The organism is Janibacter zhangyanbonis, assembly GCF_050507325.1.
Taxonomy (GTDB): Bacteria; Actinomycetota; Actinomycetes; order Actinomycetales; family Dermatophilaceae; genus Janibacter.
In genome coordinates, this window is the sequence record NZ_CP191481.1 from 3251848 (window position 1) to 3306878 (window position 55031).

The window sequence follows — 55031 nt, forward strand, 5'->3', positions numbered from 1 at the left end:
CCGGTGTCACATGACGCGGTGACCTGGCGCGACAGCAGCCTCGGCTGCCCCGAGCCGGGGCGGGTCTACGGCCAGACCCTCGTCGAGGGACACCGGATCGTGCTCCGAGCGCAGGGCCGCGAGTACACGTACCACTCGGGTGGGAGCACGGCGCCCTTCCTCTGCGAGGACCCGCAGGAGCCCGCCGCCACCTCCTAGCCCCGGGCGAAGGGGGATCCGCCGCCGGTTCCCGAGGGGCGAACGGAGGGTAGGCGAGCCTCACCTGCATGGCCTAGCGTGCCGTCATGGGCAAGAAGGTCAAGATCGGGAAGATCAAGGTCAAGGAGAAGTGCTGCGTCAGCAAGAAGCGCTGCAGCTCCTGCCCGATCCGCCTGCTCAAGGAGGGGCGCCTGCCCGACGGCTACGCGGTCCACAAGCGCCGGCTCGTCACCGCCAAGGCCAAGGACAAGCTGCGCAAGGCAGCCTGACCCGCACGCGAGCGACCACGAAGGCTCGGCTGTCCTTGCTGGCGGCGGCCGCGGCGGGCCGCCTATTTTTCGGGCATGACCGCCTCGCCCTTCGCCGCTCAGCTCACCACCCAGATCGGTGAGGAGTTCGCCGCCCACCAGCAGTACCTCGCCGTCGCGGCCCACTACGAGTCGCTGACCCTGCCCCAGCTCGCGGGCTTCTTCTACCGGCAGGCGGCCGAGGAGAGCGGCCACGCGAAGATGATGATCCAGTACCTGCTCGACACCGACCAGCCGGTGCACCTGCCGGCGATCGAGGCGCCGGTCAGCACCTTCGAGGGGATCGTCGCGCCGGTCGAGCTGGCCGTCGAGCAGGAGAAGCGGGTCACCGAGCAGATCCACGCCCTGACGCGGACGGCCCGCGAGGACAACGACTTCGCCGCCGAGCAGTTCATGCAGTGGTTCATCAAGGAGCAGGTCGAGGAGGTCGCCACGATGCAGGACCTGCTCGCCGTGGTCCGCCGCAGCGAGGACGACCTCAACGCCATCGAGGCCTACGTCGAGCGCGACCTCGCCGCGACCGGCCCCGACGCGGCCGCTCCCAAGCAGGCCGGCGCCTGATCCCCCTTCGCCCCGGTCAGGGCTGACGGGGGCGCACCCGCACCCGGCCGTCGACCACCTCGAAGACCACGTCGGCCAGCGACGACACGACGAGGTCGGCGCCACCGAGTTCCTCGGGGGTGCTCGTCGTCGTCACCGCGAGCACCGCGCAGCCCGCCGACCGGGCCGCCGCGACCCCGCTCGGGGCGTCCTCGCAGACCAGGCAGTCCGCCGGGTCGACGCCGAGCCGCTCGGCGGCAAGGAGGAAGGGATCGGGGTGCGGCTTGCCGCGCTCGACGTCGTCGAAGGTCACGACCTGCGCGATGCCGATGCCCGCCGCCGCCAGCCGGACCCGGGCCAGCTCACGAGTCGCCGAGGTGACGACCGCGGCGGGTCCGTCGCCGATCGCCGCGATGGCGTCGAGCACGCCGGGCAGGGCGACGACGCCCTCGACGTCGTCGACCTCGAGCTGCTCGATCCGCGCGAAGGCCGTCTGCGGGTCCAGGTGCGGCGCGACCGACGCGATGATCGCCGGCGCCGGCATCCCGTGGTGACCGACGAGCGTCCGCGGGTCGATGTCGTGCTCCACCGCCCACCGCACCCACGACCGCTCCACCGAGCCCGTCGAGTCGACGAGGGTGCCGTCGTTGTCGAAGAGGACGGCGGCGAAGGTGCGGTCGGCGAGGCTCATGCCCCGACCATAGGGCGCGTCACCCCCGCTTCGGTGGTCGAGGTGCGAGCGCCAGCGAGCCTCGAGACCCCGCTTCCGCCTCCGGACGAAGGGGGACGGCTGCGCCCGCCGAAGTCCTTCGTTCTCCTCTTCGCCGGCGGTTGTCGTTGCTGACTTCGGCTTGATGTGCGCAGCCATCCCCCTTCGCCCTGCGGCTCGCCTGGACGCCACGCCAACCCTCCCCGCCGTCCGCTCCGCAGGCATCCCCCTTCGGCCTGCGGCGATCGACTCGGGGCCACGTATCCTCGGACCCCGTGAGTGAGACCCAGGCCAGCAACACGAGCGGCGTCGACCCCGATGACCTGGCGACCACCCTGCGCGTCCTCGGGATGCTCCACGAGCTGCCGCCGGGCCACGAGGACATCGCGACGGTCAAGCGGGCCGCGGGCACGATGTACAACCGGGTGAAGAAGGCGCGTCGCCGCGAGGCCCGGCAGGCCGAGCGCGGGCCCAAGATGGCGCACGACCAGGCGATCCTCGACCAGACCGCGACCGGGTCGCCGATGCGCATCGACGACGAGACGAAGGGGATCCCGCTCGCCGCGTCGAGCGAGAGCCGATTCGTCGGCGAGCTGCAGATCCCCCGCGGCTGCTACATCTGCCACGCCGACTACACGCTCGTCGATGCCTTCTACCACTGGCTGTGCCCGGACTGCGCGGCGATGAGCCACGAGCGCCGCGACCAGGGCACCGACCTGCGCGGACGGCGGGCGCTGCTCACCGGCGGCCGGGCGAAGATCGGCATGTACATCGCCCTGCGGCTGCTGCGTGACGGCGCCGACCTGACGATCACCACCCGCTTCCCCCGGGACGCGGCGCGGCGCTTCGCCGAGCTCGCCGACTCGCCGGAGTGGATCGACCGGCTGACGATCGTCGGCATCGACCTGCGCGACCCGACCCAGGTGGTTGCCCTGACCGACGAGGTCGCGGCCGCCGGGCCGCTCGACATCCTCATCAACAACGCCTGCCAGACGGTGCGGCGCTCCCCGGGCGCCTACAGCCAGCTCGTCGACGGCGAGTCGCAGCCGCTCGAGATCGACGGGCCGACGCCGACGATGATCTCCTTCGACCGGGTGAGCGAGGCGCACCCCGCGGCGCTCGTCGGCTCCCTCGGCGAGCACCCGGTGCCCCACGCCGACGCGGCCGCCGTGCGCACCGCTGCCGACATGACCCGGCTGGCCCTCACCGCGGGTAGCGCGAGCCTGGAGGCACACCTCGCTGGCACGGCCGTCGACGCCGGCGGGCTGCTGCCCGACGTCGTGACGACGAACTCGTGGAAGCAGACCGTCGACGAGGTCGACCCGCTCGAGCTCCTCGAGGTGCAGATGTGCAACTCGGTCGCGCCCTTCCTGCTCGTCTCGCGGCTGCGGCCGGCCATGCGCGCGGCCGTCGAGCGCCGCCGCGAGGTCGTCGGCGACGCGGCCCGCGGCCACGTCGTCAACGTCTCGGCGATGGAGGGGCAGTTCTCGCGCCGCTACAAGGGCGCCGGCCACCCGCACACCAACATGGCCAAGGCCGCGCTCAACATGCTCACCCGCACCTCGGCCGGGGAGATGTTCGAGACCGACAAGATCCTCATGACGGCCGTCGACACCGGCTGGATCACCGACGAGCGCCCGCACCACGAAAAGCTCGACATCGCCGCCCAGGGCTGGCACGCCCCGCTCGACCTCGTCGACGGCGCCGCTCGTGTCTACGACCCGATCGTCCGCGGCGAGCGCGGCGAGGACCTCTACGGCGTCTTCCTGAAGAACTTCGAGCCCTACGCCTGGTAGGCGGCTGGCGTCCCTTCGAGACGGTCGCTGAGCGACCGCCCACGCGGAACGTGGGACCCACTCAGGGACCGGGGTAGGCAGAGCGCGGCCATTCGAAGAAGAAACGCCCGGTCGAGCGAGCGTTTCTTCTTCGAATGAGGCGGCAGGGCAGCAGAGCGGACGGCGGGGAGGGTTGGCGTGGCGTCAAGCCGAAGTCGAGAACGACAACGCGACCACACGACGACGAAGGACTTCGGCAGCGCGCCAACCCTCCTCGCCGGGAGCGCCCCCCTTCGCCCGGAGGCGGGTCTCGAGGCTCGTCGCAGAGCTCCTCACACCTCGACCAACGTGTAGTGACTAGGAAGCGCTACGGTGATCCAGAGCACGTCTTCTCGCGAAGGGAGTGGCAGCGATGGCACCGAAGGACTCGACCTTCCTCGGCTGGCCCGTCCTGCGGCAGCTGGCCTCGGGCGACTTCCTCGGCCGCGGCGCCGCGGTCACCTCGCGGCGCACCCGTGAGACCGAGCCGCGCACGTCGAGCGCCGACCGCGTCGTGCAGAGCGTGTGCCCCTACTGCGCCGTCGGCTGTGGCCAGCGGGTCTTCGTCAAGGACGAGCAGGTCGTCCAGATCGAGGGCGACCCGGACTCGCCGGTGAGCCGAGGGCGCTTGTGCCCCAAGGGTGCTGCGAGCGAGCAGCTGGTCAACTCGCCGACCCGCCAGACGCACGTGCTCTACCGCGCGCCGGGCGCCACGGACTTCCAGCGGATCGAGCTCGACGAGGCCATCGACATGGTCGCCGACCGCTTCCTCGCCTCGCGCGCCGCGAAGTGGCAGGACCACGACGAGCACGGCCGCCCCCTTCGTCGCACGATGGGCATCGCCTCGCTCGGGGGAGCCACCCTCGACAACGAGGAGAACTACCTCATCAAGAAGCTCTTCACGGCGGCCGGCGCGATCCAGATCGAGAACCAGGCGCGTATTTGACACTCCGCCACGGTTCCCAGTCTGGGAGCCTCCTTCGGGCGCGGCGGCGCCACCCAGTCCCTCCAGGACATGGCCAACGCGGACTGCATCATCATCCAGGGCTCCAACATGGCCGAGTGCCATCCGGTGGGCTTCCAGTGGGTCTCCGAGGCCAAGGCCCGCGGTGCGCGGGTCATCCACATCGACCCGCGATTCACCCGCACCTCCGCGATCGCTGACACCCACGTCGCGATCCGGGCGGGCACCGACGTCGTGCTCCTGGGCGCGCTCATCAAGCACGTCATCGACAACGACCTCTACTTCCGTGACTACGTCGTGGCCTACACCAATGCCGCGACCCTCGTCGGCGAGGACTTCGTCGACACCGAGGACCTCGACGGCGTCTTCTCCGGCTACGACGAGCAGTCCGGCACCTATGACATGAGCTCGTGGGCCTATGCCGAGCGCGAGGACGGCGAAGGGAGCGACTCCGGCGACGACGAGGTCGGCGGCCCGAGCGGTGGTCACGAGCACGGAGCGCACAAGAGCGCCCGCGCCGCGGGCGACCAGCACGGCGCGGCGGGCCCGGCCCTCGAGCACGCCCGGGTGATTCGTGACGAATCCCTGCAGCACCCGCGCTCGGTCTTCCAGGTGCTCAAGCGGCACTACGCGCGCTACACGCCCGAGATGGTCGAGGAGGTGTGCGGCATCCCGCAGTGGCAGTTCCGCGAGATCGCCGACGCGCTGACGAGCAACTCCGGCCGCGAGCGCACGACCTGCTTCGCCTACGCCCTGGGGTGGACCCAGCACAGCCTCGGCGCGCAGTTCATCCGCACCGCCGCGATCCTCCAGCTGCTCATGGGCAATGTCGGCCGACCGGGCAGCGGCATCATGGCGCTGCGCGGGCACGCGAGCATCCAGGGCTCGACCGACATCCCGACCCTCTTCAACCTCCTGCCCGGCTACCTGCCGATGCCGGTGGCCGGCAAGCACGACACCCTCGAGCAATACCTCGAGACGATCTCCTCGCCGCTGCAGAAGGGCTTCTGGACCGAGGCGCCGGCCTACACCGCGAGCCTGATGAAGGCGTGGTTCGGCGACGCGGCGACCCCGGACAACGACTTCTGCTTCGACTACCTGCCGCGTCTGACGGGTGCCCACGGCACCTACCAGACGGTGATGTCGATGCTCGAGTACGAGGTCGAGGGCTACTTCGTGCTCGGGCAGAACCCTGCGGTCGGCTCGGCCCACGGCAAGATGCAGCGGCTGGCGATGACACACCTCAAGTGGGTCGTCGTCCGCGACTTCCAGCTCATCGAGTCGGCGACCTTCTGGAAGGACTCCCCCGAGATCGCCAGCGGCGAGCTCAAGACCGAGGACATCGACACCGAGGTCTTCTTCTTCCCCGCGGCCAACCACGTGGAGAAGTCGGGCACCTTCACCCAGACCCAGCGGATGCTCCAGTGGCACCACCAGGCCGTGCAGCCGCCCAACGACGCGCAGAGCGAGCTCGAGTTCTTCCACGAGCTCGGCGTGCGCATCCGCGAGCGGCTCGCCGACTCGACCGACGAGCGCGACCGGCCGCTGCTCGACCTGACGTGGGACTACCCCAAGGACGCGCACGGCGAGACCGACGCCGAGGCGGTGCTGCGGGAGATCAACGGCTACCACGTGAGCGGTGAGAAGGCCGGGCAGCTGCTCGACAAGTTCGCCGACATGAAGGCCGACGGCTCGACCTCGGGCGGCTGCTGGATCTACACCGGCGTCTACGCCGGTGGGGTCAACAAGTCGGCCAACCGCGTGCCGGGTCAGGAGCAGGACGAGACCGCCGCCGAGTGGGGCTGGGCCTGGCCGATGAACCGGCGCATCCTCTACAACCGCGCCTCCGCCGACCCGCAGGGGCGGCCGTGGAGCGAGCGCAAGAAGTACGTCTGGTGGGACGCGGACGCGAAGAAGTGGACGGGCAAGGACGTCCCCGACTTCCCGGTGGACCGCGACCCGTCCTTCCGGCCCGACCCCGACGTCGGCGGACCCGCAGCCATCGCCGGCGACGACCCCTTCATCATGCAGGCGGACGGCAAGGGCTGGCTCTTCGCGCCCAAGGGCATGGTGGACGGTCCGCTCCCTTCGCACTACGAGGCGCAGGAGTCGCCCGTCGCCAACCCGGTCTACGGGCAGCAGCGCAACCCGGCCCGGCTGGTCTACCCGCGCAAGGACAACCTGTGGAGCCCGTCCGGGGACGAGCCGGGGTCGGACGTCTACCCCTTCGTCTTCACGACCTATCGGCTCACCGAGCACCACACGGCCGGCGGCATGAGCCGGTGGCTGCCCTACCTGTCGGAGCTGCAGCCCGAGATGTTCTGCGAGGTCTCGCCCGAGCTCGCCGAGCAGCAGGGCCTCGTCAACGGCGGGTGGGCGACGCTCATCTCGGCGCGCAGCGCCATCGAGGCACGCGTGCTCGTCACCGAGCGGATGACGCCGCTGACGATCAAGGGCCGCACGATCCACCAGATCGGTCTGCCCTACCACTGGGGCGTCGGCCGCGACGCCGTCGTCGAGGGCGACGGGGCCAACGACCTGCTCGGCCTGGCGCTCGACCCCAACGTCCAGATCCAGGAGTCGAAGGTCGGCTCCTGCGACATCCGCCCCGGTCGCCGGCCTCGGGGCGAGGAGCTGCTGCGCCTCGTCGCGGAGTACCAGTCGCGCTCGGGCACGACCGTCGAGACCGGCAACCAGCACCGCGACGAGCCCCACGACGAAGGGAGGCCGTGATGGGTTATCTCTCCCGGCAGCTGTCGGGCGTCACCGAGCCCGCCCGCGACGCGGGGTGGCAGGAGGCGCCCGAACGCAAGGGCTTCTTCACCGACACCTCCATCTGCATCGGCTGCAAGGCCTGCGAGGTCGCGTGCAAGGAGTGGAACGGCATCCCCCTCGACGGCCTCGCCATCACGGGCAACAGCTACGACAACACCGGTGACCTGGGCGCGAGCACGTGGCGGCACGTCGCCTTCGTCGAGCAGAGCCGCGAGCGCATCGAGGCCGCCCGCGAGTCCGGGCGGCGGCTCGTCGACCTGGGCATGCCGGCCGTCGGTGAGCCACCCACGCAGCCCCCGACGGGCGGCGCACCCGCCGGCTACGGCACCCTCCCCGCGCCGATCGAGGGACACGGACCGGCGCTGACCGACATGCTCGCCGAGAAGGCCGACGTCGAGGCCGGCGGCACCGGGCACCTCGGTGTGACCGTCGACGGCGTGCCGATCGTCGGGTCCGTGCCGGAGTTTCGCTGGCTGATGTCCTCCGACGTGTGCAAGCACTGCACCCACGCCGGCTGCCTCGACGTGTGCCCGACGGGTGCGCTCTTCCGCAGCGAGCACGGCACGGTCGTCGTCCAGGCCGATGTCTGCAACGGCTGCGGCTACTGCGTCGGCGCGTGCCCCTTCGGCGTCATCGAGCGGCGCAACGACGCGAGCGTCTCGGTGCGCGCCGACGACCACGTGCCCAATGTCGGTGTCGCGCAGAAGTGCACGCTCTGCTACGACCGCCTCTCCCACGACCAGACGCCCGCGTGCGCGCAGACCTGCCCGACGACGTCGATCAAGTTCGGCACCCACGACGACATGGTCGCCACGGCCCGGGACCGCGTCGCCCAGCTGCACGAGCAGGGCTTCACCGAGGCGCGCCTCTACGGGGCCAACGAGCACGACGGCGTCGGCGGCACCGGCTCGGTCTTCCTCCTGCTCGACGAGCCCGAGGTCTACGGCCTGCCGCCGGACCCCGAGGCCCCGACGAAGCGACTGCCCGAGATGTTCCGCGCCGCCGGCCTCGCCGGGGTCGGCCTGCTCGGCGCCGTCGCCGTCTCCTTCCTCGGGAGCCGGACGTGACGACCTCTCCCTTCGACAGCTACCGACCGCCCGAGGAGGGTGGCCGCCGACGCCGCCGTGACCGCGCGAAGGGGGCTGCCGGCACCGCTCGCAGCTGGCTCACCCGCGAGGGCGGGGGCCGACGCGAGGCGCCCGCGGTTCCGGACGCGGAGTTCAGCAGCTACTACGGCCAGGCGATCGTCAAGCCGGTGCCGTGGGACCACAAGATCTCGGCCTACCTCTTCGTCGGCGGCATCGCCGGTGTCTCGGGCATCGTCCAGGCGGGTGCAGCGGCGACGGGCAACTCTGTGCTGCAACGCAACTCGCGCCTGACGGCGATGGCGGCCGTGGGCCTCAGCGGCATCGCGCTCGTCGCCGACCTCGGCCGGCCGGAGCGCTTCCTCAACATGATGCGCACGGTCAAGCTCACCTCGCCGATGTCGGTCGGCACGTGGATCCTGTCCGCCTACGCGGGCTTCGCCGGGGTGACCACGGGCGCCGAGGTGCTGCGCCTGCTGCCCGCCCGCGGTCCGGTCGCCGCACTCACCCGCGTCACCGACGCCCTCGGCACCCCCTCGACGATCGGTCAGGCGGCCTTCGGTGCGCCGCTCGCGGCCTACACGGCCGTGCTGCTCGCCGACACCGCGCACCCGGTGTGGCACGAGAGCCGGAGGGAGCTCCCCTTCGTCTTCGTCGGGTCGGCCGCGCTGGCCGCAGGCGGCGTGCAGATGGTGCTCACCCCCACCACCCTCGCCGGACCGGTGCGACGCCTGGCGCTGCTCGGTGTCGGCACCGAGCTGCTCGCGATGCACCGTCTCGAGGAGCACCTCACCGGCCTCGGCATCGACGAGCCGGTGCGCACGGGCACTGCGGGCGGTCGCCTACGCCTGGCCCGCGCCCTCGCCATCGGTGGCGGGCTCGGCACCCTGCTCGCCGGACGCAGCCGCATCGTCGCGGTCGCCTCGGGCACCGCCCTCGCCGCCGCCTCGGCACTGACCCGCATGGGCATCGTCGAGGCGGGCATCGAGTCCGCCAAGGACCCGCGCCACACCGTCCGTGTCCAGCGCGACCGGCTCGAGCGCCGGCGCGAGGACGGCGTCGTCGACGACAGCATCGTCACCGTCAGGTAGCACCCCGTCACCATCCGGTGGCACCCGACCAGTGGGAGGTTCCATGAGCACGGCACCCGAGCAGGCCCCGACGTCCGCCGGCGGCAACCGTTGGCTCATCCTCGCGGGCGGTGTCCTCGTCCAGCTGGCGATCGGCGCCGTCTACGCGTGGAGCACCTTCAGCAAGGCGATCCAGGCCGACCCGTCGGCGCTCGAGCTGAGCAAGGTGCAGGCGACGATCCCCTTCGAGGTCGCCATCGGCATGATCTTCGTCGGGACCTTCCTCGGTGGACGGATCCAGGACAAGCAGGGGCCACGCCTCGTCGCGCTCGTCGGCGTGACGATCTACTCGATCGGCATCATCCTCGCGAGCTTCGCCCGTGATGCCTCCGACCTGTGGCTGCTCATCCTCGGCTACGGCGTGCTCGGCGGCTTCGGCCTCGGTCTGGCCTACATCGTGCCGATCGCCATGCTGCAGAAGTGGTTCCCCGACAAGCGCGGCCTGATCACCGGCATCGCGGTGGGCGGCTTCGGCTTCGGTGCGGTCATCACCTCGCCGCTCGCGCAGCGGATGATCGACTCGAGCGAGGACTACCAGCAGTACCCGACCAAGGTCTTCCTCTACCTCGGCATCGCCTACCTCGTCATGGGCCTCATCGGCGCCTCGGTCTTCAAGAACCCCCCGGCCGGTTACACCGTCGGCGGCGCCCCGGCCGCGGCGAAGGGGGATGCCCCCGTCAAGAACGTCGCCGGCAAGGACTTCACCCAGCAGGAGGCCATGCGCACGCCCCAGTGGTACCTGCTGACGCTCATCCTGACGATCTCGGTGACCGCAGGCATCTCGCTCATCTCGGTGGCCGCGGGCACCGCGACCGACGTGACGGGCATGAGCGCCGCGGCGGCCGCCACCCTGGTCGGCGTCATGGGCCTCTTCAACGGTGGCGGCCGCATCCTGTGGGCGGCGGTCTCGGACAAGATCGGGCGCATGCCGGCCTTCCTCGGCATCCTCGGCCTGCAGGGACTGGCCCTGCTCGCGATCCCGCACGCGGGCTCGGCAGTCGTCTTCTACGTCCTGTGCGCCATCGTCTACACCTGTTACGGCGGCGCCTTCGGCACCCTGCCCTCGACGGCCGGCGACTTCTTCGGCGTGAAGAACTCCGGTGCGATCTACGGCCTGATGCTCATCGGCTGGTCGATCGGTGGCATCGTCGGCCCGCTGCTCATCTCGTGGCTCATCGGCGAGGACCAGCAGTACACGATGGCCTTCACCGTCGTCGGCGTCATCGCCCTCGTCGGCGCGGTCATCCCCTTCATCACCAAGAAGCCGCAGCACGCCTGAGGCGACTGCCCCCCTTCGCATTTCCTTGAGGTCGTCGCACCCCGGGTCGTATTTCCTGAAGGAAATGCGAAAGGGGGCGCATTGCCGTTGGGCAATGCGGGCCCGAGGGCGTTGGGCAATGCGGAAGGGGGGGCTACTCGCGGACGTCGGCGGGCCCGGTGTGCAGGGGCAGGCCGGCGGCGACCCAGGCCTCGACCCCGCCGATGACGTCGGTCGCGTCCACCCCCAGCGAGCGAAGGGAGGCCGCGGCCAGCGACGAGCTGTAGCCCTGCCGGCACAGCACGACGACCCGGGTCCCGGGCAGCGCCTCGGGGATGCGGTGCGGGCACGTCGGGTCGAGCCGCCACTCGAGGACGGTTCGGTCGATGACGAGCGCGCCGGGCAGCTCGCCCTGCCGGGCCCGCTGCGCGGCGGTGCGGGTGTCGACGAGGAGGGCTCCCCCCTTCGCCGCGTCGTGGGCCTGCTGCGGGGTGAGCCGGACCAGGCCGGCCCGGGCCGCCTCGAGGACCCGGTCGACCTCGCTCACGCGACCTGCACGAGCACGCCGTCACCGAGGGAGCCGGCCGCGACCGTCTCGCCGACGACCGGGGCGCCGGGCACCTCGCCGACGACGAGCAGGCCACCGGAGGTCTGCGCGTCGGCGAGGAGGATCAGCTCGTCCTCGGCGATGCCGTCGGCCGCGAGGTGCGGTCGGACCCAGTCGAGGTTGCGACGGGACCCGCCGGGCACGTGACCGGCGGCGAGCGCCTCGCGGGCACCAGCGACATAGGGCACGGCCGCGGCGTCGACGCGAGCGGCGACCCCCGAGGCCCGGCACATCTTGTAGAGGTGGCCGAGCAGGCCGAATCCGGTGACGTCCGTCGCCGCCCGGATGCCCGCCGCGACGGCTGCCCGGGAGGCGTCACGGTTGAGGGTGACCATCGAGGCGATCGCCTCCTCGCTGCGCTCGCCGGTCGCCTTGTGCCGGTTGTTGAGCACACCGACGCCGAGCGGCTTGGTCAGGCTGATCGGCAGCCCCGCCTCGGCGGCGTCGTTGCGCATGAGCCGCTCGGGGTCGGCCGTGCCGGTCACCGCCATGCCGTAGATCGGCTCGGGGGCGTCGATGCTGTGCCCACCGAGCACGGGGAATCCGGCCTCGGTCGCGAGGTCCAGGCCACCGCGCAGGACCTCGCGGAGCAGGACGGTCGGCAGCAGCTCCCGCGGCCAGGCGACGAGGTTGATCCCCATGACCGGGTCACCGCCCATGGCATAGACGTCGGAGACCGCATTGGCCGCCGCGATCCGCCCCCAGTCGTAGGGGTCGTCGACGACGGGGGTGAAGAAGTCGGTCGTCGACAGCACGGCCTGACCACCGGCGATGCGCACGGCCGCCGCGTCGTCACCGTCGTCGAGCCCGACGAGGACGTCCGATCCGGGCGGGGCCGAGACGTGCAGACCGGCGACGATCTGCTCGAGCTCGCCGGCCGGGATCTTGCAGGCGCAGCCCCCGCCGCGCGCGTACTGGGTCAGGCGGATCTGCTCCATGGCCCCACCGTAGAGCGCAGACCTCGTCAGAGCGCGAGGTGGAGGCGCAACGCGTCATCGACCTCGTCGAGCAGGGCTGCCGGGACACGACCGATGACACCGCCCAGACGCTGGACGTCGATCGCGCGGACCTGCTCCGCCTGCGCCTTGGAGTCGAGGGACAGGCCCGTGCGGTCCGCGGGCAGCATGGCCTGGAAGGCAAAGATCCGCTCGGTGTTGCTCGTCAACGGCACGACGGTGACCACGCCCCGGCCACGGCGCACGGCCGAGCGGTTGGCGACGTCGTTGCTCACGACAAGGACCGGCCGACGCTTGGCGGCCTCGCTGCCACGCACCGGGTCGAGGTCGGCGAGCCGGATCTCACCGCGCAGCATCGCCCAGCCCGTCGCCGGCGACCCCGTCCCACGCGTCGGCGTCGCCGGCCGCCTGCCACTCGGCCCAGGCCTCGTCGTAGTGGACCTCCAGGCCTCGCAGCCGGAGAAGCTCGACTGCTCGGTGGAGCGCGGCGGACCGACTGGACAGCCCCTCCTCACGAGCGACCTCGTCGAGGAGCGCCACGTCCTCGTCGGGCAGGCTGACACTGATCTTCATACTGTGATGCTACTTCGGTCGTACCGCGATCACCAGAGGCGCTCCGGTCGAGCGACTGTCTAGGGTGTCCCTCGGAGGCGTCTGGGTTCCTGGTGGTCCCCCCGGTCTTCAACACCGGTGAGGCCGAGCATCTCGGTCTGGCGGGTTCGATTCCCGTCCGCCTCCGCCACAGCTGCCCGACCCCACCGTCCGACGAAGGGAGACCCGCCCGTGGACGAGGACCCGCGCCGGTCGATCCCCCGCACCGACACGCTGCTGGCGGATCCCCCCTTCGTCGCGGCGGCGGAGCGTCTCGGGCGGCCGGTGGTGCGCGCGGCGATCGTCGCGGCCCAGCAGCGGGCGCGGGCCGGCGAGATCCCGCCGGACGAGGTGGCAGCCGCGGCCGTCGCGGCCCTGCCCACCCGGGCCTCGTCGCTCACGCCGGTGCTCAACGCGACGGGGGTCGTGGTGCACACCAATGTCGGGCGAGCGCCCTTGTCCCCCAGCGCGATCGACGCGGTCGTCGATGCTGCGGGCTATGTCGACGTCGAGATGGACCTGACGACCGGGGCCCGCAGCCGACGGGGTGCGGGCGCCCTGGCCGCCCTGCTCGAGGCAGTGCCGGACGCCGGTGGGGCCCTCGCGGTCAACAACGGCGCCGCCGCTCTCGTCCTCGCCACGACGGCCCTCGCCGCCGGGCGCGAGGTCGTTGTCTCGCGCGGCGAGATGGTCGAGATCGGCGACGGGTTTCGCCTGCCCGACCTCATCGCCTCGACCGGTGCACGACTGCGCGAGGTCGGCACGACCAACCGGACGCACCTGCGCGATTACACCGACGCCATCGGCCCCGAGACGGGCTGCGTGCTCAAGGTGCACCCGAGCAACTTCCGGGTGGACGGGTTCACGACCGCCGTCGGGCTCGAGGACCTGCGCGGGCTGACCCGGCCCGACGGCTCTCGGGTGCCGGTCGTCGCCGACATCGGCTCCGGGCTGCTGACCCCTGACCCTCTCCTGCCCGACGAACCCGACGCGACGACCTGGCTGCGCGCCGGCGCGACGATCGTGACCGCCAGCGGCGACAAGCTGCTCGGCGGGCCCCAGGCAGGTCTCGTCCTCGGCGACGCCGACGTCGTCGAACGGCTGCGGCGCCACCCGCTCGCCCGGGCCCTGCGGGTCGACAAGCTCACCCTCGCCGCGCTCGAGGCGACCGTGCGCGGCCCGGTCCCACCGGTCACCGCGTCGCTCCACGCCACCGCTGACGAGCTACGGCCGAGGGTTGACACCCTGGCGACAGCGCTGGGCCGGGAGGTCGTCGCCGTCGACGGCCGCGTCGGCGGCGGAGGCGCCCCCGGCGTGCCGCTGCCCGGCTGGGCGGTCGAGGTGCCCGTCGAGGCGGTCGAGCGGCTGCGTCGGCCCACCGATGGCGAGCCCGTCGTGCTGGCTCGGGTCGAGGGCGGCCGCGGCCTGGTCGACCTGCGCTGCATCCCGGCCGGCCGTGACGCCGACGTGGAGCGAGCGCTGCGAGCAGCCTTGGGCGACAACGCCGCCCACCACGGGACCGGGGCGGAGCCCCCTTCGTCATGAGGCGGGTGCTGGCGACCGCAGGCCACGTCGACCACGGCAAGTCCACGCTCGTCCGGGCGCTGACGGGGCGCGACCCGGACCGCCTGTCGGAGGAGCGGGACCGGGGGCTGACCATCGAGCTCGGCTATGCGTGGACGCGCCTGCCGGGTGGGGCCGAGCTCGCCTTCGTCGACGTGCCGGGGCACCAGAGGTTCGTCGGGACGATGCTGTCGGGGCTGGGCCCTGCGCCCGCGGTCGTCTTCGTCGTCGCGGCGGATCAGGGCTGGCAGGCACAGAGCAGCGAGCACCTCGCGGCGGTGCAGGCGCTCGGCATCACCGACGGGCTGCTCGTCATCACCCGCTGCGACCTCGCCGACGACGACCGCATTGCCGCGGTCCGTGGCGAGGCGGGTCGTCGCCTGACTGAGGCCGGTCTCGACGTGGCTGCCGTCGAGGTCTCCGCGGCGAAGGGGGTCGGTCTCGACGACGTGCGCACCGCCCTCGCCGACCTCGCCACCCGGCTGCCGGAGCCGGATCCCGCTGCGGCAGTGCGGCTCTGGTCCGATCGCGCCTTCTCGGTGTCCGGTGCGGGCACCGTCGTCACGGGCACGCTCGGCGCCGGCACGATCCGCACCGGCGACCGACTGCTGCTGCTCGACCACGGCGTCACCCGTGAGGTGACGGTCCGCGGACTGCACAGCCAGGACGAAGCGCGCGAGTCCGTCGGACCGGTCTCGCGGACCGCAGTCAACCTCCGCCGCGTCGACGGCGTCGGCCGCTCGGCCGTGCTGCTCACCCCCGACGCCTGGGAGCTCGCCCCGATCGTCGACGTGCAGCTCACCGAGGTCCCCACAACTTCGCAGAACCCTAGGGTCCTGCAGGGTTCGAAGGGGGGTCGCGGGGCCCAGGGGGCTCGCGACCTCAAGAAGATGCGGGTACCCGAACAAGCGACGCTGCACGTGGGGTCGGTCGACGTGCCGGTGCACGTGCGGCCGCTCGGCGACGACCTCGCGCGGCTGTCGGCGAGCGTCGACCTGCCGTGGCGGGTGGGTGACCGAGCGATCCTGCGCGACCCGGGCAGCCGACGGCTGTGGTCCGTGCGGGTCCTCGACGTCGACCCGCTCCCCCTCGTCCGACGTGGCGCGGCCCGACTGCGAGCCGAGGCGCTCGGGCAGGCCGACCCGGACCGGACCGCCTCGCTCGGGGTGGCCCGGCTGTCCGCGCGCCTTGCCGAGCGGGTCGAGGTGCTCGACCGACTCGGCCTCCCCCCTCCCCCCGACGCCGTGCGTCAGGGCGACTGGTGGGTCGACCCGCTCGCCCGCGAGGCGTGGCGGGTGCGTCTGGTCGCCGTCCTGCGCGCCGAGCACGAGAGCGACCCCCTGAGCGCCGGAGTGCCGCTGCACGAGGCGGGCCGCCACCTCCTGCTGCCCGATCACCTGCCCGACGACTTCGGGGTCGCCCTCGTCCGTGCCCTCGTCCCCGACACCGGCCTGACGATCACCGACGGCCGGGTCCACGACCCGACCGCCGCTGGCCTGGGGCACGCGGAGGCGGGGGTCGCGGCTCTCGAGGAGAGGCTGCGGGCCACTCCCTTCGTCGCGCCGGAGAGAGGCGACCTCGACGACCTCGGGCTGGGCCCCGCGGAGCTCGCCGCGGCGGCGCGCCTCGGCCGGCTGCTGCGGCTGCCCGACGACGTCGTCCTCCTGCCGAGCGGTCCGGCGCACGCGATGCGACTGCTCGCGGGGCTGGAGCAGCCATTCACCCTGAGCGCTGCGCGTCAGGCGCTGGGCACGACCCGCCGGGTCGCCGTGCCGCTGCTCGAGCACCTCGACTCACGGGGATGGACCCGTCGGGTCGACGGGAGCCTGCGCGAGGTCGTGCGCTAGTCGGTAACCCCCGGCCGGAGCAGGCGAAGACCGGCCGACTCCCCCGCGGCGCACAGCTCTCGGTCGTACGCGGCCAGCACTTCCGACTGCATCCGCAGGGCCGTGGCAAGGTGGATCGCGTCGGCGCTGCGCAGCCCCCATCCGCTCGTCGCTGCTCGGTCGAGGTCCTCACGGGTGACGTCGGCCAGGGTGATCATCTCCAGCACGGCGTTGACCGCGGTCACGTCCCACACCGATCGGCGCTGGGCTGCGCAGTGCAGCTCGGTGAAGAGCAGCCTGGAGGAGAGCAGGACGTCGGCGGGATCCAGTGCGGTGAGCGCGGCTGCCAGGGGTTCCGACTCCGCCTCGGCCGCCAGCAGCTTGAAGGCCGCGGACGTGTCGAGGTAGACGATCATCGATCGCCTCGGAGGTCCTCGAGAACCTCGGCCGTGTCCACGCCTTCGACTCGGTGGATGCTCGAGAAGTCCCGCGCCGCACGCGCTGGCTGCACCTGCCCCGACGCGACCGCCTCCTCGAATGCAGAACCCCCCAGGGGCACCATTCGCGCAACCGGCTCGCCTCGGTTGGTCACGGTCAGGCTCTCACCCGCCGCCACCCGACGCAGCACCTCGGCGCTGTCGTTGCGGAGCTCCCGATGCGAGATGGTTGCCATGTAGCAATCGTAGCAACCGACGTCAGGCGGCGGCAGTGGCGACCTCGAGGGTTGTCGTGACCGGCACGCCCTGCGTCAGGTTGTCGAGGACGGGGCAGTGCTCGGCGACGGCCTGCTCGAGGCGGCGGTAGTCCGCCTCGCTTGCCGGGCCGGCGACCCGGATGCCCAGCTCGATCCCCTGGAAGCCGGGGCGCACGGCCTCGTCGGTACCGAAGAACCCGGCGAGGTCGATCGTGCCCTCGAGGTCGACGTCGACGGAGTCGACCGCGATGTCGAGCTTGCCGGCCCAGACCTGGTAGCTGATGACGGTGCACGAGGCGAGGGCCGCGAGCAGGTGCTCGATGGGGTTGGCGCCCTTGTCGGCGCCGCCGAGGCTCTCCGGCTCGTCGATGGTGAACTCGTGCTGGCGGGCGGTGATCGCGACCTCGGTCCCGGTGACGAGGCGGCCCTGCACGCTCGAGGTGAGGATGGTCGGGGCGGTGGCGGTGGCGGACATGCGTGCTCCTGTGGGGGTCACGGGGCGGCGACGCCCCTCGCTTGGCCCGGTCGGTCGACCGAGCCCAGGTCCTCACCCGGGGCACCCCACCGAAGGGAGGAGGGTTGCCGCCCAGCCAGCCGGGGCTTCGCGCTGGGACTCATGACCTACCCATAACGTGACATGAGTCAATCCATAATGTCCAGTTATATATCGATGGGTGGGACGGGGCGCTTCAGGTCGACGGTGAAGAGCGGCAGGAAGAGCTGGGCCAGCGGCCCGATGGCCACCGCGTAGAGCACCGTGCCGACGCCGACGGTGCCGCCGAGCAGCCAGCCGACGGCGACGACGGCGACTTCGATGCCGGTGCGCACGAGTCGGATCGAGCCACCGGTGATGCGGGCCAGGCCGGTCATCAGCCCGTCGCGCGGGCCGGGGCCGAACTGCGAGCCGATGTACATGCCGGTCGCGACGCCGTTGAGCACCACGCCCCCGAGGAGCAGGGCGATGCGCCAGACCATGCCGGTCGGCTCGTCGAGGACAGACAGCACGAGGTCGGCGGACGGCCCGATGAGCAAGGCGTTGCCGATCGTCCCCAGACCGGGCTTCTGCCGCAGGGGGATCCACCCGAGCAGCACGAGAAGCGAGACGCCGATGACGATCGTGCCGAAGCTCAGCGGGATGTGGTGCGAGACGCCGACGTGCAGCACGTCCCACGGGATCTGGCCGAGGGTCGCGCGCAGGACCATCGCCATGGATGCGCCGTAGAGGAAGAGCCCGGCGAGCAGGAGCGGCAGGCGGACACCGAGGCGGCCGGCGCGCAGCTGCTCGATCGGGCCGATGTCAGCGAGGGCCCGGCCGCGCGGGGCGCGGGTCGGGACGGGGTCGTGGGTCACGAGGTCACCCTGCACCCGGGCGGTCGACGATGTCGACCCGGTTCGGCCCTACGAGACGGCCACGGTCGCCCGTCCACGCGGAGCGTGGGACCTGCCCGGGGACCGAGGGCGAGGGAGGCGTCAGTCGCCCTCGGTCTTGCGGCCTCGGGAGACGACCTTGCGGTCCGGCGTGAAGACGACCTGGGGGTCCTTGCCCTCGTAGTCGAACTGGTTGAGGAAGAAGCGGATCGCGTTGATCCGACCACGCTTCTTGTCGTTGGACTTGATGACCGTCCACGGCGCGTGACGGGTGTCGGTCCGCCGGAACATCTCCTCCTTGGCCTCGGTGTAGGCCTCCCACTTGTCGAGGCTCTCGAGGTCCATCGGGGAGAGCTTCCACCGGCGCACCGGGTCGATCTGGCGGATGGCGAAGCGGGTCCGCTGCTCCTGCTGGGTCACCGAGAACCACAGCTTGGTGACGTGCACCCCGGCGTCGGCGAGCATCCGCTCGATCTTCGGCGCCTGGTCCATGAAGCCCTCGTACTGCTCGTCGCTGCAGAAGCCCATGACCCGCTCGACGCCGGCCCGGTTGTACCAGGAGCGGTCGAAGAGGACGATCTCGCCACTCGTCGGCAGGTGCTGGATGTAGCGCTGGAAGTACCACTGCCCGAGCTCGCGGTCGCTCGGCTTGGTCAGGGCGACGACGCGGGCACCACGCGGGTTGAGGTGCTCGGTGAAGCGCTTGATCGTGCCGCCCTTGCCCGCCGCGTCGCGGCCCTCGAAGAGGACGACGAACTTGCGCCCGGTGTCGTTGGCCCAGTTCTGGAACTTCAGCAGCTCGATCTGCAGCAGGTACTTCTGGACGTCGTACTCCTCGCGCTCCATGAGGGAGTCGTAGGGGTAGTTCTCCCGCCAGGTCTCGACGGCCTTGCCGTCGGGGGCGATGAGCATCGGGTCGTCGCCCTGGTCGTCACGCACGGTGTAGCCCTCGACCATGAGCCGGTCGATGTACTCGCGGAGGTTCTGCTGCATGCGTGATGGATACCAAGGTCAGGTTGACGGGAGGTGGACGTCAGGCGAAGGGAGGAGCGCGCGCGGCTGCTTCAATGGCGCCATGGAGCAGCGCCGCGCGTACTGGGACGACACCCACCTCTACGAGGTCGACACCGAGGTCGTCGCGGTGTGCGACGGGCCGTCACCCGGCGTCGCGGTGCGCGAGGGCATCGTCCACCCGAAGGGGGGCGGCCAGCCGGACGACATCGTCACCGTCGACGGTGGTCCCGTCTCGGTGAGCAAAGACGACGCAGCGGTGTGGCTGCACCCCGAGGGCGACCTGCCCGCCGTCGGCGAGAGCGTGCACGTCGCGATCGACCCGGAGGTGCGGCGTCGGCACGCGGCGCTCCACTCGGCCGGCCACCTGCTCGACGCGTGCGTCGTGCCGCTCGGGTTCGTCAACGTCGGCCTGAGCCACGCGCCGGGCCAGGCCTTCCTGCTCTACGACGTCGACGGCGGCTCCCTGCCCGAGGGCGAGGAGGAGAAGGCCGCGCTCGTCGAGACGATCCTCGCCAGGGCCCGCGAGCACGTCGCCGCGGCTCTGCCCTACAGCGCCGAGGTCGACGCCGAGGGCGTGCGCCGGGTGACGATCGAGGGCCTGCAGACCGACCCGTGCGGCGGCACCCACGTGCGCACGACGGCCGACCTCACCGGCATCGAGATCACCCGCGTGCGCACCAAGAAGGGCCAGCTCAAGCTGAGCTACACGGCCGAGCACGCGTGAGCGTCTGCGAGGGTGGGGTCATGAGGTGGCCCTGCGACAACACCTTCGTCCGCGACCTCGGCTGGCTCGGGGTCCGGGTCGACCCGGTCCCCGTGCGTGCCCCCGAGCTGCTGGCACTCAACGACGACCTCGCCGTCGAGCTCGGCCTCGACCCGGAGGCCCTGCGCTCCCCAGAGGGGGTGGCGGTCCTCGCGGGCAATGCCGTCGCCGAGGGCTGCGAGCCGATCGCCCAGGCCTACGCCGGGCACCAGTTCGGACACCTCTCCCCGATGCTCGGCGACGGTCGGGCGCACCTGCTCGGGGAGGTCGTCGACACCCACGGCCAGCGCCGTGACATCGCGCTGAAGGGGTCCGGGCGCACCCCCTTCTCCCGTGGCGGTGACGGTCGCGCGGTCATGGGGCCGGTGCTGCGCGAGGTCCTCGTCTCCGAGTTCATGCACGCGGTCGGTGTGCCGACGACGCGGGCCCTGGCTGCCGTCTCGACCGGTGAGCCGGTGCTGCGCGAGCGGCCGCTGCCGGGCGCCGTCCTCACCCGGGTCGCCGCCTCGCACCTGCGCATCGGCACCCTCGTCCTCGTCGCGAGCCAGGGCAGTCTCGAGCAGCTCGCCGCTGTAGTCGAGCACGTCCGCGCCCGGCACCACCCCGACGTGCCGCCGCAGGAGCCGATGGCGCTGCTGTCCGCGGTCGTCGAGCGGCAGGCCGCACTCGTCGCCCACTGGATGTCCCTCGGCTTCATCCACGGGGTGATGAACACCGACAACATGACCCTCTCCGGCGAGACGATCGACTACGGCCCGTGCGCCTTCCTCGACGCCTACGATCCGGAGACCTTCTTCAGCAGCGTCGACACCGGTGGCCGGTACCGCTACTCCGCGCAGCCGACGATGGCGCTGTGGGGCCTGGCGCGGCTGGCCGAGTGCCTCATCCCGCTCGCCGACGGCGAGGCCGACGACCTCGTGACGCAGGCGCAGGAGCGGCTCGAGGCCTTCACCCCGGCCTACGAGCAGCACGCGCTCGACAACTTCCGCATCAAGCTCGGCCTGATCCGCGTCGTCGCCGGGGACGACGAGCTCGTCGAGGACCTGCTGCGGATCGCGGCGGACGAGTCGCTGGACTTCACCGGTCTCTTCCGCGACCTCGCCCGGCTGCTGCGCGACGAGCCGACGCCGACCCTGGACCGCGTCCAGGATCTGCCGCGGTGGCAGGCCTGGCAGGACCGGTGGTTGACCCGCCTGCACGGCGAGGGGAAGGCCCCCGCGGACAGCGCCGAGATCATGGACGAGACCAACCCCGTCCACATCCCCCGCAACCACCTCGTCGAGGAGGCCCTCGCCGCGGCGCACGCGGGCAACCTCGCTCCCTTCGAGCAGCTGCTCGAGGCGCTGCGGTCCCCCTTCGTCGAGCGGGAGGGGTGGGAGCGCTACGCCGAGCCGGCCGACCCCGACTTCACCCGCGGCTACATCACCTACTGCGGGACCTAGGACACTGGCTCCATGGGCAAGAAGACGAAGGGCGGCGCCACCCCCGCGACCACGGCGCTGACGGCAGCGGGCACGGACTTCACCGAGCACCCCTACGAGCACGACCCACGGGCCGAGTCCTACGGCCTCGAGGCCGCCGAGGTGCTCGGGGTCGAGCCCGCGCGGGTCTTCAAGACCCTGCTCGCGCAGACCGACCTGCCCTGCGACCACGGCCTCGTCGTCGGCATCGTGCCTGTCGACCACCAGCTCGACCTCAAGGCCCTCGCGGCCGCCGTCGGCGCGAAGAAGGCGAGCATGGCCGACCCTGCCCTCGCCGAGAAGACGACCGGCTATGTCGTCGGCGGGATCAGCCCCATCGGCCAGAAGCGCTCTCTGGCAACGGTGCTCGACGACTCGGCCCTGCCCCACGGCACCGTCTTCGTCAGCGGCGGGCGGCGGGGGCTGGACCTCGAGCTCGCGCCGGGTGACCTCGTCGACGTCACGGGGGCGATCACGGCCGCCATCGCGAAGGGGAGCTGACTCCCCTTCGTCGGTCAGCGGAGGCGGTCGACCTGGCTGACGCAGCCGACCGGCAGGTCCCCGCCGTAGACGTGCGGGAAGAGCTCGTCGCCGCCGAGGACCGCCGGCTCGTAGCGCACGTCGAGGCCGTGCCCGACGAGCGAGGCCTCGTCGATCGTCAGGAGCAGGAGCGGCTCGGTGACGTCGGCGTAGAAGCGACCGAGGACTCCCTGCAGCTGCTCCGGCGACCCGCTGCAGTGCATGAAGCCCTCCTCGGTGATCGTCCGCCCGCGCGTGGACACGGGGTAACTGCCGGCGGACTGCGCCGCCTGCCAGTCGGACTCGAGGGCGATGTGCTGGAGGGTCATGGGTCCATGGTGCCTCTAGCGTGACCCCATGACCATGACGCCGCGGGAGGACCAGAACCGCCGCCTGCTGCGGGCACGGGACGCCATGGACCGCGACTACGCGAGCGAGCTGGACATCCCTTCGCTCGCCCGGGTGGCACTGATGTCGCCGGCGCACTTCTCCCGGCAGTTCGCGGCGACCTTCGGCGAGACGCCGCACCGCTACCTGCAGCGGCGGCGGATCGAGCGGGCGATGACCCTGCTGCGCGACCACGACCGCAGCGTCACCGAGGTGGCGCTCGCGGTGGGCTACGACAGCCTCGGGACCTTCAGCCGGACCTTCCGTCGGGTCACCGGGCGCACGCCGAGCGACTTCCGCGACGAAGCGCCCATCGCCGCGCCGGGGTGCGTGGTGACGCGGTGGACGAGACCGAGCAGTTTCGGAGAAGCGCCCCAGCCGCCGCGTCCCTAGGTTGGAACCATGTTCACAGGGATCAGCCACCACTCCGTCTACGTCCTCGACCAGGACCAGGCCCTCGACTTCTACTGCGGCAAGCTCGGCTTCGAGGTGAGCGCCGACGTCGATCTGGGCTTCATGCGCTGGCTCACCATCGCGCTGCCCGCCCAGCCCGACCGGCAGATCATGCTCGAGGTGCCGGGCGCTCCCTTCGTCGACGAGGAGACCGCGGCCCAGCTGCGGGACCTGCTCACCAAGGGCGCGCTCGGAGCCGCCGCCATCCTCGCGACCGACGACTGCCGGGCCACCTACGAGGACCTGCGGGCGAAGGGGGTGGAGTTCACCGAGGAGCCGACCGAGCGCCCCTACGGCATCGACTGCGCGCTGCGGGACCCCTTCGGCAACCCCGTGCGGATCACCCAGCCCGCGGAGGGCCCGGTGACGGCCGAGGACTTCGCCGAGCACGGGGAGAGCGCCACCGACCTGCGGGCCTGAGTCAGCCCATCCGCACGCCGATGTACTTCGTCTCGAGGAACTCGTCGATGCCGGTGAAGCCGCCCTCGCGGCCGACGCCGGACTCCTTGATCCCGCCGAAGGGGGCGGCGGGGTTGGAGACGACACCCTGGTTGAGGCCGACCATGCCGGCCTCGAGCGCCTCGCTCACCCGCAGCCCGCGGTCGAGCCCCTGGGTGAAGACGTAGGAGATCAGACCGAAGGGGGTGTCGTTGGCCAGCGCGATCGCCTCCTCCTCGGTGTCGAACTCGGTGATCGCCGCGACCGGGCCGAAGATCTCGGCGCTGCCCATCTGCGCCTCCGCGGGCACGCCGGTGAGCACGGTCGCCGGGTAGAAGTAGCCGTCGCGGTCCGCGGGTGCGCCGCCGAGCTGCGCGGTCGCCCCGCGGTCGAGGGCGTCACGGACGAGCTCGTCGACCTTGTCGACCGCCTTCTGGTTGACGAGCGGGCCGACGACGACGCCGTCCTCGACGCCGCGGCCCATCGGCAGCGCACCCATCCGCTCCCCCAGCCGGCGGGCGAACTCCTCGGCGACGCCTCGCTGCACGAGGATCCGGTTGGCCGCGGTGCAGGCCTGGCCGATGTTGCGCATCTTCGCGGCCATGGCCCCCTCGACGGCGACGTCGAGGTCGGCGTCGTCGAAGACGAGGAAGGGGGCATTGCCGCCGAGCTCCATCGACGTTCGCATGACGGTCTTCGCGGCGAGCTCGAGGAGGTGCTTGCCGACGGGCGTCGACCCGGTGAAGGAGATCTTGCGCGAGCGCTGGTCGAGGATCATCGGGCGCATGACGTCGTCGCTCTTGCTCGTCGTCACGACGTTGACCACGCCCGCGGGCAGGCCCGCCTGCACGAGGATGTCGGCGAGCGCGAGGGTCGACAGCGGGGTCTCGGCGGCGGGCTTGATGACCGACGTGCACCCGGCGGCGATCGCCGGCCCGATCTTGCGGGTGCCCATCGCCATGGGGAAGTTCCACGGGGTGATGAGGATGCACGGGCCGACCGGCTGCTTGGCGACGAGGAAGCGCGAGCCGCCCGCCGGCGCGGTCATGAAGCCGCCGTCGATGCGCACGGCCTCCTCCGCGAACCAGCGGAAGAACTCGGCGGCGTAGGCCACCTCCCCCTTCGCCTCGGCCAGGGGCTTGCCCATCTCGAGGGTCATGATCAGGGCGAGCCGGTCGACGTCGGCGAGCATGAGCTCACGGGCGCGGGTGAGGATCTCGCTGCGCTCGCGGGGCGGCACCTGCGCCCACTCCGCCTGCGCCGCGACGGCGGCGTCAAGGGCCGCGGCGGCCTCGTCGGGGTCGGCGTCGGCGACCTCGACGAGGTGCTCGCCGGTCGACGGGTCGTCGACCGGCATCGTCGCGCGGGTCGTGCGCCACTCGCCCCCGATGAAGAGGCCGGTGGGCACCGAGGCGATGGCCTCGCGCTCCTGCTCGCGGGTGACCTCTGGCGTGTCCGTAATCGTCATGGAAGGCTCCTTCGTCAGCGTCCTTGCCGTCTCCCCAACCGTAGACGTATTGTCAACAATCAGACGAACAACCCGACCTCGGAGGTCCCGATGACAGCGCTGTCCCCCCTGCTGAAGCAGGCCACCCCCGTGACGATCGACCACGCCCTCGGCTCGGAGGTCTTCGACGTCGACGGCAACCGCCACCTCGACTTCACTGCCGGCATCGGCGTCGTGAGCACGGGCCACTGCCACCCCAAGGTGGTCGCCGCCGCGCAGGAGCAGGTCGGCAAGCTCATCCACGGCCAGTACACGACGGTCATGCACCAGCCGCTGCTCGCCCTCGTCGACAAGCTGCAGGGTGTGCTCCCTTCGCACCTCGACAGCCTCTTCTTCGCCAACTCCGGCAGCGAGGCGCTCGAGGCCTCCCTGCGCCTCTCCCGCCAGGCGACCGGCCGGCCCAATGTCATCGTCTTCCACGGCGGCTTCCACGGCCGCACCGTCGCGACGGCGACGATGACGACCTCCGGCACCCGCTTCTCGGCCGGCTTCAGCCCGCTCATGGGCGGGGTGCACGTCGCCCCCTTCCCCACCGCCTACCGCTACGGCTGGAGCGAGGAGGAGGCCACCGCCTTCGCCCTCAAGGAGCTCGACTACATCCTCGCGACGCTCACCTCGCCGCAGGAGACCGCCGCCTTCATCGTCGAGCCCGTGCTGGGCGAAGGGGGGTACATCCCGGGCAACACCGCCTTCTTCCAGGGTCTGCGGGAGCGGGCCGACAAGCACGGGATCCTGCTCGTCATGGACGAGGTCCAGACCGGATTCGGGCGGACGGGCAAGATGTTCGGCCACGAGCACTTCGACGTGCGCCCCGACATCATCACGCTGGCGAAGGGGATCGCCTCCGGCTTCCCGATCTCCGGCATCGCGGCCTCGCAGGAGCTGATGAGCAAGGCGTGGCCCGGCTCCCAGGGCGGCACCTACGGCGGCAATGCCGTCGCCTGCGCCGCCGCCGTCGCCACCCTCGAGGTCATCGAGGAGGAGGGCCTGGTCGCCAACTCCGCCGAGCGCGGCGCGCAGCTGCTCGAGGGCGCCCGGGCGGCGGCCGTCGACGGGATCGGTGACGTGCGCGGTCTCGGCCTGCTCGTCGGCAACGAGTTCACCGCCGCCGACGGCACGCCCGACACCGCCCGCGCCCAGGCTGCCCAGCAGGCCGCGGTGAAGAAGGGCCTGCTCCTGCTCACCTGCGGCGCGCACATGAACGTCGTGCGGATGATCCCGCCGCTCGTCGTCACCGCCGAGCAGGTCGACGAGGCCCTGGAGATCTGGGGCAAGGTCCTGGCAGAGGTCTGAGCCATGGCCCGGTACATCACGATCGCCCTCGAGTCGCGCGGCGTGGTGTGCCGTGCGCGGCTGCTCGACGACGAGGCGCCGCTGACCTGCGCCGCGGTGTGGGACGCGCTGCCGGCCGGCGGCGACGCCTTCCACGCGAAGTACGCGCGCAACGAGGTCTACACACTCATCCCGCGGATCACCGCGGCACCCCACCGGGAGAACCCCACGGTCACCCCGATCCCGGGCGACGTGTGCCTCTTCGACTTCGAGCCGTGGGAGATCGGCAACCCCGCCTACGGGTACGAGCCGGGGTCCACCGCGCACGCCGAGCAGGGAGCCACCGACCTCGCGATCTTCTACGGCCGCAACAACCTGCTCATCAACGGCGACATGGGCTGGGTCCCCGGCTCGGTCTTCGCGGCGATCGAGGAGGGCCTGCCCGGGATGGCCGAGGCCTGCAACGACCTGTGGCGCAACGGGTTCGCCGGGGAGCGGCTGGTCTTCGCCCGGGCCTGACCTCGGGCGCCCGACGGACTCCCCCACGACGCCTCCCATCACCGACGAAGGGCGTCGCCCCGGTGCGGTCCCGGCAGTACCACCGGGTGCACCAGGGCGACCCCTTTGCGGTTGGATCTCAGGCGACCTAGAGGACGCGGGCCGCCGCCAGCTTCGCCGTGAGAAACTCACCGGCCGCCGCACGCTGCTCCTGCGCCCGGAAGACCGCGCCCGAGAGCAGGTAGACGTCGTGTGCCAGTCCCGCCGAGCGTCGCACCATGACCTCGCCGCCCGCGGCCCGGACATGCTCGGCGAAGTCCTCCGCCTCGTCGCGCAGGGTGTCGCACTCGTTGGTGATGACCAGGGTCGGCGGCAGCGTCGACAGGTCACCCCGGACGAGGTCGAGACGCACGTCGGTGACGTCCTCGGGTGCCGAGGCGTACTGCTCCCCGAACCACGCGAGGTCGTCGAGCTCGATGACGTAGCCCTCGGCGAACTGCGTGCGCGAGGGCGTGTCGACGGCCGCGCTCACGAGCGGGTTGACGAGCAGCAGCGCCGAGAGCTCGATGCCCTCCGCGGCCGCCTGCAACGCCGCGGACGTCGCGAGGGTGCCGCCGGCGGAGTCGCCACCCAGCGCGACCCGCGCGGGGTCGCCACCGTGCTCGGCGGCGTGCTGCACGGCCCACCGCAGCGCAGCACTCGCGTCGTCGTGCGCCGCGGGGAAGCGGTGCTCCGGGGCGCGTCGGTAGGTCGCCGAGACGACGATCGACCCGGTGCGGTTGGCGAGGTCACGCACCGGCTCGTCGATCATGTCGAGGCTGCCGGTGACGAAGCCGCCGCCGTGCAGGTAGACGATGACGGGCAGCGGGCCCTGCGCCTCGGGGACGTACACCCGCAGCCGCTGCTCGGGGTCGTCGCCGTAGGCGTGCTCGATGACGCTCGCGACCTCCTGCTTGGGCGCCTGCATGTCGACGAAGGACTCGACGACCGCACGGGCGCCCTCGACACCCGCGGCCCGGAAGCCCGGGAACTCCTGCTGGCGCAGGGCCTCGACGATGAACATCACGCACGGGTCGAGGGCGGGCGAGCTGGTCGCCGAGGCCAGCCCGGCGGTGTCCGCGGCGAAGGCGAAGCCGCGGTAGTCGTTGCGCTGGACGTTGTCGCAGATGGCCCGGTAGCGCGGCGCGCCGCCGAGGTAGACGAGCACGCGCCGGGGCTTGCCGGGGATGTTGGCGCCCATGTACCAGGAGCTCGCCGACCTGGGCAGCAGCGTCATCTCCGCGACCGCGTTGACCTCGTGGACCCACTGCTCCTGCCCCTGGGCGGTCGCGTCGACGACGCGGTGCCCGTGCTCGCGCATGTAAGCGATGGTGTCGCCGATGAGGTCGATGTGGTCCTCGATGGCCAGCGGCATGTTGTAGAGCACCGACGGGCTCTGCGGTCCCGTGACCATGAAGAGGTTGGGGAAGCCGGCGACGGTCAGCCCGAGGTAGGTCTGCGGGCCGTCGGCCCACTCGTCGGCCAGGCGGACCCCGTCGCGACCGGTGATGTCCATGGCGAGCAGGGGGCCGGTGCACGCGTCGAAGCCGGTGGCCAGGACGAGGACGTCGAGCTCGTGGACCGTGCCGTCGGCCAGCCGCACCCCTTCGGGGACGACGGCGTCGATCGCGTTGCTGCGCACGTCGACGATCGAGACGCTCTCCCGGTTGAAGGCCTCGTAGTAGTCGGTCTCCAGCGGGGGACGCTTGGTCCCGTAGGGGTAGGTGGTCGGGCAGAGCAGCTCGGCGGTGGCCGGGTCGGCCACCCTCTCCCGGATGCGACTGCGGATGTACTCGGCCGCCGTGTCGTTGGCGTCCTGGTCGGTCAGCACGTCACCGAAGCTGTCGATGAAGAGACGGAACCCGCCGCGCTCCCACCGGTCGTCGAAGACGGCTCGCCGCTCCTGCGCACTCACCGCGAGTGCCGAGGGCTGCACGTCCGAGTACGGGACACCGAGGAAGTGGTTGCGCGAGGCGTCACGGATCTCGCCGTAGCGCGCCTTCTCCTCCGCCTCCTCCTGCGGGTCGGTCGCGTAGTTGCCGATCGGGGTGGCGAAGTTGGGCGTGCGCTGGAAGACGGTGAGCGAGCGCGCCTCCTTGGCGATCTCGCTGATCGCCTGGATGCCGCTCGACCCCGTGCCGATGATGCCGACGCGCCGACCGGCCAGGTCGACGTCCTCGCGCCAGTTGCCGGTGAGCAGGACCCGACCGGCGAAGCTGTCGACGCCGGGGAAGTCGGGCGTCTTGGGCACCGACAGGGTGCCGCCACCGGAGACGAAGTATCGGGCCGTCGTCACCGTGCCGTCGTCCGTGGTGACCGCCCAGAGGGACTCGGCGTCCCGCCAGGTCACCGAGGTGACGCGCGTGTCGAAGGTGATGTCCTTGCGCACGTCGAAGCGGTCGGCGACGTGGTTGAGGTAGCGCAGGATCTCCGGCTGCGCGGGGAAGCGCTCGCTCCAGTGCCACTCCTGCTGCAGCTCCTCGTCGAAGGAGTAGGAGTAGTGGACGCTCTCGATGTCGACGCGGGCTCCCGGGTACCGGTTCCAGTACCAGGTGCCGCCGACGTCGCTCGCTGCGTCGAAGGCGTGGACGTCCAAGCCCATCCGGTCGCGGAAGGCGTGGATCCCGTAGATGCCGGCGAAGCCGGCACCGACGATGATGACGTCGTGGTCGGGGGTCGCGCTCGTGCTCGTCATGGGGGACTCCTTTGTCCGGGGCGGTCGGTCCGCCGTCACCTCCCGAACGTGGCAGCCGGGGCCCGACCCGCACAGGGGTGAGATCACCCCCTTCGCCACCCCACTTGTCCACCCCCTCACCCCCACCCGCTCCCCAGGGGCGTTCCGCGGTGGCGGCTCACCGGGTGACAGCCGGGGCCAGCCGCCCTACCGTGCACATCCATGACGCGCACCCAGCCGATGACGCGGTTCATCGGGCGTGAGGAGAGCCTGCAGCGCACGCGGGCCCTGCTGGGCAGCGCGCGCCTGGTCACCGTCACCGGCCCCGGAGGCATCGGCAAGACCCGTCTCGCCCGGGAGGTCGTCGCGCGGGCCGCACCCGCCTACCCCGACGGGGTGGCGGTCGTCGAGCTGGCCGACCTCGAGGACGGCGGTGAGGTCGCCCCCGCGGTCGCCTCGGCGCTCGCGGTGCCCGACCAGTCGACGAGGTCGGCGCGGGACCAGATCGTGCGCCACCTGACCGGTCGGCGCACGCTGCTGCTCGTCGACAACTGCGAGCACGTGCTCGAGGCAGCCGGGGACCTGCTCGCGGACCTCCTCGATGCGATCGACGGACTGTCGGTGGTCGCGACCTCCCGGGAGCCGCTCGGCCTGCCCGGCGAGCAGATCCACCCGCTGGGGCCGATGGACGTGCCCGACCCCGACCGCACCGACCCGGCGCAGGTCGAGGCCGCCGAGGCGGTGCAGCTCGTCGTCGACCGGGCCCGGGCGCTCGTGCCCGGCTTCGAGATCACCGACGACAACCGCGCTGCCGTCGTCCAGCTGTGCGAGCGCCTCGACGGCATGCCGCTGGCGATCGAGCTGGCCGCCGCGCGGTTTCGCAGCCTGTCGGTCCAGCAGGTCCTCACCCGGCTCGATGCGCGCTTCACCCTGCTCACCGGCGGCGCCCGCGGCGACCTGCCGCACCACCGCACGCTGTGGGCCCTCGTCGAGTGGAGCCACGACCTGTGCACGTCGGCCGAGCAGCTGCTGTGGGCGCGGCTGTCGGTCTTCCCCGGGACCTTCGACCTCGACGCGGCCGAGACGGTGTGTGCCGACGAGGACCTGCCCGCCGAGCAGGTGCTCGACGTGCTCGACCGGCTCATCGCCAAGTCGATCGTCACCGCCGACGCGTCGGGGGCGACGATGCGCTACCGGCTGCTCGTCACGATGCGCGAGTACGGCGCACGACAGCTGGGCGAAGGGGGCGCCCGCACCGCTCTCAAGCGTCGGCACCGTGACCACTACCTCGCCCGGGCGGACCGGATGGTGCGCGAGTGGTGCGGTCCGCACCAGCCCGAGGCGCTGGCCGCCGCGCGCGAGGACCATGCCAATGTCATCGCCGCGCTCGAGTGGTCGGCGAGCTCTGCGGGTGAGGAGCAGTCCGCCGCGCGACTCGCCTCGCTGCTGCGCTACCACTGGATCGCCGGCGGTCGGCTGAGCGACGGACGTCGGTGGCTCGAGCGGATCCTCGGCCTCGTCGTCGAGGAGACCCCCGAGCGCGGTGCGGCGCTGTGGGTCGCGGCCTGGGTGTGCCTCATCCAGGGCGACCGGGACCGCGCGCACGAGCTGCTCACGGCGTGCCGCGAGACCGCCACGGTGCTCGACGACGAGGTGCTCGCCGCGCACGCCGACCACTGGACCGGCCTGTGGCACACCTTCAGCGGGACCATGCCGCAGGCCATCGAGCACTACCGCGCAGCCGTCGCCGTCTTCGAGCGGCACGGGCACGACGCCGCGGCGGGGACCGCGCTCTTCCAGCTGGCGATGGCCCAGACCTACGACGGTGACCACGACGCGGCCCTCGACACCTGCGACCGCGTCCTCGGCCTGAGCGCGCAGCACGGTGAGCAGTGGTGCCGCGCCTATGCCCTGTGGGTCACCTCCGTCTGCCAGTGGCACCGCGGTGACCGGCCGCTGGCGGAGGCCGCGGGACGAGCGGCCCTGGAGCTGCAGCGTGGGTTCCGCGACGGGATCTGCATCGCCCTGTCGACCGAGCTGCTCGCCTGGGTCGCGTGCGCGGGCGACGACGCCGCTCGGGCCGCTGGGCTGGCCGGGGCGGCCGATGCGGTCTGGGCGCAGATCGGCACGTCGATCGAGGCCTTCGGCCCGCAGATCCACGCCGAGAGCCTCGCCGTGCGCGCCACGCTGGACGAGCGGCTGGGCGCACCCACGGCGCAGCGGCTGCGGGCCGCGAGCCACGACCTCACCCGTCTGGGTGCCGTCGAGCTCGCGCTCGGCACCTCGACCGTGCCGGATGCGCCCGGCGAGCCGGACAGCCCCCTCACCCGCCGCGAGCACGAGGTCGCCGAACTCATCGCCGAGGGCCTGACCAACCGGGCGATCGCCGACCGGCTGGTCATCTCGCCGCGGACCGTCGACGGCCACGTCGAGCGGATCTTCGGCAAGCTCGAGGTCACCTCGCGCAGCCAGGTCGCCGCCTGGACGACCGCGCGGTCCCGCTGAGCCCGACCCACCCCCTTCGCGCTGGGAGGGAGTGGCTGACGCGCAGCCGCCCAAGGACATGCGCGTCAAGGGCCCGAACTCCCGCCCGGCGAGATCCGCCCTTGCGCTGGAGTGCGCTCCAGCGCCTAGCGTCTGTGCCATGACCGATGCAGTGGGGATCGCCGAGGTGTCGCGACGGTCGGGGCTGACGCAGGACACGCTCCGCTGGTACGAGCGTGAGGGGCTGCTGCCCCGGGTGGCGCGCGGGTCCGACGGGCGCCGCCGGTACGAGGAGGCCGACGTGCGCATCGTCGAGCTCATCGTGCGGCTGCGCTCGACCGGGATGCCGGTGGCCGAGCAGAGGCGGTTCGTCGACCTGCTCGACGAGGGCGCGGCGAGCCACGGTCGGCGGATGGCCCTGCTGCGGGAGCACCGGATCCGGGTGCTCGACCGCCTCCTCGGGATGCGCGAGGCGCTCGGGGCCATCGAGGACAAGATCGACCACTACGAGCGCCTCATCGCCGCCGGCCTCGACTGCGACGAGACGACCATCACCGACGACGCCGTCCTGGCGCAGCAAGGGAGCACACGATGACCGACACGACCATCGACCTCGGGCACGGCCTGACCGTCAGCCGGATCGGCTTCGGGGGCATGGCCCTCAGCCACGTCTACGGCGCGACCGACCCGAGCGAGGCACGACGCACGCTGGAGCACGTCATCGACGCCGGGGTGACCTTCATCGACACCGCCGACGTCTACGGCCAGCCCCGCGAGGGGACCGAGGGACCGGCCGGCACCAACGAGGAGCTCGTCGGCGAGGTGCTGCGGACCCGACGGGACGAGGTGCAGCTCGCCACGAAGTTCGGCATCACCGGCCGGCTCGGCGCGGGCAGCTCGCCCCGGGGCGACCGTGACTACGTCCGCGCCGCCTGCGAGGCCTCGCTGCGGCGGCTCGGCACCGACGTCATCGACCTCTACTACATGCACCGCCGCGAGCTGACCCGACCGATCGAGGAGACGGTCGCCGCCATGGCCGAGCTGGTGACCGAGGGCAAGGTGCGCCACCTCGGCCTCTCCGAGGTCACCGGTGACGAGCTGCGCGCCGCGGCCGCCATCCACCCGATCACGGCGGTGCAGAGCGAGTGGAGCATCTGGTCGCGCGACGTCGAGGCGGCCGTCGTCCCTGCGGCGCGGGAGGTCGGGGCGGGGTTCGTGCCCTACTCACCGCTGGGTCGCGGATTCCTCACCGGGACGCTCACCCGTGAGGCGATCGGGGCCAGCATGCGCAAGGACCAGCCCCGCTTCGACGAGCACTTCGAGACCAACCAGGCCGTCGTGCGCGTCGTGGAGGCCGTGGCCGACGAGGTCGACGCGACGGCCGCCCAGGTCGCGCTCGCCTGGCTGCTCGCCCAGGGCGACCGCCACGGGATCCCCGTCGTCCCGATCCCCGGCACGCGGCGCACCGAGCGGGTCGACGAGAACTTGGGCGCCCTCGAGGTCGCCCTCGACGAGGACCACCTCGCCCGGCTGGACGAGGCGGCGGACCTCGTGGCCGGGCAGCGCAACCTCACCTTCAACGGCCCGGAGTGGATCTCGGCCGGTCGCGAGTGACCCTCGCTCAGGTGAGCACCGACTCGATCCACCGGGCCGCGGCCAGGACGAGGTCGTCGGAGTGGCGCGGCCCGACGATCTGCAGCCCCACGGGGAGCCCGGCCGCGGTCGTCCCGCACGGGATGCTGATCGCCGGCTGCTGGGTCATGTTGAAGGGGTAGGTGAAGGGTGTCCAGTCCGGCCACCCCCGCATCCCGCTGCCCGGCGGCACGTCGTGACCTGCCTCGAAGGCGACGATCGGCATCGTCGGGGTGAGCAGCAGGTTGTGCTGCTCGTGGAAGGCGCCCATGGTGATGCCGAGCTGGGCCGCCACGGCGCGCGCCTGGAGGTACTCGACACCGGAGCTGGCCTCCCCTTCGTCCCAGACACGACCGAGGCCGGGGTCGATGGTCTCCCGGGCGCCGGGCATGCCACGCAGCAGGGTCGCGGCGCCGGTCGCCCAGAGCAACTCGAAGGGCTCGCGCGGGTCCGCGAAACCGGGATCGGCCGCGTCGACGGCCAGGCCGGCCGCCGCGATGCGCTCGACCGCGGCGTCGACGACCCGGCCGACCTCGTCGTCGACCCGCGCCCAGCCGAGGTCACGCGACCAGGCGACGTGCAGGCCGGTGAGGTCGCGGGCGAGCTCCCCGCGGAAGGTGCGCGTCGGCGGGGCGAGCGAGGTCGGGTCGCGCGGGTCGGGCATCGAGAGGATGTCCATGAGCAGGGCCGCGTCCTCGACCGTGCGGGTCATCGGACCGGCGTGCGCGAGCGGGCCGAAGGGGCTGGCGGGAAACATGGAGATCCGCCCGTGGGTCGGCTTGAACCCGACGATCCCGCAGAAGGAGGCCGGGATGCGCACGCTGCCACCGCCGTCGGTGCCGACCGCGACCGGCGCCATGCCCGCGGCGACCGCCGCGGCGGCGCCCCCCGACGACCCTCCTGCCGTCGTCGAGGGGTCGACCGGGTTGCGGGTGATGCCGGTGAGGGGTGAGTCGGTGACGCCCTTCCACGCCAGCTCCGGGGTCGTCGTCTTGCCGACGAAGACCATGCCGTCGGCCCGGAGTCGGGCCGCGACGGGCGAGTCGACGTCCCACGCCTGGTCCGGGTCGACGGCCCTGGAGCCGCGAAGGGTGGGCCACCCCTCGGTGAGGAAGATGTCCTTGATCGAGATGGGCACCCCGTCGAGCAGACCCTGCGGGTGCCCCGCGCGCCACCGCTCCTCGGAGGCGCGGGCCTGGACGAGCGCGGCCTCCCGGTCGACGAGGCAGAAGGCGTTGTACTCGCCGTCCACCGCCTCGATCCGGTCGATCACCGCGTCGGTCGCCTCGACGGGCGACAGCTCGCCGGCGCCGTAGGCCGCGACGAGCTCGACGGCGGTCATCTCGGTGGGGGTCATCTCAGCTCCCGTCGGTCGGTACGTAGCCCAGGGTCGTGTCGACGACGTGCCGCAGCGGCTCCTCGTCGACCCAGCGGACGAAGTTGTCGGCGAACAGGCGCACGAGCTCGTCGCGCCACCCGATGAAGTCCCCCGAGTTGTGCGGGGTGACGAGCACGCCCGGCAGGTCCCACAGCGGGTGGTCCGCGGGCAGCGGCTCGGTGGCGTGGACGTCGAGCGCGGCTCCGGCGATCGCCCCCTCGCGCACGGCGGTCACGAGGTCGTCGGTGACGACCGACTCGCCGCGGCCGACGTTGACGAAGCGTGCGTGGTCGGGCATCGCGCGGAAGGCGGCGGCGTCGAACATCCCCCGCGTGTCGTCGGTGAGCGGGGCGATGCACACGACCCAGTCGGCCCCGGCGAGCGCGTGGTGCAGGTCCGCCTGGGCCGTCACCGTCCCGAAGTCCGGGTCGTCGGTGCGGGCGCGCCGCCCGGAGCCGGCGACCTGCATGCCCGCCGCCCGCAGCAGCCGGGCGACGGCGCGACCGATCTGGCCGGTGCCGACGACGAGCGCCCGGGAGCCGGCGACCCGCTCGGACTCGCGGTGCACCCAGCGGCGGGCCTGCTGCAGCTCCCACGAGCGGGGCAGGTCCTTGGCGAAGGCGAGCACCACCCCGAGGACGTACTCGGCGATGGCTCCGTCGAAGACACCGCGGGAGTTGGTCAGGACCACGTCGCTGCCGCGCACCTCCGGCGACAGGATCGCGTCGACGCCCGTCGAGGCGACGTGGATCCACTCGAGGGCGTCGGCCGAGGGCCAGGCATCGGGGATGGCGGTGGAGAAGAAGTCGTAGGCGAAGAGGACCTGCGCGCCACGGATGGCCCCGGGCAGCTCCTCGGCGGTCGCGTACCGGACCTCGCGAGCACGCTCGACGACCGGCGCCATCGCCTGCTCGCCGGGGAGGTCACCGTCGTGGAGCACCACGACCACGGGCTGCCTGGGCATGTTGACAACGTATGAGCGGGTTCCTAGATTGTCAACAATCTGGCAATCCAAGGCGAAGGGGGGTCCTGGCGTGGAGCTGACTGACGTCGAGTTCGACGGTCCGCTGGCCCAGCGCGGCATCGGCGTGATCGCCCCCTTTGACCTCGCGCTGGAGCGTGAGCTGTGGCGCTGGGCGCCGCTGGAGGTCACCTTCCACCTGGCGCGCACACCCTTCGAGCCGTTGCCGGTGAGCCTCGAGATGGCGCAGCGGGTCTCCGACGTCTCCGCACTGCAGACCGCCACCCGGGAGTTGCTCGGGGTCGAGCCCGAGGTCGTCGCCTACCTGTGCAGCTCGGGAAGCTTCATCCACGGCCGCGACGGCGAGATCGCGCTCGCCGACGCCATCCGCGCCGCCGGCGCGCCCGATGCGGTGACCTCCTCCGGCGCCCTCGCCGAGGCCGTCACGACCCTTGGGCTGCAACGGATCTCGGTCATCACGCCCTACGACGCCCCGCTGACCGACCGGCTCGTCGCCTTCCTCGGGGAGCTGGGTGTCGAGGTCGTCACGGCCCAGCACCTCGGTCTCGGCGGTGGCATCTGGCGGGTCAACTACCGCACCGTCGCCGAGCTCGTCTGTGCCGCCGACGACCCGGCCAGCGAGGCGCTCTTCGTCTCCTGCACCAACCTGCCGACCTACGACATCATCGACCCGCTCGAGCGCGACCTCGGCAAACCGGTGCTCACCGCCAACCAGCTGACCGTCTGGTCCTGCCTCGACCGCCTCGGGCTCCCGATGATGGGACCGGGCCGCTGGCTCGGAGAGGTGTTCGGTCGATGAGCACGACCTCCGGAGGCAAGCTCGTGACGGCGGGGATCATCTACCCCGACCACGCAGCTGAAGACGAATACCCCTGGGCGGCACGGCTGCTCAGTCACCACCTGCCGGTCACGCACGTCTACGGCACCGATCTGCACGCCGTGCCCGAGCTGCTCGACCTCGGCCGACCCGACCGACTGGCCGGCGGCGCCGCCGCCCTCGCCGAGCACCGGCCGCAGTCGGTGATGTGGGCGTGCACCTCCGGCAGCTTCGTCTACGGCCCAGAGGGGGCGCGCGAGCAGATCGACCAGCTCGCCGCGGCCGCGGGCGTGCCCGCGTCGAGCACGAGCGCCGCCTTCGTCGAGGCGCTCGCCAGCCTGGGCCTGAGCCGTGTGGCGGTGGCCGCGAGCTACCCGCAAGCCGTGGCCACGCTCTTCGTCGACTACCTCGCGGCGGCCGGCGTCGAGGTGCTCGCCATGTCGAGTGCCGGCATCGACACCGCCGCCGAGGTCGGTGCGCTCACCAAGGAGCAGGTCGTCGACCTCGCCGCGGCACACGACCATCCCGAGGCGCAGACGCTCCTCGTCCCGGACACGGCGATGCGTACCCTCGCGGTGATCCCCGACCTCGAGGCCCGCCTCGGCAAGCCGGTACTCACCGCCAACCAGGTGACCATCTGGCAGGCCCTGCGGCTGGCCGGGGCGCGGCCGACGTCGTCCGTGCTGGGGGCCCTCTTCGCACGAAGGCAGGACGATGCCGGTCAGTGACCTCACTCCCCCACCGCGGCGCTCCACCGTCGAGCTCATCGCCGACGAGCTGCGCGGCGCCGTGATGTCCGGGCGCCTCGAGCCGGGCGAGCAGCTCGGCGAGGCGGAGCTGGCCGCGCACTTCGAGGTCTCGCGCGGACCGCTGCGGGAGGCGATGCAGCGTCTCGTCTCGGAGGGGATCCTGCACGCGATCACCAACCGTGGCGTCTTCGTCAGCGAGCTGACCCTCGACGACGTGCGCGACGTGTACCGCACCCGCTCGGTCATCGAGCGGGGCGCGCTCGAGATCGTCATCGCGGAGGGACGACGCGAGGAGACGGCGGCCGAGCTGGCGCAGGTCGTCGAGCGGATGCACACGGCGGCGGCGAAGGGGGACGGTCCGGCCGTCTCGGACGCCGACCAGCACTTCCACGAGGCGCTCGTCGAGGCCTCGCGCAGCCCGCGGCTCACCCGGGCGATGCGCACCCTCATCGTCGAGACGCGGATGTGCCTGGGCGAGCTGCGCACGACGTACACCGACCTGGCGACCCAGGTCGAGGACCACGACGCCCTGCGCCTGGCGATCCTCGAGGCGACACCCGCGCGGGCCAAGGCGGCGCTGCAGGCCCACCTCGACGACGCGGTCGAGCGGCTCGTTGCCAAGCGCACCTGACCCGCGCGGGCTTCTCTCTCCTCCCCCGGACTCCGGGTGGGGCGCGCATCCCCCTGACTGATGCGCGCCCCGGCCCTCCACCCGCACCCGCCCCGAGGGCGTACGCGGTGACGGGCCATCCGGGTCTCGGTCGCCCCCTGCAGCGACCGAGACCCGGACGTCATGCCCCCCGTTGCTGCAGCCCGCTGGCTGTTGGGCCCCCCTCCGGCACCTGGCGCGGCGGACCCGTGACCGGATCGACGCCGCCAAAGGCCGCCAGGTCGGCCATGACCTCGGCGAGCGGACGCCCCGGCGACGCCACCTCGACCAGTCCGCGGATCGTCGCCGACAGGGTCAGGGCCACGAAGCTGCGCGGGGCGATCGACGGCAGCTGCGCGTGCAGCGGCCCGGTCGTCTCGTCCGTGAGGAACTCTGCGAGCACCTGCTGCATCTGCGGCGTGTAGCCGTCGGGTTGGCCGCCCGGCAGCTTGCGCTCCTCCGACACCGCCAGGCCGATGCCGAGGAGGGTCACCACATTGGTCAGCGCGATGGCGACGTCGGCGTTGTGGCCGCGCCGGACGAGGGCGGCGATCTCGGCGGACAGCATCGTGCGCCCGGCCTGCCCGCGGGGGAAGAGCTGCTGCATGTACGCGCCGATGCCCGGGTGCTCGACGACGAAGTCGAAGAGCTGCATGCCGAAGGAGACGAGGTGCGGCTCGAGGGCTTGCTCCGGGTCCTCGACGATCTCGAGGTCGGCGAGCACGGCCTCGCCGACGAGGCGCTCCAGGTCCCAACGCCCGTCGACGTGACGGTAGAGCGCGGCCCCGGTGACACCGAGACGGGCCGCGACGGCGCTCATGCTCAGGTCGCGCATGCCGATCTCGCGCCCCACCCGGACGATGTCGTCCGTGGTGATGGTCGCCGGCCGCCCACCCGTGCTGTTCACCGAACCTCCGCGAAGTTACACCCTCTAACCAAGGGTCGGAAGAAGGATAAACAGGGACCCTCGCCGCTGTCGAACACGCATCCCCCGCTCGACTCTGCATTGCCCTACGGCAATGCAGAGTCTTGACGTCGAGAGGCTGCATTGCCGCAGGGCAACGCAGGGACCCGGCGATCAGGGGATGACGATCTCCACGCCCTCGAGCAGGTGCAGGTTGGTCGACGCCAGGGCGAAGCCGGTGTCGCGCATCGGCGTGCCGTCCTGGGTCCAGCGCTCCGCGAGCACCGCGACCTTGGACTGCATCTCGGTGGCCAGCCGGCGGAAGGAGTCCTGCGGGTCGGTGCCCACCTGCCCCTGCAGCAGCCACCAGGCCCACGCAGCCGCACCGGCGTTGGCGATGAAGTCGGGCACGACCGGCACGCCCCGGGCAGTGAGTGCGTCCTCGGCGCCCCACGTCGTGGCAGCGTTGGCCGCCTCGACGACGACCTTGGCGGCGACCTCGTGGACGTTGTCCTCGCGGATCGCGTAGGAGATCGCGGCGGGGACGAAGACCTCCGCCTCGAGCGAGAGGATCGCCTCGCGCGGCAACTGCTGCACGTGCGCGGGCACGCGGGTCCGGTCGATCTCGCCGTACTCGTCGCGCAGCTCGAGCAGGGCCGGGACGTCGAGACCCCGGCGGTCGACGAGCGTGCCGGCGGCGTCGGCGACGGCCACGACCTTGGCCCCGGCCTCGCGCAGGTACCAGGCGGCACCGCCGCCCATCGTCCCGACGCCCTGGATCGCCACCCGCGTCCGCTCGACCTCCCAGCCGAAGGCCCGGGCCGCCCCCAGGCAGGCCTGGGCCACGCCGTAGCCACCGATGACGTCACCGAGCGGCAGGCCGTCGGTGAGCACCTCGAGCCCGGCGTGCACCCGGGCGAGAGTGGCCTCCGGCTGCGGCGCCCGGGAGATCGCCGCGTGGAAGGACTGCCCCAGCCCCACCTCGGCGAAGGCCGCGTCGATCCGCTGCTGGGTGACCCCCAGGTCCTCGGCGGTGACCCACCGGCCGTCGAGCCACGGGCGCATCGCCGCGAAGAACCTCGTGAGGACACCGAAGGCCCGCGGGTCCTTCGGGTCGAAGTCCACGCCCCCCTTCGCCCCACCGACGGGCAGACCGAAGGCCGCCGTCTTGGTCGCCATGCCCCGCGCCAGGTCGGCGACCTCGGAGCGGGTGCACCCCGCGCGCATGCGGGTGCCGCCCGTGGCGATGCCGCCGACGAGGGTGTGCACGACGAGGTGACCGGTCGCACCCGTCACCGGGTCGGTCCACGTCACCTCGTGGGCCGGCGCGCGATCGACGAAGTCGGCCGCGGGGTCCGTGCCAGGGGTCCGCGTCAACCATCCCGTGTTGTCCGCCAGCGTCACGTGCGATCACCTCATCCGTGTCAGGAGCACCTACTCCTCCACCATCGGATGTGACCTGCTTCACGTCCAGTTACAGAAGGTGCACGTGATCGTGCACCCCCGCTGAACGATCCACGGACCGGCGCCGTACGCCTAATGTGGCGTCATGGAGCTGTCCCTGCGACGACTGCAGATGCTGCGCGAGCTCCACCGGCGCGGCACGGTGACCGCTGCCGCCCAGGCCCTGCACTACAGCCCGTCGGGTGTCTCCCAGCAGCTGGCCCAGCTCGAGCGCGAAGTGGGCGTCAAGCTCATCGAGAAGACCGGCCGGCGGGTCCAGCTCACCGAGCTCGGCCTGCTCCTGTCGGAGCATGCGGAGGAGATCCTCGGCTCGGTCGAGCGGGCGACCGCCGCGATCGAGTCCGCGCAGGAGGGGATCACCGCGCGCCTGACCGTCGCCGTGTGGGCCTCGGTGGCCTCGGGCCTGCTGCCGCGCACGCTGTCCGTGCTCCACGCGGCCCACCCGGGCATCGCGGTCAGTTCGACCGAGCTCCTCCCGGAGGAGACCGCCGACGCCGTCCGCGAGGGACGGCTCGACATGTCCTTCGTCATCGACTACTCGCGCCTGGCCTCCGACTGGGAGCCGGCGCTGCACCGCTCGGTCGTCGCCGTCGAGCGCCTCCACGCGGCCGTTCCCGAAGGGGTCGTACCTGACGACACCGTGTCGCTGGCCGCCCTCGCGGAGTTCCCGTGGATCCTCGCCGGACCGCGCTCGCACTTCGGTCGGGCGGTGCGGGCCGAGTGCCATGCGCACGGCTTCGAGCCGCGCATCGCGCACACGGTCGAGGAGCAGTTCACCGCGCTGGCGATGATCGCCGGCGGCCTGGGGGTCACCCTCGTCTCCGACCTCGGCCTGACCCTGCTGCCGCCCGGCGTGGACGTCGTCCCCCTCGAGGAGCCGGTGCTGCGCACGCTCTCGGTCGCGCACCGCGCGAGCTCGACGCCGCGCCCGTCGATCGACCTCTTCGTCGAGGCGGCGCGCACGGCGGCGGCGGAGCAGGGGCTCGGCGCGGCCACCTAGTCCCGCGACGCCGCCTGGGCAGCCAGCACGACGAACCCGGCGACGACCTGCCAGACGATGACCGCATCGACGGCCAGCCGCTCGGCGAACCCGAACCCGACGCCACCCGTCCAGACCAACGCGATGCCGGCGCACGAGACCAGTGCGCAGAGCGCGGTCCAGGCCGCCAGCACCCGGTACCGGCGGGCGAGCGCGCCGGTGATCGCCACGAGCAGCGCCGTCCCGCCGCCGATCGCCAGCAGGGCGCCGAGCCCGTGCAGGTTGGCCCGGTCGGAGGTCAGGCCGGTCGGGACGAGACCGACGAGCACCGTGCCGGCCCCGTGGACGATGGCGAGGGGGAGCACCGCCCAGCGCCACCGCGGGACGAAGGGAGCGAGCACGAGGGCCGCGAGCGCGACCCGTACCCCACTGACGACGAAGGTCGCGTTCATCGCCGCGTGCCGGGTCGACTCCGTGGGTCCGGTGTCGGACCACATGACCTCGGGGACGCCGAGGAGGCTGATCGCGTCCTCGGTCCACCGGTAGGGCCGCCCCTGCCACCCGGCGACGGCCCAGGCCTCGCCGAGCAGGTAGGCGAGGGCGAGCAGGAGCAGCAGCCCGCCGACGCGGCGGCGCATCAGACCCCGGACGAAGGGGGTGCCCCGGGGGCGTCGTCAGCCGAAGGGGCGTCGCCGGCGGCGGGTCCGCTGGCGGCAGGAGCGTCGGGTGCCTGGTCGGCGACGATGTCGACTCCGGCCACCAGGCCGGAGCGCACCTTGCCGAGCAGGTCGGTGGCCCGACCGCCCGTAAGGCGGTCGGCCTCGCCTTCGGCTCGGCCGAGCAGACCGTGCGCCTGGTCGCGGTGGTCGGCGGCGAAGGTCCCAGCCGCTGCCACGGCCTGCTGCGCGTACTTGGCCGCGGCCGCCCCGGCGGCCGCGAGGTGCTCCTCGAGGCGCAGGTCCTCAATGGCCTTGCGGGCGTCGTGCTTCTTGTCGACCACGGGACTCATGCCCCCTTCGTCGGGAGGTGCTCGTCGAGCCAGCCGATGATGTCGGCGGTGACCTCGTCGCGGTTGGTCTCGTTGAGCAGCTCGTGGCGGGCGCCGGGATAGAGCGTGGTGGTGACGTCCCGGACGCCACCGGCGCTGAAGGCCTCGCCGAGGGCACGTACGCCTGCGCCGTCCTTGCCACCGACGGGGTCGTCGGACCCGGAGACGACGAGCAGGGGCAGGTCGTGGGGGACGCGGGCGGCCAGGCCGGACAGGCGGTTGACTCCACCGAGCATGTCGGCGAAGAACCCGGCGGTGAAGACCTCGCCGCAGCGCGGGTCGTCGACGTAGGCGCGCACCTCGTCGCGATCCCGGGAGAGCCAGGCGAACTCGCCCTCGTCCTTGAACGGCTTGTTGTACGCGCCGAAGGTCATGGTGTCCAGGAGCTTCGACGTCGCGCGACGACCCCGGATCCGGCCCTCCACGGTCGCCACTGCCTGACCGACCTTGCCCAGGAGCCCGGGGTCGGCGGCCGTACCGGACAGCACCGCGCCGGCGTAGTCCTGCCCGTAGCGGGTGATGTGGTCACGGCCCAGGAGCGAGCCCATCGAGTGCCCGAAGAAGAAGACCGGCAGGCCGGGGTGCTCGTCGTTGATCGCCTGCGCGATCGTGTGCATGTCCTCGACCACCGTGTCCCACCCGTGGTCGTCGGCGTAGTAGCCGCGATCGTCGGGGGCGCTGGAGGTCGAGCCGTGGCCGCGGTGGTCGTGCATCCACGCGGCGTAACCCGCGTCGGTGAGCGCCTGGGCGAAGCGCACGTAACGACCCGAGTGCTCGGCCATGCCGTGGGCCATCTGGACCACCGCCTTGGCCTCGCCGTCGGGTTGCCACACACGGACGAAGAGCGGCAGGCCATCCTGCGGAGAGGTGATGGTCGTCGTCGTCGATCGCATGGGTTCACACTAGTGGTGACGACCCTCAGCCGACCTTCAGTTGACGGTGCAATAATCCGCGGCAGCCCCCGCCCCCCGACCCCGAGGGACCCATGAGCAGCAAGCAGCAGAAGTCCGCCCGCGAGGCCAAGCTCGCGCAGGCCCGCAAGCAGGCGAAGGCCAGCGAGCGCAAGCGCGCCGTCCTCCTCGCCGGCGCCTCCGGCTTGGTGATCCTCTTCATCGCCGGCGCCGTGGGCTGGGCGATCCTGAGCGAGCGCGAGGAGCGCGCCGCCTCGGGCGACCTGTCTGCCGTGAAGACCTTCGACTACACGGGCGGCAACCACGTCGAGGGCAAGATCGACTACAAGGAGTCGCCGCCGGTCGGCGGCGAGCACAACGCCGTCTGGCTCAACTGCGGCACCTACGACGAGCCCGTGCCCAACGAGCACGCCGTCCACGCCCTCGAGCACGGCGCCGTGTGGATCGGCTACGACCCCGACCTGCCTGAGGCCGACGTCAAGAAGCTGGACGACGCGCTGCCCGACACCTACACGATCCTCTCGCCCTACGAGGGCAAGATGCCCGGCAAGATCGTCCTGTCGGCCTGGAGCAACCAGCTGAGCGTCGACTCGGCTGACGACCCGCGGATCAAGGGCTTCATCAAGGAGTACCGGCAGGGCAAGCAGACCCCCGAGCCCGGGGCGGCCTGCACCGGTGGTGTGACCCCCGAGACGAGCCTGGTCAAGTGACCCCCAAGGTCGTCCTCGCCGTCGTCGTCGCGCTCGCGCTCGGCCTGCTCGGCGGGCTGTCCCTCAGCCGCACCGGCGGGGACGACCACCCGGGTGACCGCAGCGTCGCCGCGGGCTTCGCCCGCGACATGCAGACCCACCACGACCAGGCCGTCGAGATGTCGTGGATCGTCTACGACCGCACCGACGACACGCTCGTCCGCTCGCTCGCCTACGACATCGCCCGCACCCAGTCCCACCAGTCCGGCCAGATGGCCGGCTGGCTGCAGGTCTGGGGCCTGTCCCCCACCGGCCCCGGAGAGCCGATGGACTGGATGAAGGGTCTGGGCCACGACCACGGCGCCGAGGCCACCGAGCTCGGCGAGGACGGCCTCATGCCGGGCATGGCGACCCAGGAGGAGATCACGAAGCTCGAGGGCCTGCGCGGCAAGCGGGCCGAGGTCTACTACCTCCAGCTGATGATCCGCCACCACAAGGCCGGCGTCCCCATGGCCGAGGCCGCCCGCGACAGCTCCGGCAACCGGGCCGTGGAGACGCTCGCGTCGTCGATCATCAAGAGCCAGACGACCGAGGTCGAGACGATGACCACCATGCTCGAGGAGCGCGGCGCCAAGCCCCTGGCCGACTGACCCCGTGGGTCGAGGTGGGCCGAGCGCCAGCGAGGCCCCTCGAGACCGCCTCTAGAGCAGGACCACCTGGGCCTCGTGGCCACCGGCGGCCAGCTTGCGGTCGCACGTGTAGAGCGGCGCGTCGAGTCCCTCGGCCAGGGCCAGGTAGGCCGCGTCGTAGCTCGTGTACTGGTGTCGCAGCGACCAGACCCTCCGCGCGAAGGGAGCCACGTCCCGTCGCGTGATGTCGAGGTCGAGATAGATCCCAAGGGCCTCCTCGGCGCGCTCCGCCGCGAGCTTGCCCCCGAGCGTCAGGCCCCGCAGGACGGACAGCACCTCGACGTCCAGGTGCTGCGGTGCCTCGACCACACCGCTCAGGGCGTCGAGAAGTCGCGGGTCGGGCGCACGCCCCACGAGCGCCTCGACCATCGCCGAGGCGTCGACGACGATCACCGGCGGCTCTCCTGCAGGGCCGAGACGATCTCCTCGGGGGCCGGGGCCCACGTCCGGTCCACCTGTCGCAGTCGCTCGACGACCTCAGCATTGGTGGGGCGCCCGGCGAGCCGACGCAGCTCACCGGCGACGTAGGCGGACAGCGACTGCCCGTCGGCCGCCGCACGCTCCTTGAGCGTCTCGGCCACGTCATCGGGGACATCACGGATGTACAAGGTGGGCATGACCCCATGCTAGCGCTCTGCAAGCATGGGGTCCATGGGCCACGATGGTCTCCATGGACTTCGGGATCGAGACGATCAGGGCGGCCGCCGAGCGACTCGAGGGCCGGGTGCGCCGCACTCCGCTCCTCTCCTCCCCGATGCTCGACGAGCTCTGCGGAGCAACGGTGCTCGTGAAGGCCGAGGCCCTCCAGCTCACCGGGTCCTTCAAGATCCGCGGTGCGCTCAACACGCTGCTGTCGCTGAGCGACGCGGAGCGCGAGGCGGGCGTCCTCGCCTTTTCCACCGGCAACCACGGTCAGGCGGTCGCGGCGTCGGCGCGGATGACCGGCTCGACGGCGACGATCGTCATGCCGCAGGACGCGCCGCAGATCAAGGTCGACGGCTGCCGGTGGTGGGGCGCCGAGGTCGTCTTCTACGACCCCGCGACGCAGGACCGCGAGGTCGTCGGCCGTGAGCTCGTCGAGCAGCGCGGGCTGACCCTCGTCCACCCCTACGACGACCCGCGCGTGATGTCCGGTCAGGGGACCGTGGGCCTGGAGATTGTCGACCAGCTGCGCGAAGGGGGTCACTTGCCCGACGCGGTCATCGTCCCGTGCAGCGGTGGCGGGCTCTCGTCCGGCGTCATCACGGCGGTGCGGGAGACGCACCCGGGTGCGGCCCCCTTCGTCGTGGAGCGGGACGGCTACCCCAAGATGGCGCGCTCGCTCGCCTCCGGGCGGGTGGAAAAGGTGCCGGCCGTGCCGGTCTTCCTCGACGCCATCGGCTCGCCGACCGTCGGCGAGCACACCCTCGCCGCGCTCTCCCGGCACGGCGTGACCGGCCTCGAGGTCACAGACGACCAGGCCCGGGTCGCGATGCGCGAAGCGGTCCGCACGCTCAAGCTCGTCGTCGAGCCCGGCGGGTCCGCGGCGCTGGCCGCGCTCATCGCGCAGCGGGAGCCCTTCGCCGGGCAGACCGTCGTCGTCGTGGCGAGCGGCGGCAATGTCGACGCCTCGGTCATGTCCGAGGTGCTCGCCCACCGCCCCTAGTCGGAGGGCACGGTCGCGACCTGCCCGGCCCGCTCGAGACTCGCCGCGACGAAGCCGCTCGCCTTGATCTCGGCCACGATCTCGTCGAGTTCGGTCACGAGCCGCTCGGACCGCTCCCGCGGGACGGCCACAGCCTGACGGATCGCCTGGAAGGCCGGCTCGAGCACCGTCAGCCCGTGCTCCTGCGCATAGGCCGTGATCGGCTGTCGCACGCCGGCGAGCACGTCCGCCCCCGCGGCGAAGACGTCCTTCGCCTCGTCGCCCCGCTCGATCGTCGCGTGCTCGATGGTGCGGGTCAGGTAGAGGTCGTAGGCGGACCCGCGGCGGGTGGCGATGGTCGTCCCCGGCCGGTCGACGTCGGCCACCGTGAGCGAGGCGTCTCTGGTGGCGAAGACGCCCTCGATCTCGACGTAGGGGGTCGTGAAACGCACGCCCTCCTCCCGCGCCGGCTCGATCGCGAGGAAGCCGAGGTCCGCTCGCCCGTCGACCAGGGCCGCGTAGGCGTCACGGGCCGCGGTGACGGGCAGCAGCTCGACGTCGACCCCGAGACGGGCCGCGACCTCCCGGGTGATGTCGAGCGTCACGCCGGTGGGCTCCTGCGGCGTCCCCTGCACGAGGACGGGGTTGCCGAGGTTGATGACGGCGCGAAGGGGGCCGGTCGGGCAGAGGTCGGCGCGGAGCGTGTCCGAGGTGGTGGGCATGGTCCATGTATATCGGGGCATCGCCGACGCTCGCCGCCGTGCTCGCGGGCCCTACTCCCCCATGACGCCGGCCAGCTGGTCCGCTGCGAGCTCGCGGTCGGCGTAGACGAGGCGCACGGCGGCCGGGTCGGGGTTGCCGGCGTCGGGGCCGCGGTGCTGGAGCGTCAGGCCGAGCTTGTCGACGACCCGCCGGGAGGCGTGGTTGTGCTCGAGGAGGTAGGCGACGACGGGCACGTCCCGCACGGTGGGCGCCGCCTCGAGCGCGGGACGGGCGGCCTCGGTGGCGAGGCCCTGGCCGTGGGTCTCGGCGGCGAAGCGGTAGCCGAGGTTCCACCAGGCCGCGCGCGGCGAGCACCCGACGTGACCGATGACGGCGGCGTCGTCGTGACCACGCACGATCCAAGGTCCGAGCCCGACGTCTCGCCAGGCGACGGTCCAGGCGTCGAGCATCCGCTCGGTCTGCTCGACCGTCGTGTGGCGCAGAGACGGGAAGTGCGTCCACACCCGCGGGTCGGAGTAGATCGCGAAGAGCTCCGCCAGGTCGTCTCGGCTCGGGGCGTCGAGCCGCAGTCGCTCGGTCGTCAGGTGACGCAGGTCGGTCATGAGTCGAGTCCACCACGCTCGACCGACACCGCTCGGACGTGCCCTGTGGACCGGGGACGTCACGCTGTCGTCCCGCCCGGATACGGTCTGACCGTGGCCCTCCATCTCCACCGCGCGCAGCGCACCGACACCCTCGCCGACGAGCTCGGCGGGCTGCTGGCGAGCCCGCTGCCCGACCCCTTCGCCCAGGAGGTCGTCGTCGTGCCCGAGCAGGGCATCGAGCGGTGGTTGGCCCAGCGGCTGTCCCACCGTCTCGGCCGGGGCGAAGGGGGTCAGGACGGGGTGTGCGCCGGCGTCACCTTCCTGCGGCCGCGCTCTCTCGTCACGATGCTCACCGGGCGTGACGACGACGACCCGTGGCTGCCGCAGCACCTCGTCTGGCCGCTGCTCGAGGTCATCGACGCCGGGCTCGGGCAGCCGTGGTGTGCGACGCTCAGCCGGCACCTCGGGCACGGCACCGACGACCCCGACGGCACCCGCGCCGGCCGCCGGTACTCGGTCGCGCTGCGCCTGGCCCGACTGCTCCACCGCTACGGGCAGAGCCGGCCCGCGATGCTCACCGACTGGCACGAGGGGCGCGACACCGACGGCACCGGCGCACCGCTCGACCACGACCTGATCTGGCAGGCCGAACTGTGGCGACGCCTCGTCGGCGTCGTCGACGCGCCGCCGCCGGACGTGCGGCACGCCGAGACGGTGGAGCGGCTGCGTGGCGACGGCACGGGGCTCGAGCTGCCGGAGCGGCTCTCGCTCTTCGGGCACACCCGGCTCGCGGTCACCGAGGTCGAGCTGCTGCACGCCCTCGCCGGCACCCGTGACGTGCACCTGTGGCTGCCCCAGCCCTCGCCCGACCTGTGGGAGCGACTGGCTCCCTTCGCCGCCGAAGGTGTCGTGGCCCGCGAGGACGACGCGACGAGCGACCTCGTCCGGCACCCGTTGCTCGCCTCTCTCGGCCGGGACTCGCGCGAGCTGGTGCGGGTGCTGGGCCACTCGGCGGTCTGGGTCCCACGCTCCGCGTGGGCGGAGCGAGGCCGTCCACGGCCGATCCTCGAGACCTCCGGTGGTCTCGAGGCTTCGTCGCAGAGCTCCTCGCACCTCGACCAACGTGGAGACGAGAGTTCCTCGCACCTCGACCAGCGTGAGGGTGCGGAGCCCCGGCCGGTGCTCGAGTGGCTGCAGGCCGACCTGCGCGACGACCACGTACCCGACGAGGCCGAGCGGGCGGGGCGGGAGGTGCTCCCCGACGACCGGTCGGTCCAGGTGCACGCCTGCCACGGGCCGGCCCGGCAGGTCGAGGTGCTGCGCGAGGTGCTCGTCGGCCTGCTCGACGACGACCCGACCCTCGAGCCGCGCGACGTGCTCGTCATGTGCCCCGACGTCGAGACCTATGCACCGCTCATCGGCGCGGCCTTCGGCCTCGGCGAGCACGGCACCGACGCCGACGGCGTCGACACCCACCCCGCCCACCGGCTGCGGGTGCGCCTGGCCGACCGGTCGCTGCGGGCCACCAACCCCCTGCTCGACGTCGCCGACCGCGTCGTCGGGCTCGCCGGCGGGCGCCTCACCGCGAGCGAGGTGCTCGACCTCGCGGCCAGCGGGCCGGTCCGGCGCCGCTTCGGGCTCGACGACGACGACCTCGCGACGATGACCCGCTGGGTCAGCGACTCCGGCATCCGGTGGGGCTACGACCAGGCGGGGCGGGCCCCCTTCGCCCTCGACGTGGAGCCCCAGGGGACGTGGCGTTTTGGCCTCGACCGGCTCCTCGTCGGCGTCACCGTCTCCGCCGACGGCCCGCTGCAGGTCGGCGGCGTCATGCCCCTCGACGACGTCGGCAGCGGCTCGGTCGACCTCGTCGGCCGGGTGAGCGAGCTGCTCGCCCGGATCGGTGAGGGACTCGACCGGCTCGAGCACGCCGGCCCGGCCACCGAGTGGATGGACGCCCTCACCGAGACCGTTCTCTCGCTGACCGACGTGCCCCCGCGCGAGCGCTGGCAGGTCGGCGACCTCCAGCGCACCCTCGGCTCCGCGGCCCGGCACGCCAGCGACGACGTGCCGCTGCGCCTCGCCGACGTGCGGGTGCTGCTCGCCGACCAGCTGGCGGGGCGCCCGAGCCGGGCGAGCTTCCGGACCGGCGGCCTCACCGTGTGCACGATGACGCCGATGCGCTCGGTGCCGCACCGCGTCGTGTGCCTGCTGGGCATGGACGACGACTCCTTCCCCCGCCAGCAGGCGATCGACGGCGACGACGTGCTCGCGCGCCGCCCGATGACCGGCGAGCGCGATGCCCGCAGCGAGGACCGCCAGCTGCTCCTCGACGCCGTCCTCGCCGCCCGCGAGCGACTCGTCATCGCCTACACCGGCGCCGACGAGCACAGCGGCGAACCCTGTCCGCCCGCCGTGCCGCTCGGCGAGCTCCTCGACGCCGCCCGTGAGACGACGAGCTGCCCGATCGAGGTCACGCACCACCCCCTGCAGCCCTTCGACGCGCGCAACCTCACCGTCGGGGGGCCCGGGGGCGAGCGACCCTTCAGCTTCGATCGCTCGGCCCTGCTCGCCGCCCGCGCCGCGGTCGGCGCACGCACCCCGCCCGGCCGCCTGGTCACCGCTCCCCTGCCAGCCGGGGTGGTCGCCGATGTCGGCCTGGCCGACCTCATCGCCTTCTACGACAACCCCGCACGCGGGTTCCTGCGTGACCGGCTGCAGGTCGGGGTGAGCCGCGAGGCCGACGAGGTGAGCGACCGGCTGCCGGTCGAGCTCGACGGGCTCGAGAAGTGGACCGTCGGTGACCGCGCCCTGCGCGCCCGCATCGCCGGCCAGGACCCGCGCTCGATCTACCAGGCGGAGCTGCTGCGCGGCGCGCTGCCACCCGCCGGTCTCGGCGAGGCGACGCTCGAGGAGATCGGCCGCGCCGTCGAGCAGCTCATGGGCCAGCTCGCACTCGGGCCACCCGAGGACCCGCGCTCGGTTGACATCGAGGTCACCCTGCCCGGCGACCGTCGCCTCACCGGCACCGTCGACGGCGTCCGCGGTCTGCACCTCGTCGACGTCACCTACTCCCGGCTCGGGGCCAAGCAGGTCATGGCCGCGTGGATCCGCCTGCTGGCGCTCACCGCTGCCGGCGCCGACGACGAGGGCTGGCAGGCCTCGACCCTCGGCAAGGGGTCGCGGGGCAAGGTCGCGCGCACGAGCTATGGCGTGCTGCCCCGCGATGCGGCCCGCTCGCACCTGACGACCCTGCTCGACGTCTTCGCCCTGGGCCAGACCGCACCGCTGCCCCTGCCCGTCAAGACCGCTCACGCGTGGGCCCAGGCGGTCAGCCGCAACCCCACGCGCACCCGGCTCGCCCAACAGCAGGCGGCCAAGGAGTGGGAGGCGTCGCTGCTCAAGAACGGCGACACCATCCCGGGCGAGCGGGACGACTCCTGGTGGCGCCTCGTCCACGGGCGCGAGGCCCCCTTCGACGTGCTGCTGCAGACCCTCGCCGGCCCGGGCAGCGACCTGGCCACCCTCGCCCCGCGGGTGTGGGGACCCGCGCTCGACAACGTGGGGAGCACGGCATGAGCGCACTCACCCCCTTCGACATCGCCGGCGAGCTGCCCACGGGCACGGTCCTGCTCGAGGCGAGCGCCGGCACCGGCAAGACGTGGACGATCGGCGCGCTCGTCGCCCGGCACGTCGCCGAGGGCGTGGTGCGACTCGAGGACATGCTCGTCATCACCTTCAGCCGGGCCGCCTCCCGCGAGCTGCGCGAGCGCGTCCGGGAGCACCTGCGGCACGTCCACCGGCTCGTCGCCGACCCCGCCCTGCCGACCGACGACGAGGTCGTCACGCTGCTGCGCCAGGGCACCGCCGACGAGGTCGCCGAGCGGGCCCGGCGGCTGCGCGACGCGCTGACCCACTTCGACGCGGCGACGATCGCGACGACGCACCAGTTCTGCCAGCTCGTGCTGCGCGGGCTCGGGGTCGCCGGCGACACCGACCAGCACGCCCGCCTCGTCGAGGACCTGTCGGACCTGCGGGACGAGGTCGTCGACGACCTCTACGTCCGCGGCTTCGCGAAGGGAGGGCCAGCCGCCTTCTCCCGCAAGCGCGCCGGCGAGATCGCCCGCGCCGTGACCGAAAATCCGCATGCCGCGCTCGAGCCGGCCTCCCTCGAGGGGCGCTCAGCCGACGCCCGCAGCCTGGGCTTCGCCCAGCTCGTGCGCGAGGAGCTCGACCGCCGCAAGCGGCGCCTCGGCGTGCTCGGCTACGACGACCTGCTCTCGCACCTCGCGATCGCCCTCGAGGACGAGGACTCCCCGGCCCGCGAGCGGATGCGGCAGCGCTGGCGGGTCGTGCTCGTCGACGAGTTCCAGGACACCGACCCGGTGCAGTGGCAGATCCTCGACCGCGCCTTCAGCGGGCACAGCACGCTCGTGCTCATCGGCGACCCCAAGCAGGCGATCTACGGATTCCGCGGCGGTGACGTCGACACCTATCTGACGGCCGCCGAGTCGGCGACCTCCCGGCACACCCTCGGGGTCAACCACCGCTCCGACGGTCCGCTCGTGCGCAGCCTCGGGGTCCTGCTCGGCAGGGCGCAGCTCGGCGACGAGGAGATCGTCGTGCACCAGGTGAGCGCCGCCCGTGACGGCTCGCGCCTCGGCATCGCCGACGGCACCGCCCCCGACGGACAGCTCGCCCCCGTGCGGCTGCGCGCGGTGCCGAGCGCCCGCGTCGAGCAGCCCGGGCAGAACATCTCGATCGCCACCGTCCGCCCGCTCGTCGCCGCCGACTGCGCGGCCGAGATCACCCGGCTGCTCGCCGGGCGCACGACCTTCGACGGGCGCCCGCTGCGGGCGGGCGACATCGCCGTGCTCGCCCACACCCGCAAGCAGCTCGACACCGTGCGCTCCGCACTCACGGCTGTCGGGCTGCGCTCGGTCATCGTCTCGAGCGAGAGCATCTACGACTCCGTGGCCGCGGAGCACTGGCTCACCCTCCTCGAGGCGATGGAGCTGACCCACCGCGCCGAGCGGGTGCGCGCGGCGGCGCTCACCCCCTTCGTCGGGGCCACCGCCACCGACCTCGACGCCCGCGGCGACGACCTCACCGAAGAGGTCGCGCACCGGCTGCGCACCTGGGCCGCCCTTCTCGGGCGGCGCGGCGTGGCCGCCGTGCTCGCCGCAGCGACCGCCGACGGGCTCGACGCCCGCGTCCTCGGCCGCACCGACGGCGAGCGCCTGCTCACCGACCTGCGGCACATCGGCGAGACGCTCCACCAGCGGGTCGTCACCGAGGGCGACGGCCTCGCCTCGCTCACCGCCTGGCTGCGCGAGCGCATGGCCGCCAGCCGCAAGGAGGAGCGCGCCCGTCGCCTCGACAGCGACGCCGACGCGGTCCACCTCGCGACGATCCACGCGAGCAAGGGCCTTCAGTACCCCGTCGTCATGCTCCCCTTCGTGTGCGACCGGTGGTTGCCACGGCCCGACGTGCTGCACTTCCATCGCGCCGATCGCACCCGGGCGCTCGACATCGGCATCACCTCCGACGACGGCCGCTCCGACCGCCTCGCCCGAGCCGCGGCGGAGGAGAGCGGCGAGTCGCTGCGGCTGCTCTACGTCGCGCTCACCCGCGCGCAGAGCCAGGTCGTCACGTGGTGGTTCCCCTCGGCGCAGAGCACCGGCCCGTCGCCGCTGCACCGCCTCCTCCTCGGGCGCACCCAGGGGCAGGCCGAGGTCCCGCCGAAGCACCCGGTGCCCGGCGACGAGACCCTGCAGGACCGCCTCGCGGACTGGGAGCGGCGGGGCGCGCTGCGGGTCGAGTACGTCGACCAGCCCACCCCCGTGACGATGTCGCAGCCTCAGCCGGTGACCGACCTGTCGGTCCGCGACTTCACCCGCACCGTCGACGACGCGTGGCGCCGGACCTCCTACACCGCGCTCACCCGCCCCCTCGACGAGGCCCCCCGGGCCAGTGCCGAGGAGCTCGTAGCCAGCGAGCCGGAGGTCACCGACCGTCAGGACGAAGGGGGTCCCGCCGACCTCGTCGTGGCCGGTGGGGCCGACGTGGCGGGGGCTGCGGGAGGCGAGGGGCATCTCCCTTCGCCCATGGCGGAGCTGCCCGTCGGAGCGGGCTTCGGCTCGCTCGTCCACGCGGTGCTCGAGGAGGCCGACGCGCAGGCGGAGGACCTGCTCGGCGAGCTGCGGGCGCACATCGAGGAGCAGATCATCGCCTGGCCGGTGCCCGACCTCGACCGGGACGCCCTCGCCGCGGCGCTCGTCGAGGTCATCGAGACCCCGCTCGGGCCGCTGGCTCCCGGCACCCGGCTGCGTGACGTCGGAGCGCGGGACCGACTGTGCGAGATGGACTTCGAGCTGCCGCTCGGCGGCGGGGACGACGCCCCGCCGCCCAGCGACGACGGCGCCGTGCTCGGTGACCTCGCCGCCCTCATGCGCGAGCACCTGCCGGCAGACGACCCGGTGCTGCCCTTCGCCGACGTGCTCGACGACCCCGTGCTCGGCGGCCAGGCGCTGCGCGGCTACCTCACCGGCTCCGTCGACATCGTCCTGCGCATCGGCGAGCGGCACCTCGTCGTCGACTACAAGACCAACTGGCTCGGGCCCGTCGACACCCCGCTGACGACGGCCCACTACGACCCGACGGCGCTGCGCGAGGCGATGACGCACTCGAGCTATCCGCTCCAGGCGATCCTCTACGGGGTCGTGCTGCACCGCTTCCTGAGGTGGCGGCAGCCGGGCTACGACCCGCACCGGCACCTGGGCGGCGTGCTCTACCTCTACCTGCGAGGCATGGCCGGGGAGCGGACACCGCTCGTCGACGGGCACCCGACCGGGGTCTTCTCGTGGGCGCCACCGGTCGAGCTGATCGCCGGTGTCTCCGACCTGCTCGACGGGCGCCGGCCCGCGGGCGTGGGCGCCGGGACCGACGCGGGTGCAGCCACGAGCGAAGGGACGGACCGATGACCGAGGTGCTCGACCGCTACGACCGCCGCGTCGCCCGCACCGCCACCGGCGAGCTCGCCGAACTCAACGCCGCAGGCGTCATCGAGGCCGCCGACGTCCACGTCGCCAGCCGGCTCGCGACGCTGGTGGGCGAGGAAGATCCCCTGGCACGGGTGACGCTCGCGCTCGTCGTGCGGGCGGCCCGAGAGGGCTCGACGAGCCTCGACCCGGAGCACGCCCGCGAGCTGCTCGCCGAGGCATTCGAGGTGACAGCGACCGACTATCCGGTCGGGGACACCTCCACCCAGCGGCCGGGCGCGGTCGAGGACACCTCCACCCAGCGGCCGGGCGGG

General features: G+C 72.5%; 54 protein-coding genes, 1 tRNA gene and 1 riboswitch (2 of these 56 only partly in view). Of the genes, 31 read left to right on the plus strand and 24 right to left on the minus strand.

Features of this window, described 5'->3' with window-relative positions:
* From ACQBJO_RS16005 to ACQBJO_RS16015, 3 genes are all read left to right on the plus strand, one after another.
* Positions 1-198, plus strand: the 3' portion of a protein-coding gene (locus ACQBJO_RS16005) for a hypothetical protein (protein ID WP_255184687.1). Its footprint begins 90 nt before the window's first position; the window shows 198 of its 288 coding nt (coding positions 91-288); the start codon falls outside the window, past its left edge; its stop codon occupies positions 196-198.
* An 86-nt stretch (positions 199-284) separates the two neighbouring features.
* Positions 285-467 (plus strand): hypothetical protein, encoded by a 183-nt coding sequence (locus ACQBJO_RS16010; RefSeq protein ID WP_072625838.1) that lies wholly within the window; start codon positions 285-287, stop codon positions 465-467.
* Between the two features lie 75 nt (positions 468-542).
* Positions 543-1067, plus strand: coding sequence for a ferritin (locus tag ACQBJO_RS16015; protein WP_255184688.1), 525 nt, complete (start codon positions 543-545; stop codon positions 1065-1067).
* A gap of 16 nt (positions 1068-1083) precedes the next feature.
* On the opposite strand, the gene ACQBJO_RS16020 is transcribed toward ACQBJO_RS16015, so the two are convergent.
* The gene (locus ACQBJO_RS16020; protein ID WP_421007902.1) at positions 1084-1737 is read right to left on the minus strand and encodes an HAD-IA family hydrolase; all 654 of its coding nucleotides are present in this window, start codon (positions 1735-1737) and stop codon (positions 1084-1086) included.
* A gap of 293 nt (positions 1738-2030) precedes the next feature.
* Between ACQBJO_RS16020 and ACQBJO_RS16025 the strand changes: the two genes are divergently transcribed.
* The 5 genes from ACQBJO_RS16025 (at position 2031) to ACQBJO_RS16045 (ending at position 10802) form a co-directional block, all read left to right on the plus strand.
* Complete coding sequence (locus tag ACQBJO_RS16025; protein ID WP_421007901.1) at positions 2031-3551, plus strand: SDR family NAD(P)-dependent oxidoreductase; 1521 nt, start codon at positions 2031-2033, stop codon at positions 3549-3551.
* 391 nt (positions 3552-3942) lie between these two features.
* On the plus strand, positions 3943-7266 hold the full coding sequence (gene fdh, locus ACQBJO_RS16030; RefSeq protein WP_421007900.1) for a formate dehydrogenase: 3324 nt from the start codon (positions 3943-3945) through the stop codon (positions 7264-7266).
* On the plus strand, positions 7266-8375 hold the full coding sequence (locus ACQBJO_RS16035) for a 4Fe-4S dicluster domain-containing protein (RefSeq protein WP_255184692.1): 1110 nt from the start codon (positions 7266-7268) through the stop codon (positions 8373-8375). Before fdh ends, ACQBJO_RS16035 begins: the two co-directional genes overlap by 1 nt.
* Positions 8372-9484, plus strand: coding sequence for an NrfD/PsrC family molybdoenzyme membrane anchor subunit (gene nrfD / locus ACQBJO_RS16040; protein ID WP_421007899.1), 1113 nt, complete (start codon positions 8372-8374; stop codon positions 9482-9484). The genes ACQBJO_RS16035 and nrfD overlap by 4 nt, the downstream gene beginning before the upstream one ends.
* 43 nt (positions 9485-9527) lie before the next feature.
* Positions 9528-10802, plus strand: coding sequence for an L-lactate MFS transporter (locus ACQBJO_RS16045; RefSeq protein WP_421007898.1), 1275 nt, complete (start codon positions 9528-9530; stop codon positions 10800-10802).
* A 133-nt stretch (positions 10803-10935) separates the two neighbouring features.
* On the opposite strand, the gene ACQBJO_RS16050 is transcribed toward ACQBJO_RS16045, so the two are convergent.
* The 4 genes from ACQBJO_RS16050 to ACQBJO_RS16065 are packed head-to-tail and all read right to left on the minus strand — an operon-like array spanning position 10936 to position 12917.
* Positions 10936-11328 (minus strand): rhodanese-like domain-containing protein, encoded by a 393-nt coding sequence (locus tag ACQBJO_RS16050; RefSeq protein WP_421007897.1) that lies wholly within the window; start codon positions 11326-11328, stop codon positions 10936-10938.
* Complete coding sequence (gene selD / locus ACQBJO_RS16055; protein ID WP_421007896.1) at positions 11325-12326, minus strand: selenide, water dikinase SelD; 1002 nt, start codon at positions 12324-12326, stop codon at positions 11325-11327. The genes ACQBJO_RS16050 and selD overlap by 4 nt, the downstream gene beginning before the upstream one ends.
* 26 nt (positions 12327-12352) lie before the next feature.
* Positions 12353-12700 (minus strand): type II toxin-antitoxin system PemK/MazF family toxin, encoded by a 348-nt coding sequence (locus tag ACQBJO_RS16060; RefSeq protein WP_421007895.1) that lies wholly within the window; start codon positions 12698-12700, stop codon positions 12353-12355.
* A complete protein-coding gene (locus ACQBJO_RS16065; RefSeq protein ID WP_255184698.1) occupies positions 12687-12917 on the minus strand; it encodes a ribbon-helix-helix domain-containing protein in 231 nt (76 codons plus the stop codon). The genes ACQBJO_RS16060 and ACQBJO_RS16065 overlap by 14 nt, the downstream gene beginning before the upstream one ends.
* Positions 12918-12990: 73 nt before the next feature.
* Here ACQBJO_RS16065 and ACQBJO_RS16070 point away from each other — a divergent pair.
* The 3 genes from ACQBJO_RS16070 to ACQBJO_RS16080 all read left to right on the plus strand — a co-directional run bounded on the left by ACQBJO_RS16070 (position 12991) and on the right by ACQBJO_RS16080 (position 16345).
* Positions 12991-13086: transfer RNA gene (locus ACQBJO_RS16070), tRNA-Sec, on the plus strand.
* A 41-nt stretch (positions 13087-13127) separates the two neighbouring features.
* Positions 13128-14480 carry an L-seryl-tRNA(Sec) selenium transferase gene (selA, locus tag ACQBJO_RS16075; RefSeq protein ID WP_421007894.1) on the plus strand — a complete coding sequence of 451 codons (1353 nt, stop codon included), beginning with the start codon at positions 13128-13130 and terminating at the stop codon, positions 14478-14480.
* On the plus strand, positions 14477-16345 hold the full coding sequence (locus ACQBJO_RS16080; RefSeq protein WP_421007893.1) for a SelB C-terminal domain-containing protein: 1869 nt from the start codon (positions 14477-14479) through the stop codon (positions 16343-16345). Before selA ends, ACQBJO_RS16080 begins: the two co-directional genes overlap by 4 nt.
* On the opposite strand, the gene ACQBJO_RS16085 is transcribed toward ACQBJO_RS16080, so the two are convergent.
* The 5 genes from ACQBJO_RS16085 to ppk2 form a co-directional block, all read right to left on the minus strand.
* Positions 16342-16740 carry a type II toxin-antitoxin system VapC family toxin gene (locus tag ACQBJO_RS16085; protein ID WP_255184701.1) on the minus strand — a complete coding sequence of 133 codons (399 nt, stop codon included), beginning with the start codon at positions 16738-16740 and terminating at the stop codon, positions 16342-16344. The genes ACQBJO_RS16080 and ACQBJO_RS16085 overlap by 4 nt on opposite strands.
* On the minus strand, positions 16737-16997 hold the full coding sequence (locus ACQBJO_RS16090) for a type II toxin-antitoxin system Phd/YefM family antitoxin (RefSeq protein WP_072625853.1): 261 nt from the start codon (positions 16995-16997) through the stop codon (positions 16737-16739). Before ACQBJO_RS16090 ends, ACQBJO_RS16085 begins: the two co-directional genes overlap by 4 nt.
* A gap of 22 nt (positions 16998-17019) precedes the next feature.
* Positions 17020-17493 (minus strand): OsmC family protein, encoded by a 474-nt coding sequence (locus ACQBJO_RS16095; protein WP_421007892.1) that lies wholly within the window; start codon positions 17491-17493, stop codon positions 17020-17022.
* 32 nt (positions 17494-17525) lie between these two features.
* A riboswitch (SAM riboswitch) is annotated at positions 17526-17640 on the minus strand.
* Positions 17641-17678: 38 nt separating this feature from the next.
* Entirely contained in the window at positions 17679-18368 is a 690-nt protein-coding gene (locus ACQBJO_RS16100) for a YczE/YyaS/YitT family protein (RefSeq protein ID WP_255184703.1), read from the minus strand.
* Between the two features lie 120 nt (positions 18369-18488).
* On the minus strand, positions 18489-19379 hold the full coding sequence (gene ppk2, locus ACQBJO_RS16105) for a polyphosphate kinase 2 (protein ID WP_421007891.1): 891 nt from the start codon (positions 19377-19379) through the stop codon (positions 18489-18491).
* Between the two features lie 82 nt (positions 19380-19461).
* Here ppk2 and ACQBJO_RS16110 point away from each other — a divergent pair, with 82 nt between their 5' ends.
* From ACQBJO_RS16110 to ybaK, 3 genes are read left to right on the plus strand one after another with little or no spacing between them, the layout of a single operon-like run.
* A complete protein-coding gene (locus ACQBJO_RS16110; protein ID WP_421007890.1) occupies positions 19462-20124 on the plus strand; it encodes a hypothetical protein in 663 nt (220 codons plus the stop codon).
* Positions 20125-20144: 20 nt separating this feature from the next.
* Complete coding sequence (locus tag ACQBJO_RS16115; RefSeq protein WP_421007889.1) at positions 20145-21605, plus strand: protein adenylyltransferase SelO; 1461 nt, start codon at positions 20145-20147, stop codon at positions 21603-21605.
* 12 nt (positions 21606-21617) lie between these two features.
* Positions 21618-22124 carry a Cys-tRNA(Pro) deacylase gene (ybaK, locus tag ACQBJO_RS16120; protein ID WP_421007888.1) on the plus strand — a complete coding sequence of 169 codons (507 nt, stop codon included), beginning with the start codon at positions 21618-21620 and terminating at the stop codon, positions 22122-22124.
* 14 nt (positions 22125-22138) lie between these two features.
* Here ybaK and ACQBJO_RS16125 read toward each other — a convergent pair whose 3' ends face one another.
* On the minus strand, positions 22139-22471 hold the full coding sequence (locus ACQBJO_RS16125) for a DUF952 domain-containing protein (protein WP_421007887.1): 333 nt from the start codon (positions 22469-22471) through the stop codon (positions 22139-22141).
* Between the two features lie 28 nt (positions 22472-22499).
* On the opposite strand from ACQBJO_RS16125, the gene ACQBJO_RS16130 reads away from it, so the two are divergent.
* Positions 22500-22922: a helix-turn-helix transcriptional regulator gene (locus ACQBJO_RS16130; RefSeq protein WP_421007886.1), complete on the plus strand. Its 423-nt coding sequence runs from the start codon at positions 22500-22502 to the stop codon at positions 22920-22922.
* A 9-nt stretch (positions 22923-22931) separates the two neighbouring features.
* Positions 22932-23402: a VOC family protein gene (locus ACQBJO_RS16135; protein ID WP_421007885.1), complete on the plus strand. Its 471-nt coding sequence runs from the start codon at positions 22932-22934 to the stop codon at positions 23400-23402.
* Position 23403: 1 nt separating this feature from the next.
* On the opposite strand, the gene ACQBJO_RS16140 is transcribed toward ACQBJO_RS16135, so the two are convergent.
* Positions 23404-24888: an NAD-dependent succinate-semialdehyde dehydrogenase gene (locus ACQBJO_RS16140; protein WP_421007884.1), complete on the minus strand. Its 1485-nt coding sequence runs from the start codon at positions 24886-24888 to the stop codon at positions 23404-23406.
* Positions 24889-24978: 90 nt separating this feature from the next.
* Between ACQBJO_RS16140 and ACQBJO_RS16145 the strand changes: the two genes are divergently transcribed.
* Both ACQBJO_RS16145 and ACQBJO_RS16150 read left to right on the plus strand, forming a co-directional pair.
* A complete protein-coding gene (locus ACQBJO_RS16145; protein ID WP_421007883.1) occupies positions 24979-26220 on the plus strand; it encodes an aspartate aminotransferase family protein in 1242 nt (413 codons plus the stop codon).
* A gap of 3 nt (positions 26221-26223) precedes the next feature.
* Positions 26224-26718: a DUF3830 family protein gene (locus ACQBJO_RS16150; RefSeq protein ID WP_421007882.1), complete on the plus strand. Its 495-nt coding sequence runs from the start codon at positions 26224-26226 to the stop codon at positions 26716-26718.
* 127 nt (positions 26719-26845) lie between these two features.
* Here ACQBJO_RS16150 and ACQBJO_RS16155 read toward each other — a convergent pair whose 3' ends face one another.
* On the minus strand, positions 26846-29431 hold the full coding sequence (locus tag ACQBJO_RS16155) for a flavin-containing monooxygenase (protein WP_421007881.1): 2586 nt from the start codon (positions 29429-29431) through the stop codon (positions 26846-26848).
* A 201-nt stretch (positions 29432-29632) separates the two neighbouring features.
* Between ACQBJO_RS16155 and ACQBJO_RS16160 the strand changes: the two genes are divergently transcribed.
* The 3 genes from ACQBJO_RS16160 (at position 29633) to ACQBJO_RS16170 (ending at position 33508) form a co-directional block, all read left to right on the plus strand.
* Entirely contained in the window at positions 29633-31915 is a 2283-nt protein-coding gene (locus ACQBJO_RS16160) for an ATP-binding protein (RefSeq protein WP_421007880.1), read from the plus strand.
* A 139-nt stretch (positions 31916-32054) separates the two neighbouring features.
* Positions 32055-32489 carry a MerR family transcriptional regulator gene (locus ACQBJO_RS16165; RefSeq protein WP_421007879.1) on the plus strand — a complete coding sequence of 145 codons (435 nt, stop codon included), beginning with the start codon at positions 32055-32057 and terminating at the stop codon, positions 32487-32489.
* Complete coding sequence (locus ACQBJO_RS16170) at positions 32486-33508, plus strand: aldo/keto reductase (protein WP_421007878.1); 1023 nt, start codon at positions 32486-32488, stop codon at positions 33506-33508. Before ACQBJO_RS16165 ends, ACQBJO_RS16170 begins: the two co-directional genes overlap by 4 nt.
* A gap of 7 nt (positions 33509-33515) precedes the next feature.
* Here the strand turns inward: ACQBJO_RS16170 and ACQBJO_RS16175 are convergent, their stop codons facing one another.
* Positions 33516-34883, minus strand: coding sequence for an amidase (locus ACQBJO_RS16175; protein WP_421007877.1), 1368 nt, complete (start codon positions 34881-34883; stop codon positions 33516-33518).
* A gap of 1 nt (position 34884) precedes the next feature.
* Positions 34885-35868, minus strand: a complete 984-nt coding sequence (locus ACQBJO_RS16180) for a D-2-hydroxyacid dehydrogenase (protein WP_205353055.1) — start codon at positions 35866-35868, stop codon at positions 34885-34887.
* 70 nt (positions 35869-35938) lie between these two features.
* Between ACQBJO_RS16180 and ACQBJO_RS16185 the strand changes: the two genes are divergently transcribed.
* Genes ACQBJO_RS16185 through ACQBJO_RS16195 form a run of 3 tightly spaced genes read left to right on the plus strand, consistent with a single transcriptional unit; the run spans position 35939 to position 38083 of the window.
* The gene (locus ACQBJO_RS16185) at positions 35939-36685 is read left to right on the plus strand and encodes a maleate cis-trans isomerase family protein (RefSeq protein WP_421007876.1); all 747 of its coding nucleotides are present in this window, start codon (positions 35939-35941) and stop codon (positions 36683-36685) included.
* Positions 36682-37431 (plus strand): maleate cis-trans isomerase family protein, encoded by a 750-nt coding sequence (locus ACQBJO_RS16190; protein ID WP_421007875.1) that lies wholly within the window; start codon positions 36682-36684, stop codon positions 37429-37431. The genes ACQBJO_RS16185 and ACQBJO_RS16190 overlap by 4 nt, the downstream gene beginning before the upstream one ends.
* Positions 37418-38083 (plus strand): GntR family transcriptional regulator, encoded by a 666-nt coding sequence (locus tag ACQBJO_RS16195; protein WP_068314957.1) that lies wholly within the window; start codon positions 37418-37420, stop codon positions 38081-38083. The genes ACQBJO_RS16190 and ACQBJO_RS16195 overlap by 14 nt, the downstream gene beginning before the upstream one ends.
* Before the next feature lie 160 nt (positions 38084-38243).
* On the opposite strand, the gene ACQBJO_RS16200 is transcribed toward ACQBJO_RS16195, so the two are convergent.
* Both ACQBJO_RS16200 and ACQBJO_RS16205 read right to left on the minus strand, forming a co-directional pair.
* Positions 38244-39008 carry a TetR/AcrR family transcriptional regulator gene (locus ACQBJO_RS16200; protein WP_421007874.1) on the minus strand — a complete coding sequence of 255 codons (765 nt, stop codon included), beginning with the start codon at positions 39006-39008 and terminating at the stop codon, positions 38244-38246.
* Between the two features lie 171 nt (positions 39009-39179).
* On the minus strand, positions 39180-40382 hold the full coding sequence (locus ACQBJO_RS16205; RefSeq protein WP_421007873.1) for a Glu/Leu/Phe/Val dehydrogenase dimerization domain-containing protein: 1203 nt from the start codon (positions 40380-40382) through the stop codon (positions 39180-39182).
* A gap of 172 nt (positions 40383-40554) precedes the next feature.
* Between ACQBJO_RS16205 and ACQBJO_RS16210 the strand changes: the two genes are divergently transcribed.
* Entirely contained in the window at positions 40555-41469 is a 915-nt protein-coding gene (locus ACQBJO_RS16210) for a LysR family transcriptional regulator (protein WP_068314960.1), read from the plus strand.
* On the opposite strand, the gene ACQBJO_RS16215 is transcribed toward ACQBJO_RS16210, so the two are convergent.
* From ACQBJO_RS16215 to ACQBJO_RS16225, 3 genes are read right to left on the minus strand one after another with little or no spacing between them, the layout of a single operon-like run.
* On the minus strand, positions 41466-42086 hold the full coding sequence (locus tag ACQBJO_RS16215; RefSeq protein WP_421007872.1) for a DUF998 domain-containing protein: 621 nt from the start codon (positions 42084-42086) through the stop codon (positions 41466-41468). The genes ACQBJO_RS16210 and ACQBJO_RS16215 overlap by 4 nt on opposite strands.
* Positions 42086-42457 carry a hypothetical protein gene (locus ACQBJO_RS16220; RefSeq protein WP_157075614.1) on the minus strand — a complete coding sequence of 124 codons (372 nt, stop codon included), beginning with the start codon at positions 42455-42457 and terminating at the stop codon, positions 42086-42088. Before ACQBJO_RS16220 ends, ACQBJO_RS16215 begins: the two co-directional genes overlap by 1 nt.
* Complete coding sequence (locus ACQBJO_RS16225) at positions 42454-43389, minus strand: alpha/beta hydrolase (RefSeq protein ID WP_421007871.1); 936 nt, start codon at positions 43387-43389, stop codon at positions 42454-42456. Before ACQBJO_RS16225 ends, ACQBJO_RS16220 begins: the two co-directional genes overlap by 4 nt.
* A 92-nt stretch (positions 43390-43481) precedes the next feature.
* Here ACQBJO_RS16225 and ACQBJO_RS16230 point away from each other — a divergent pair, with 92 nt between their 5' ends.
* Entirely contained in the window at positions 43482-44117 is a 636-nt protein-coding gene (locus ACQBJO_RS16230) for a DUF3105 domain-containing protein (RefSeq protein WP_421007870.1), read from the plus strand.
* The gene (locus ACQBJO_RS16235) at positions 44114-44746 is read left to right on the plus strand and encodes a DUF305 domain-containing protein (RefSeq protein WP_421007869.1); all 633 of its coding nucleotides are present in this window, start codon (positions 44114-44116) and stop codon (positions 44744-44746) included. Before ACQBJO_RS16230 ends, ACQBJO_RS16235 begins: the two co-directional genes overlap by 4 nt.
* Positions 44747-44797: 51 nt before the next feature.
* On the opposite strand, the gene ACQBJO_RS16240 is transcribed toward ACQBJO_RS16235, so the two are convergent.
* Both ACQBJO_RS16240 and ACQBJO_RS16245 read right to left on the minus strand, forming a co-directional pair.
* Positions 44798-45178 (minus strand): type II toxin-antitoxin system VapC family toxin, encoded by a 381-nt coding sequence (locus ACQBJO_RS16240; protein ID WP_421007868.1) that lies wholly within the window; start codon positions 45176-45178, stop codon positions 44798-44800.
* On the minus strand, positions 45175-45402 hold the full coding sequence (locus ACQBJO_RS16245) for a FitA-like ribbon-helix-helix domain-containing protein (RefSeq protein WP_421007867.1): 228 nt from the start codon (positions 45400-45402) through the stop codon (positions 45175-45177). The genes ACQBJO_RS16240 and ACQBJO_RS16245 overlap by 4 nt, the downstream gene beginning before the upstream one ends.
* Before the next feature lie 53 nt (positions 45403-45455).
* Here ACQBJO_RS16245 and ACQBJO_RS16250 point away from each other — a divergent pair, with 53 nt between their 5' ends.
* Positions 45456-46430 (plus strand): threonine ammonia-lyase, encoded by a 975-nt coding sequence (locus tag ACQBJO_RS16250; RefSeq protein ID WP_421007866.1) that lies wholly within the window; start codon positions 45456-45458, stop codon positions 46428-46430.
* Here ACQBJO_RS16250 and ACQBJO_RS16255 read toward each other — a convergent pair.
* Both ACQBJO_RS16255 and ACQBJO_RS16260 read right to left on the minus strand, forming a co-directional pair.
* Positions 46427-47131, minus strand: coding sequence for a transporter substrate-binding domain-containing protein (locus tag ACQBJO_RS16255; protein ID WP_421007865.1), 705 nt, complete (start codon positions 47129-47131; stop codon positions 46427-46429). The genes ACQBJO_RS16250 and ACQBJO_RS16255 overlap by 4 nt on opposite strands.
* Positions 47132-47182: 51 nt before the next feature.
* Positions 47183-47734 carry a GNAT family N-acetyltransferase gene (locus tag ACQBJO_RS16260; RefSeq protein ID WP_421007864.1) on the minus strand — a complete coding sequence of 184 codons (552 nt, stop codon included), beginning with the start codon at positions 47732-47734 and terminating at the stop codon, positions 47183-47185.
* Between the two features lie 93 nt (positions 47735-47827).
* On the opposite strand from ACQBJO_RS16260, the gene recC reads away from it, so the two are divergent.
* The 3 genes in view from recC to recD are tightly spaced (each overlapping or abutting the next) and all read left to right on the plus strand, a layout consistent with a single transcriptional unit that may run on beyond the window.
* Complete coding sequence (recC, locus tag ACQBJO_RS16265) at positions 47828-51295, plus strand: exodeoxyribonuclease V subunit gamma (protein ID WP_421007863.1); 3468 nt, start codon at positions 47828-47830, stop codon at positions 51293-51295.
* The gene (locus ACQBJO_RS16270) at positions 51292-54699 is read left to right on the plus strand and encodes a UvrD-helicase domain-containing protein (RefSeq protein WP_421007862.1); all 3408 of its coding nucleotides are present in this window, start codon (positions 51292-51294) and stop codon (positions 54697-54699) included. Before recC ends, ACQBJO_RS16270 begins: the two co-directional genes overlap by 4 nt.
* Positions 54696-55031, plus strand: partial view of an exodeoxyribonuclease V subunit alpha gene (gene recD / locus ACQBJO_RS16275; RefSeq protein ID WP_421007861.1) — the 5' portion only. Its footprint extends 1500 nt past the window's final position; only the first 336 of its 1836 coding nucleotides appear in the window; the start codon lies at positions 54696-54698; its stop codon lies beyond the right edge, outside the window. The genes ACQBJO_RS16270 and recD overlap by 4 nt, the downstream gene beginning before the upstream one ends.

Excerpts from the sequence above, each read along its gene's own strand:
- ACQBJO_RS16010 (WP_072625838.1), top strand. The coding sequence starts at position 285 with ATGGGCAAGAAGGTCAAGATCGGGAAGATCAAGGTCAAGGAGAAGTGC.
- ACQBJO_RS16015 (WP_255184688.1), top strand. The coding sequence starts at position 543 with ATGACCGCCTCGCCCTTCGCCGCTCAGCTCACCACCCAGATCGGTGAG.
- ACQBJO_RS16020 (WP_421007902.1), bottom strand. The coding sequence starts at position 1,737 with ATGAGCCTCGCCGACCGCACCTTCGCCGCCGTCCTCTTCGACAACGAC.
- ACQBJO_RS16035 (WP_255184692.1), top strand. The coding sequence starts at position 7,266 with ATGGGTTATCTCTCCCGGCAGCTGTCGGGCGTCACCGAGCCCGCCCGC.
- ACQBJO_RS16045 (WP_421007898.1), top strand. The coding sequence starts at position 9,528 with ATGAGCACGGCACCCGAGCAGGCCCCGACGTCCGCCGGCGGCAACCGT.
- selD (WP_421007896.1), bottom strand. The coding sequence starts at position 12,326 with ATGGAGCAGATCCGCCTGACCCAGTACGCGCGCGGCGGGGGCTGCGCC.
- ACQBJO_RS16060 (WP_421007895.1), bottom strand. The coding sequence starts at position 12,700 with ATGCTGCGCGGTGAGATCCGGCTCGCCGACCTCGACCCGGTGCGTGGC.
- ACQBJO_RS16065 (WP_255184698.1), bottom strand. The coding sequence starts at position 12,917 with ATGAAGATCAGTGTCAGCCTGCCCGACGAGGACGTGGCGCTCCTCGAC.
- ACQBJO_RS16080 (WP_421007893.1), top strand. The coding sequence starts at position 14,477 with ATGAGGCGGGTGCTGGCGACCGCAGGCCACGTCGACCACGGCAAGTCC.
- ACQBJO_RS16085 (WP_255184701.1), bottom strand. The coding sequence starts at position 16,740 with ATGATCGTCTACCTCGACACGTCCGCGGCCTTCAAGCTGCTGGCGGCC.
- ACQBJO_RS16090 (WP_072625853.1), bottom strand. The coding sequence starts at position 16,997 with ATGGCAACCATCTCGCATCGGGAGCTCCGCAACGACAGCGCCGAGGTG.
- ACQBJO_RS16095 (WP_421007892.1), bottom strand. The coding sequence starts at position 17,493 with ATGTCCGCCACCGCCACCGCCCCGACCATCCTCACCTCGAGCGTGCAG.
- ppk2 (WP_421007891.1), bottom strand. The coding sequence starts at position 19,379 with ATGCAGCAGAACCTCCGCGAGTACATCGACCGGCTCATGGTCGAGGGC.
- ACQBJO_RS16110 (WP_421007890.1), top strand. The coding sequence starts at position 19,462 with ATGGAGCAGCGCCGCGCGTACTGGGACGACACCCACCTCTACGAGGTC.
- ACQBJO_RS16115 (WP_421007889.1), top strand. The coding sequence starts at position 20,145 with ATGAGGTGGCCCTGCGACAACACCTTCGTCCGCGACCTCGGCTGGCTC.
- ybaK (WP_421007888.1), top strand. The coding sequence starts at position 21,618 with ATGGGCAAGAAGACGAAGGGCGGCGCCACCCCCGCGACCACGGCGCTG.
- ACQBJO_RS16125 (WP_421007887.1), bottom strand. The coding sequence starts at position 22,471 with ATGACCCTCCAGCACATCGCCCTCGAGTCCGACTGGCAGGCGGCGCAG.
- ACQBJO_RS16130 (WP_421007886.1), top strand. The coding sequence starts at position 22,500 with ATGACCATGACGCCGCGGGAGGACCAGAACCGCCGCCTGCTGCGGGCA.
- ACQBJO_RS16135 (WP_421007885.1), top strand. The coding sequence starts at position 22,932 with ATGTTCACAGGGATCAGCCACCACTCCGTCTACGTCCTCGACCAGGAC.
- ACQBJO_RS16140 (WP_421007884.1), bottom strand. The coding sequence starts at position 24,888 with ATGACGATTACGGACACGCCAGAGGTCACCCGCGAGCAGGAGCGCGAG.
- ACQBJO_RS16145 (WP_421007883.1), top strand. The coding sequence starts at position 24,979 with ATGACAGCGCTGTCCCCCCTGCTGAAGCAGGCCACCCCCGTGACGATC.
- ACQBJO_RS16150 (WP_421007882.1), top strand. The coding sequence starts at position 26,224 with ATGGCCCGGTACATCACGATCGCCCTCGAGTCGCGCGGCGTGGTGTGC.
- ACQBJO_RS16155 (WP_421007881.1), bottom strand. The coding sequence starts at position 29,431 with ATGACGAGCACGAGCGCGACCCCCGACCACGACGTCATCATCGTCGGT.
- ACQBJO_RS16160 (WP_421007880.1), top strand. The coding sequence starts at position 29,633 with ATGACGCGCACCCAGCCGATGACGCGGTTCATCGGGCGTGAGGAGAGC.
- ACQBJO_RS16165 (WP_421007879.1), top strand. The coding sequence starts at position 32,055 with ATGACCGATGCAGTGGGGATCGCCGAGGTGTCGCGACGGTCGGGGCTG.
- ACQBJO_RS16170 (WP_421007878.1), top strand. The coding sequence starts at position 32,486 with ATGACCGACACGACCATCGACCTCGGGCACGGCCTGACCGTCAGCCGG.
- ACQBJO_RS16175 (WP_421007877.1), bottom strand. The coding sequence starts at position 34,883 with ATGACCCCCACCGAGATGACCGCCGTCGAGCTCGTCGCGGCCTACGGC.
- ACQBJO_RS16180 (WP_205353055.1), bottom strand. The coding sequence starts at position 35,868 with ATGCCCAGGCAGCCCGTGGTCGTGGTGCTCCACGACGGTGACCTCCCC.
- ACQBJO_RS16190 (WP_421007875.1), top strand. The coding sequence starts at position 36,682 with ATGAGCACGACCTCCGGAGGCAAGCTCGTGACGGCGGGGATCATCTAC.
- ACQBJO_RS16195 (WP_068314957.1), top strand. The coding sequence starts at position 37,418 with ATGCCGGTCAGTGACCTCACTCCCCCACCGCGGCGCTCCACCGTCGAG.
- ACQBJO_RS16210 (WP_068314960.1), top strand. The coding sequence starts at position 40,555 with ATGGAGCTGTCCCTGCGACGACTGCAGATGCTGCGCGAGCTCCACCGG.
- ACQBJO_RS16215 (WP_421007872.1), bottom strand. The coding sequence starts at position 42,086 with ATGCGCCGCCGCGTCGGCGGGCTGCTGCTCCTGCTCGCCCTCGCCTAC.
- ACQBJO_RS16220 (WP_157075614.1), bottom strand. The coding sequence starts at position 42,457 with ATGAGTCCCGTGGTCGACAAGAAGCACGACGCCCGCAAGGCCATTGAG.
- ACQBJO_RS16225 (WP_421007871.1), bottom strand. The coding sequence starts at position 43,389 with ATGCGATCGACGACGACGACCATCACCTCTCCGCAGGATGGCCTGCCG.
- ACQBJO_RS16230 (WP_421007870.1), top strand. The coding sequence starts at position 43,482 with ATGAGCAGCAAGCAGCAGAAGTCCGCCCGCGAGGCCAAGCTCGCGCAG.
- ACQBJO_RS16245 (WP_421007867.1), bottom strand. The coding sequence starts at position 45,402 with ATGCCCACCTTGTACATCCGTGATGTCCCCGATGACGTGGCCGAGACG.
- ACQBJO_RS16250 (WP_421007866.1), top strand. The coding sequence starts at position 45,456 with ATGGACTTCGGGATCGAGACGATCAGGGCGGCCGCCGAGCGACTCGAG.
- ACQBJO_RS16255 (WP_421007865.1), bottom strand. The coding sequence starts at position 47,131 with ATGCCCACCACCTCGGACACGCTCCGCGCCGACCTCTGCCCGACCGGC.
- ACQBJO_RS16260 (WP_421007864.1), bottom strand. The coding sequence starts at position 47,734 with ATGACCGACCTGCGTCACCTGACGACCGAGCGACTGCGGCTCGACGCC.
- ACQBJO_RS16270 (WP_421007862.1), top strand. The coding sequence starts at position 51,292 with ATGAGCGCACTCACCCCCTTCGACATCGCCGGCGAGCTGCCCACGGGC.